Source organism: Acidimicrobiales bacterium (assembly GCA_036378675.1).
GTDB lineage: Bacteria > Actinomycetota > Acidimicrobiia > Acidimicrobiales > Palsa-688 > DASUWA01.
In genome coordinates, this window is the sequence record DASUWA010000019.1 from 1 (window position 1) to 56,871 (window position 56,871).

Here is a 56,871-nt window from a genome sequence, read left to right on the forward strand (position 1 = left end):
GGCGCCGACCTTGATGACGGCCACCCCACCGGACAGCTTGGCCAGCCGCTCCTGGAGCTTCTCCCGGTCGTAGTCGGAGTCGGTGTTCTCGATCTCGGTCTTGATCTGGCTGATCCGGCCCTTGATATCGGTCTCGGACCCCCCGCCCTCGACGATGGTGGTCTCGTCCTTGGTCACCACGACCTTGCGGGCCCGGCCCAGCAGGTCCAGGGTGGTGTTCTCGAGCTTGAGACCGACCTCCTCGGTGACGACCTGCCCGCCCGTGAGGATGGCCATGTCCTGCAGCATGGCCTTGCGCCGCTCGCCGAAACCGGGCGCCTTGATGGCCACGCTCTTGAACGTGCCCCGGATCTTGTTGACCACCAGGGTGGCCAGGGCCTCCCCCTCGACGTCCTCGGCGACGACGACCAGCGGCCGGCCCGACTGCATGACCTTCTCGAGCAGCGGCAGCAGATCCCGCACGGCGGAGATCTTCGAGCCCACGAACAGGATGTACGGGTCCTCGAGGGAGGCCTCCATCCGCTCGGTGTCAGTGGCGAAGTAGGGGGAGATGTACCCCTTGTCGAAGCGCATCCCCTCGACGAGGTCCATCTCCATGCCGAACGTCTGCGACTCCTCGACGGTGATGACACCGTCCTTGCCGACCTTGTCGATGGCCTCGGAGATCAGGTCACCGATCTCAGTGTCGGCCGCCGAGATCGACGCCACCTGGGCGATCTGCTCCTTGGTCTCGGTCTCCTTCGACAGGTTCTTCAGGGAGCCGACGGCCGCCTCGACAGCCGCCTCGATGCCTCGCTTCAGCGACATCGGGTTGGCGCCGGCGGCGACGTTGCGGAGGCCTTCGCGAACGAGCGCCCAGGCCAGCACCGTGGCGGTGGTCGTTCCGTCACCGGCGACGTCGTCGGTCTTCTTGGCTACTTCCTTGACCAGCTCGGCCCCGATCTTCTCGTAGGGGTCCTCGAGCTCTATTTCCTTGGCGATGGACACGCCGTCGTTGGTGATCGTGGGTGCGCCCCACTTCTTCTCCAGGACGACGTTGCGGCCCTTGGGGCCGAGGGTCACTCGCACGGCGTCGGCGAGCTGGTTCATCCCGCTCTCGAGCGCGCGACGGGCGTTCTCGTCGAAAGCAATCAGCTTGGGCATCTGTTCTTGGTTCCCTCCATTGGGTGGACCACCATTAGCACTCTCATATCCCGAGTGCTAACAGTAAACCGCCTCCGGAGAGTTAGTGCAAGGTGGCTGTGAACCCACCCGAGACCCATCCGGCGGCGAGCTTTTCTGGAACCAAAATTCGTCGAGTCGGTCTTTTGTGGCAGGGACGTGCGGGTCGTCAAGCGGGGCGGCTGCCACAAAAGCGCCGGCTCCGGAATCAATGTTCCACAAAGGCAACCCCGCCGGCGGCCGTCGGTGAGTTAGGTGAGTTAGCCGCCGGCGACTGCAGGGACGATCGAGACGGTCGCGCCCTCCGCGACAGCCGTGTCGAGCCCGTCGAGAAAACGAATGTCCTCGTCCGCGACGAACACGTTCACGAACCGCCGGAGCTTTCCAGCGTCATCGAAGAGGCGGTCGTGGAACCCGGGGTAGGCCACCTCGAGAGACTTCAGGACCTCTCCGACGCTCGTGCCGTCGAGCTGGACGTCGTTGTTCCCGCCGGCGAGTGGGCGCAGCTGGGTTGGGATGCGAACGGTGACGGCCACGTCAGAAAACCTCCGAGGGAAGCTCGACCGCCTCGGCGAAGGCGTCGAGGGTAGGTGGGATCACGGCAGTGGGACCGCAGTGCGGAGCGACGGCCTCGATCGTCTTCAGCCCGTTACCGGAGACGATCGCGACGACCCGCTCGTCGGGACGGATCGCACCCGAAGCCGCAAGCTGGGCCAGGGTGGCGATGGTCACCCCTCCGGCGGTCTCGGCGAAAATGCCCTCGGTCCGGGCGAGGAGCCGGATGCCCTCGACGATCTCCTCGTCGCTGACGGATCCGAACGTCCCGCCCGACTCGCGAACTGCGTCGAGGGCGTAGGGCCCGTCGGCAGGGTTGCCGATGGCCAGCGACTTGGCGATCGTGTCCGGCTTGACCGGCTTGACCGCGTCCCAACCGGCGTCGAAGGCCGCGGCGATGGGCGAGCACCCCGCCGCCTGGGCACCCGAGATCCGCGAGTCCGCGGAGTCGATCAGGCCGACCAGCTCCAGCTCCTTGAATCCCTTGGCGACCTTGGTCAGCTGGCTGCCAGATGCGACCGGCACCACAACGTGGTCCGGAGCCTCCCACCCGAGCTGCTCGGCGATCTCGAACGCGAGCGTCTTCGATCCCTCGGCGTAGTAGGTGCGAACGTTGACGTTCACGAACGCCCACGAAGGCCGCTCGCCGGCGATCTCGGCACACAACCGGTTCACGTCGTCGTAGTTCCCGTCGATCGCGACGAGCTTCCCGCCGAACACGGCTGTGGTCACGACCTTGCCCGCCTCGAGGTCCGCCGGGATGAACACGACCGACTCCATGCCGGCGTGCGCCGCGTGTGCGGCGACCGAGTTCGCGAGGTTTCCGGTCGACGCCGCAGCGGCCACCTTGAACCCGAGTTCCTGTGCCTTGGTGAGAGCCACCGAGACGACCCGGTCCTTGAAAGATCCCGTCGGGTTGACCGTGTCGTTCTTGATCCACAGCTCGCCCAGGCCCAGCTCGGCGGCCAGACGGTCGGCCCTCACGAGCGGGGTGAAGCCTGCGCCGAGGCTCACCGCTCCCTCAGCGCTCGCCGGAAGCAGGTCGGCGTAGCGCCAGATGGACGACGGGCCGGCGGCGATCCGCTCCGGCGACACCACCTTCCGGATCGCCTCGTAGTCGTAGACCACCTCGAGTGGCCCGAAACACCACTCACAAAAATGGAGGGCCTCGGCGGGGTAGGGGTGGCCGCATTCCCGGCACCGGAGTCCTTCTACGTATGGCAACGATTCCTCCTCGTAGCTCATCGAGTCGGGCATTGGCACCGTGATCCTCACCAGGAGGCCGGTTGCCTCGGCTTCAAAGGGCCCGTCCCTCAGCCGATCTAGATAAGTTGCGGCCATCGTACCTGGTCAGCCCCCAGTCGTCATATCGGTTTCTCGTGGCAGGATGTAGCCCGGCATGCTGCGGACTTTCAGCTCCAGGGACTTCCCCGCCGAGCGGGTATTTGCCGCGAAAAAAGGGCGGAGGTTGTCGGTCTGCCTTCCTGCCCGCAACGAGGCGGAGACGATCGGCCAGACGGTCGCCGTGGTGCAGCGCGAGCTCGTAGAACGGGTCCCGGTCGTCGACGAACTGGTAGTCATCGACGACGGCTCGACCGACGACACGGCCGCCGTCGCAGCAGCCGCCGGAGCGAAGGTATTCGACAGTTCCGCGGTGCTGCCTGAATACGGGACGGAACACGGGAAGGGACAGGCGATGTGGCGGGGCGTCCACGTCACGAGCGGCGACGTCGTGGTCTTCTGCGACGCGGACATCCGCAGCTTCGACCCGGGCTTCGTGCTGGGGCTTGCCGGGCCGCTCCTCACGAGGGACGACGTGACCGCTGTCAAGGGCTTCTACGACCGGCCGGTGAACGGGCAACTCGGCGAAGGCGGGCGGGTGACGGAGCTGATGGCCAGGCCGCTGATCTCGGTCTTTTTTCCGCACCTTTCCGGGCTGCACCAGCCCCTTGCCGGCGAGCTGGCGGCTTGCAGGGAAGTGCTCGAGTCGGTTCCGTTCGTGGGCGGGTACGGAGTCGATCTCGGGCTGCTCATCGACATCACCGGGCAGTTCGGTTCCGGCGGACTTGTCCAGTGCGACCTGGGGGAACGGATCCACCGGAACCGGCCGTTGTCCGAGCTCGGTGTCCAGTCGCTGGCGATATTGCAGCTCGTGCTCGAGCGCGCCGGGCTCGCCGAGGAGAACGCCGCCGCGTTCGGCTGGACCGCCCACCTGGTACGGCCGGGATCCGAGCCGGTACCGGTGACCTTCGTGGAGCGGCCGCCGCTGGCGGACGTCCCCGCCCATCGCAAGACCGCGTAGTCGAGGTAGCCGGAATCCCGGCTAGACACCGTCCAGGACGGCGCCCACCACCTCCGAAACAGCTCCGAGCGTGTCGTTCATCGCCCGCTCCTCGCCGACCGAACCGACCAGGGTCGTGATCGACGCCGCACCAGAAACCCCGTCGTCCGCATCACCGGCCACCACGGCCACCGGCACGCCGAGCTCCCGGGCGAGGTCGACAACGCCGCCGACTGCCTTCCCGTTGAACGATTCCTCGTCCAGGTAGCCCTCGCCGGTGACGACCAGATCCGCCCCCTCGATCCTCTCGGCCAGCTCGATTCGCTCGGCGACAACCTCGAACCCGCTGACAAGAGTCGCTCCCAACGCGGCGAGCCCACCCGCGAGCCCCCCGGCCGCACCGGAGCCTTCGATCGCCTGGACGTCCACACCGAACCGTTCCCGGTACACCTGGGCGAGGCGCTCGAGCCTGCGAAAAAGCAGCTCGACCTGCGCCGCCGACGCGCCCTTCTGCGGAGCGAAGATCGCCGCGGCGTCCGTGAATCGCGTCGTGACATCACACGCGACGATCATGTCGACCCCCGCGAGCCGGCTGTGCGGTTCGAGCACCTCGAGGGCTCCCCAACCTCCGTCGGTTGTCGCGGTGCCACCCATCCCGATGAGCAAACGGCGCGCCCCGGCCTTGACCGCCGCGGCGATCAGCTCGCCGGCGCCGGCGGTGTCAGCGCGAACCGGGTCGTTGCGTTTCGGTCCGCCGGCGAGGATGAGACCGGAGGCCATTGCGGATTCGATTGCGGCGGTGTTTTCGTCGAGCTCGTACCACGCGGCGTCGACGGGGTCACCCAGCGGTCCTCGCACGCTGACGTGACGGGGACGGCCGCCGAGGACCGAGCAGAAGCCCTCGCCGCCATCCGAAACGGGAGCGACGTCAACCGACCAACCCGAGGACCGGGCTGCACCGGCGATCGCCTCGGCGATCTGCTGGGCTGACGCCGTTCCGCGGAACTTGTCGGGCGCAGCCACGAGACGAGGCATGCGTCTAATACTGCACCGATCCGTCGTGATCGCGGCCCGGTACCGGGCCCACCGCCGCTGTCGCTAGCGTCGAGCAGGCATGCCCCCCAAACGCCCGCTCGTCGTCATGTCGAACCGGGGACCGTTGAGCTTCGGCCGTGACGCGACCGGGGACCTGCGCGCCAAGAGGGGGGCCGGCGGGCTGGTCGTCACGCTCGGTCCGGGCGTCCAACGGGAACAGGCGCTCTGGGTCGCGGCTGCCTCCTCGCCCGACGACATCGACGCGGCCAGATCGGGGCTGCTCGACGCCGAGGGTTTCCACATGCGGGCCGTGGAGATCGACGAGGCGACCTACCGGGCCTATTACGACGTGGTTGCCAACCAGACCCTGTGGTTCTGCATCCATGGGCTGTGGGACCTCCCCCGCCGTCCGAGGTTCGACCGCCGCTGGACCGAAGCCTGGGAGGCGTTCCGGAACGTGAACGAGCGCTTTGCGTCCCTGGCCGCGGAGTTCGCCGCCGAAGGTGGGACGGTCCTGGTCCAGGACTACCAGCTCGCGCTGGCACCCGCCCTGCTTACTCGCTTGCGGCCCGACCTGCGGGTGGTGGCGTTCCTCCACACGCCGTGGTGCACACCGGAGGAGCTCGGAGTGCTGCCGGACCACGCGGCTGACGAGCTGATAGAGGGCTTGGCCCAGGTCGACGCGTGTGGTTTTCACTCCCGGCGGTGGGCGGATGCCTTCCTCGCTTGCTGCCGTGAACGGTTGGGCCGCGAGCCGTCAGTGTTCGTAGCGCCGGCCGCTGCCGATGCCGATGATCTGCACGCCGTTGCGGCGTCGCCGGAGTGCGCCAGAGAATTGGCCCGGCTGGACGATCTGGTGGGCGACCGCCGAGTGATCGTCCGGGTCGACCGGATGGAGCTGTCCAAGAACGTGCTCCGCGGATTCTGGGCCTTCGACGAGCTCCTCGACACTCGGCCGGACCTTCGTGGCCGGGTGGTGTTCGCGGCGAAGCTGTACCCGTCGCGCCAGGGCGTAGCCGACTACCTTTCCTACGCCCAGGAGGTTCAGACTCTCGCCGATCGGGTCAACGCCCGGTGGGCGACCCCGGACTGGACGCCGATCGTCATCGACTCCAAGGACAACCACGTCGCCGCCGTCGCGGCACTCAAGCGGGCTGACGTGCTCCTGGTGAACCCGATCCGGGACGGCCTGAACCTGGTGGCCAAGGAGGGCCCGCTCGTGAACGACCGCGACGGAGTGCTGGTGCTCAGCCGCAACGCCGGCGCGTGGGACGAGCTGTCTGAACACGCGCTCGGCATCAACCCGTTCAATGTCAGCGGGACCGCCGCCGCGCTTGGCGAGGCGCTCGATATGGGCGCCGGCGAGCGGGCCGAGCGGGCCAAGGCGCTGCGCGAGGCGGTCGAGGCCCGTACACCGCTGGACTGGTTCGACGACCTGCTGGCGGCGGCCGGCTGAGCTTTGATGCCTCCGGCCATCGACGCCGTTCTATATCGCTTTACATGCCGGCTGGGTAGACTTAAGGAACTATAGTTCCCTTTCCTTACCCAGGACGGTCGCCGGCGAGCGCCCGAAGCACCCCTAGGACGCCGTGCGGTCCGTCCACCACGATGTCCGCGGCATCGACGACCGCCGGCGGCGTCTCGTCCCCGATTCCCGATCGGACGGCAACCGCGAGCGTGGCGACACCGCGAGAACGGAGCGTCGCCAAGGTTCGGAACGCCGGCAGATCTCCGAGGTCGTCGCCCAAGTAACAGACCGCGGCGAGCCCCTCGGCGAAGCTCGCCACCACGGTGCCCTTGTCGGTCTCGACCGGCGGTCTCAGCTCGACCGACATCTTCCCGGGGTGGGCAACGAGGCCGGTTGCTGCAGCTTGGGCGGCGGCGAACGACTCCACCCATGCGGCCAGGGACGGCGCCTTCCGGTAGTGCAGCGTGACCGTGAGCCCTTTGCGCTCGACTCCCAAGCCGGCGAAACGAACTGGGTCCTGCGCCGCCTGTCTCTCGGCCTCGTCTGCCACGTTTGCGACGGATTGCAGGAACCGGGCGGCTCCCGGAGAGGCTTGGGCGGCGGGCAGCTCGGCCAGCTGGCTTTCAAGCCCGTACAAGCCGACCAGCTCGGTGCGACCGGCGCCGGCGAGGTTCGCGACCAGGTAGGCGACCGGCCGTCCCGATACGACGGCCACCTTTGCGAACCTGCCGGCCAACCTGGCGAGCAGCTCTGCGGAGCCCTCAACAGGACGGGCTGCGTCGGGATCTTCAACGATAGGCGCGAGAGTTCCGTCGAAGTCGACGAACACTCCCGCCGAATCGGGTCGCTCGATGAAGGGGCGGATCAGTCCAGGGTCGATCGGGGGAGTTTGGCCAGGCAGAGATGTCTCGGACTGAGGTTCGCCGGACAGCGGTTCGCCGGACAGCGGTTCGCCGGACAGCGGTTCGCCGGACAGCGGTTCGCCGGACAGCGGTTCGCCGGACAGCGGTTCGCCGGACAGCGGTGTCTCGGTCAGATCTTGATCTGCGATCAGGCGCTGTTCGCGAGGTCCGGACCGATCACCAGCACGAGGTTGGCCTTGGACCGCTCGCTCGTCGGGATGGGCGCGCTCGCCGGCGCGGGAATGGTCGTGTTGACCGCAGACGGGCTCAAGCCAACAGCGGTCGCCAAGGCGTACGCCTCCGGCAGGTACCCAGGCGTCTCGACGTAGATCGCCGACTGCGTGACCCTCGACGTGGTGTCGTCAGGAGCGAGAGTGTTGTAGCCGGGGCTCGTCCGCAGCTTGGTCGACCAGCGGCTGGCCAGGTTCCCGCTGCCGGTCCCGTTGAGCACTTGAAGTTTCACGCTCGCCGCCGGAATTGCCGTGGTGGTTGACGTGGTCGGGGCGACGGTGGTCGGCGGAGCGGCCGACGCCCTGCTGGTCGGGGCGGAGGCGGCGGAGTGGGTACTCGGGTTGTGGTGGAGAACGAGCACTCCGATCACGACCGCGACGACAATGACCAAGGCGGCCTTTCCCGCGTGGACTCCCCCCCCGGGCGAAGGTCCGGCGCGGCGGTTCACCTCGCTCTCCCGCCCCCGGCCGGACGCCCTTCGTAGCGGGCTCGCCGGCGTTGGTCGCGAGCTCTTCGAAGCCGGCGCACCACGAGAGGGTCAAACGCGTCAGCTTCCTCCGAGTCGATCAGTGAGGCGAGGATCTGGCGGTACCGCGTCGCGGACAAACCGAATCGCTCTCGAATGGCCTCCTCCTTGCGCACCGGCTCGGTCCACCAGGACCGCTCGAAGTCGAGCACCGCGCGGTCGCGCTCGGAGAGTCCCATCCGTTGGAGCTTTCCATCCCTGAGGGATACGGATCAAGCACCCTGGCAACAGCTGCCTGCCAGCACCACCAGGCATTCGGTTTCCGGTTTTTCCGCCACCTGTTCGCTGAACCCACCCCACCGGGTAAACAGCCACCACGGAACGCATTTGCGCTCGCGCTTTCGGTGGTATACCCGGCGGCAGTCGTCTCCGATTCGGGGCGCTGGTAGGCGCCACCGCGGCCGGTCTCTGCCTAGTCGTCTACCTCCTGATCCCGGCCGGCCGGGACGCCCGCCTGGTCACAACTCTCTCCGGTCAGCACGGCGCGGTTCCCGCCGCTATCCAAATCGCCCACCGGATCGAGATGGCTGCGGACACCTCCGACATCGCGCCGCCACCCACGGCGCCTTCTACCACGATCGCTCCGCCGGCGCCGGCCCCGGTGACCAGAACGGCGGCTGCGGCTCAGCATGGTGTTCCGCCGGCGCCACTGACATGCGGGTCCGTCATCGAGGCCGTGGAATCCAGAGGCCTCTATCCCGCGCCCGGGTTCGTGGTCATCTGCCCCGGCTACGCCCTCGGTCATGAGGGAATGACGTGTCTCAACGTGGCTGGGGTGTGCCCCGGGAGGGCCGAGATCGTCATCCACTACGTGCAGGCGTTCGTGGTCGCCAACGAGTTCGAGAACAGCCGGATCCTCTCCGGGGCCCCCTCTCGCTGCCAAACGATCGACTGTGGCCACAGCGCATACGGATTCTGAACCGGTATCCAAGGTTTTAATGCACGTACAGCGTTTACGGATTCGTCTATCGGGGGTAGACAGACACCACCTTTTTCAGGTGCATAGGTGCCAGTTTCTTGGCGGTCGCCGGCGGTTGGTCGATGGATGTTTGCCTTGATCTCGAGAACAATGTCGAGGCGGTTTCAGCCGCTCGGGCCTTCGTCCGGTCGCTGCTCGCCGCTTGGGGCCTGAAGGACCACATCGACGACGCGGTTCTCATAACCAGCGAACTGGTCACCAACGCCGTCCTCCACGCCAGGACCGGTATCGAGCTGCGCGTCCTGTGGGCAGGCTCCTCGGTTCGCCTCGAGGTGTACGACGAGAACAGCCGATTGCCGATCCTCGCCGGGGTCGATCCGGCCGCGACCAGCGGCCGTGGCCTCGCGGTCGTGTCGTCGGTGGCCGGGTCCTGGGGCATGGAGCTGGAAGGCGACGGCAAGGTCGTTTGGGCGGAGCTTGGGTCCGAGGCGATGAGCGCGGCCACGGACCGCTTCGCCCTCAAGCAGCTGGATTCGGTGGAGCTCGCCCTGGACGCGTTTGACCGGACGAGCCGGCGTACGGCCACCGCGTAAACTCCCCTTCCCGCCTTCGCCCGAGTAGCTCAGTTGGCCAGAGCAGGCGCCTTGTAAGCGTCAGGTCGCCGGTTCGAAGCCGGCCTCGGGCTCATACACGGCCTCGGGCTCCCACGGCACCGACTTCGCAAACTACGCAAACCGGCTAGCATCAGGGCGAACGTAATCGCATGTAAGGCCGGGACGTGAGGCACATTAGCTCTTCCGTTTTGGGTGTTTCTGCCCTAGTGGTCGACGACAGCTCGATGATGCGCGAACTGCTGAAGCACATGCTGGGCGAGCTCGGGATTGCCGACACGTATTTCGAGGACGACCCGGTCATGATCATTGATGAGGTCCGCCGGTCAAACCCGGATTTGATACTTCTCGACCTCCATCTGAGGGGCTCCAACGGTTTGAAGGTCGCGCAATGTCTCTCGGAGGAGGATCCCGAATGGGGACGGCGTGCCATCTTGTTTGTGACGGGTGATGCAGTCGGGCCCGAGTTGCAAGAGGCCCTGACGCACGGAATCCGCGACGTTCTCCAAAAGCCGTTCACAGTTGGCGAACTAGACGACAAGCTCGAGGAGCTGCTGGCTCGCGTCCGTCAAAGCGTTGGGCCGGACGGCGCGAACTCACAAACCGAGAATCCGGCGTCCGCATCGTCACCGCGGCGTCCGGAGGTCAGCTCGGAGGCGGACTTCAAGACATTGTTCGAGTCGGCACCGGGGCTGTACCTGGTTCTCGACCCCGAATACGTCATCGTCACCGCCAGCGATGCGTACCTGAAGGCAACGATGACAGAGCGCGACACGATCGTCGGGCGGGACCTGTTCGACGTGTTCCCCGACAACCCCGACGACCCCAACGCCGACGGCGTTACCAACCTGCGCAGGTCGCTCGATCGGGTCAAACGAACCCGGGCACCCGACACCATGGCGGTACAGAAGTACGACATCCGCCGCCCGGCCTCGGAGGGCGGGAAGTTCGAGGTCCGCTACTGGAGCCCGCTCAACTCGCCCGTTCTCGGACCCAACCGGGAGTTGTTGTACATCATCCACCGCGCTGTAGACGTGACCGACTTCGTCAGGCTCAAGGAGTCGGAGTCAAAGCAAAAGCAACTGAGCGCCGACCTGCAGGACCGCACCGCTCAGATGGAGATGGAGATCGTTCGCCGCGCCGTCGAGCTGCAAGAGACCAACCGCAAGCTCGAAGCTGCGAACGCCGCCAAGAGCGAGTTCTTGTCACGCGTAAGCCACGAGCTCCGGACGCCGCTCACGTCGATCCTCGGCTTCGGTGAACTGCTCAGTATGAGTGATCTGCCTCTCGAGCAAGAAGAGTCGGTGGAGCTGATCCTCACCGCGGGACGCCACCTGCTCGCGCTGCTCGACGACGTGCTCGACATCGCGCGAATCGACTCGGGGCAAATGTCGCTGTCAGTCGAACCCGTGTCCATCGACACCGTGATTACAGATGCGTTCGAGCTCGCCCGGCCGCTCGCCGCCTCACGGGGCATCACGATCAACCGGGACCATGAATCGAAAAAGCGCGGATACGTGAATGCTGACTACCAGCGCCTGCGCCAGGTTCTGCTCAACCTTCTTTCCAACGGAATCAAATACAACCGACGCGCCGGCATGGTCACCATCACTGTCGAGGACAGGCCGGACGACTTCGTGCGCGTGTCCATCACCGACACGGGCGCCGGGATCAGCGCTGAGGATCTCTCCCGACTCTTCGTCCCGTTCGAACGACTCGCCGCTATCAAGACCAGCGTGGAAGGCACCGGTCTCGGGCTGGTGCTATCACGCAACCTGACCGAAGGCATGGGTGGAAGGCTTGGCGTATCAAGTACTCCCGACGTCGGGAGCACATTCTGGGTCGAGCTTCCCAGCGTCGAGCCTCGATCGGTGGAGGAGCTCAGACCCGAGATCGCCACGCGCGTTCAGTCCCGCCGTTACAGCCGTCCGCGCAAGCTCGTCTACGTCGAGGACATGCTCGCCAACGTGAAGCTGGTCGAACAGATACTTCTGCGCCGGCCCGACGTGACGGTTGTGCCCGCGATGCTTGGGATCGTCGCCATCGACCTGGTGCGCAACGCGCAACCTGATCTGGTGATGCTCGATCTTCACCTGCCCGACATGGGCGGTGACGAGGTTCTCCGCCGGCTGAAGTCCGAGGAATCGACCCGCGATATCCCGGTCGTGATTCTCAGCGCCGACGCCACGAAACGCCGGCACGACGAGTTGATCGAAGAAGGAGCGATCGACTACCTGACCAAGCCGATCGGTGTGAAGTACCTGCTCGACGCAATAGACCACCTGTTCGGCGAGGACACTCTCTGAGCCGAACGGCGGTCTCTACTTACTGGCCTAACGGAAGCGCCCCGTCGACGCGGACCAGTGCGGCGTTCGTAAACGTCGACGATGGACTGGCCAGAAAGAGTGCCGCGGTGACGATCTCGTCGGGTCGTCCCGGGCGTCCCACCGCGTTCGGTTGTAGTCGACGCTGCTGTTCAGGCCACGCGTCGGCGATGTCGGTCAGGAACGGTCCTGGAACCAAAGTGTTGACCCGAACCTTCGGCCCATATTCGGCGGCGAGAGAACGCGTCATCGCGTTGAGCGCCGCCTTGGCGCAACCGTACGGGATCACCTGCGGAAGGGGCATGAGCGACCCCGACGACGAGACGTTGATGATTACACCACCGTCCCCGTCCGACATCCGTTTTGCGATTTGGCTCGCGAGCCGGAAAGGGCCTTTGAAATTGAGGCCGACCACGCTGTCGAACAGCTCTTCGGATATCTGGTCGCTCGGCATCGGGGGGCTCATGCCCGCGTTGTTCACGAGGATGTCGACGCGGCCAAGCTCCGAGTAGACGTCGTCGATGAGACGGTCGATCGAGTCCCACTTGGCGGCGTGAACCCGGTGCGCTAACGCCCGCCGGCCCAGCTCCCGCATTTCCTGAGCGACCTTCTCGCAGTTCTCGATCTTCCGGCTGGCGATCACAACATCGGCGCCGCGCTCGGCGAACGCCCGCACCATCTGGTAGCCCAGACCGCGGCTCCCCCCGGTGACCAGCGCGACCTTGCCGGTGAAATCAAAAAGCGGATCAATGCTCATTGGCGCCGCATTCTGGCACCACGCGGCATGCGTTACCCAAACAGCTCCGCTCTGCTGCCGGGGAATCTCGGCAGGCTCAGCTGGGACTGCTCCTTGCGCCACGCCCGCCAGCCCTCCGAGCCAATCCGTCGAGAAGACGGCGAACGAGGGCCCTCAAATTAGCCGACGACTCAACGCGGAAAGCGCCGGGATTGACCTTCCGCTACAGCCCTTCCAGATGCGCCACGTCGTTGAAGGAACGAACCGTCCAGCGGCCGTCGCTGACAACGATGTGGTTGATCGATGCGTTGTTCGCGGCGAGGAACGCGAAGGGTCGGGATCCGGTTGCCTCCGCCATCGCCCGGCCGATGACACCGCCGTGGGTGAAGACGGCAACAGTCTCGTCGGGGTGCTTCGATGCGATGGTGTCGATTCCCCTGCGAACCCTGGCGGTGAACTCCTCGTCGGGTTCGGCTCCCGGGATCACGTCCCACCGTTCCTCTTCGATCATCCGGATGGCGATTGGGTCGCCCTGCATGACCTTCAGCCGGTAAAGCCCGCCCTCCCATTCGCCCAAGAAGACCTCCCTGAGGTCGGCTTCGACGTCCGGCTCGATGCCGAGGCGGTCTACCAGGGGTGCGGCGGTCTCCGCCGTACGGCGAAGGTTGGTCACGTAGATCGCGGTTATGGCCTGTTCCCCTTCCCGGCGGGCGAGGCGATCCGCGAGAAGCTCTGCCTGCTCGACGCCCCGGGGGTCCAGCTCCGGGTCACCGTGGCCCCCGACCAGATCGAAGGGGACGTCCTCCCGTGCCGGCACCGACTCGCCGTGGCGGAGCAGGAGAACATCGGTGGAACCGGGGGGACGGATGTAACGGAGCTGACGAACCTCGCTCACGGTCCCGATGGTAGAGGCCCGCCGGCGCGCCGGCGATTTCGGGATACAGCTGGAGGAGCTGCGCTACCTGCAGGGGCTGTGTGCCGCCCTGACCAGGCGACGAGAGCCGGTGCGGCCTCGTCGCCGTCCTGCATGTTGTGATCAAGCTTGCGCTTGATCCCGATAGGGATTTACTTCCGAACTTGCACGCGGATCTGTCATCGGTGCCTCCTTCCGTTGCTCACGATTGGTCAGGATGGGGGATCTGACGGAGATCGAGGCCGTCTATCCCCGAGAAGTCGGCGCGGTTGACAGTGAAGAGCGGGAGGCCGTTGGCGATGGCCGTGGCCGCGATCATTGCGTCGTAGCCGCGGGCCTCGACCTTTCGACCAGCCGCCCGGAGCGAAGCGGCCACGCGGCCGAACGCCCTGGCGCCCTCGGCATCGAATGGCAACGGCTCGAAGTCGGCCTCGGTGTGCTGTAGTACGGCCTGGCGGGATGACCGCTCCTTGCGAGTCGTCGCCACCAGCGGACCGACCGACAGCTCCGCCAGGGTCACGGCGGTTATCAGAGGCTCTTCCGGTAGGTGTTCCGGGTCCAGTCGACCGAGGAGCACGACCGTCGAGGTGTCGAGTATTCCCCGGTCGGTCACAGACGGAAGTCGATCACCTCGTCGAGGTCCCGGCGAAGACGCTCGGGATCAACGCGAGGCACTCGGGACCACCGCTCGACCAACACGGTCGCCTTGACGGGGAGCCGTCCGAGGGGGCGCAGTTCGGCGACCCGCCGGCCATCGCGTGTAACGATCAGCCGTTCACCGCGCTCCACCCTCTCTACGACCTCGCCCCCGTGGTTTCTCAGGTCCCTGATCGACACCTCGCTCATTTGATCACCGTATCACCAGTGATACAGATTGTGAAGGGGCAACTCCGATGGAGAGAACCCGCGGTCCTCGATAGCGCCGAGGAGGCAGTTCAAGGTCGAAGGGAGCGACTACGAAACCTTCCTAGCCACCGGGCGAGGTGCGACCGGAGCACCTTGACGGCCGGTCACCTGGGCGGAGCCACACACTGGGGCTTGCCCTCCGAAGCACTTCGGAGGGCTTACCTGCTGGGACGTTCCCTGCTGTGAAGAGATAGGGACACTCCGAACGATTCGGTCGCGCACCGGGTTCGATTCCAGTCGCTCCCCAGAGGTGCGGCGTCACACTTGGCGGCTGATGGTGGGTGCGGCACGGTCGAGTAGGCGCAGCAACGTGGGCCACTCTTCAGGGACGTCGTCGGCGAATCGGGCAGCCCGGTGCACGAACCGCCACCGCTCGAAGGTCGGCTCGATGCCACCCAAGCGGCGGTAGTGGCTGAGGTAGAGGTCGGTGAGCACGCCTCGGCCGACGGCAGCCAGTGCCCGGAAGACGGGCGGCACACCTGGTGGGAGAGCGCCGATGCGCTGGAGCAGCTCCGACCTGGCCACGTCCGATGTCGGGTCGCCGCGGGCTGCCCACCCCCAATCGATGACAACTGGCGAGTCCCACGAGCCCAGGAGGTTCCCGAGATGAAAGTCGCTGTGGCAGAGCCGGTCACCTCCTGGCAGCGAGGCAAGCAGCCTCAGGGAAAGCTCATGGTGGTGGCGGGGCAAGGTGCCGGCCAGGGCGAGCCGGGAGGTGAGTAACTCTCTGAGGTCAGGTAGCTCAAGCGGGGCGGCACGGGCATTCAGTTCGACGTGAACGCCAGCGAGCACTCGGGCGGCCCGGAACAGCCCGTACGGCCGACGCTGCAACTGTGTCAGCAGCGAATCGCCTTCGATGCGGTCCATCACCAATCCGGGCCGGCCGTCGACATGTACCAGCCCGTGGGTGGTGGGGGCTAGCGGGCTGAGCAGCCGGCAGACGACGTGCTCTCGCTCGGCCTTCGGCCCGTCGTCGGGCAGGCGCCAGAGCTTCAGCACGCGGCCGTCCGGCCGCAGGAACACCTCCGCCTCCCGACCCTCGGCCAACAGCACGCCACCACCATGGCGCAGATCGACTACGGGTGCGCCGGCAGTTGGCGCGCATGCTGTAAGAACCGCTTACCTGTGGCGTCACAGTGGGCGTGTAGAACATGACCCGTGATCCCGGACGTTCCGTCGGGGAGCAGGTTGGCCCATGTCAGCCCGCACAGCTCCGCCACCCGAATGCCGAGCAAGCCGAAGCGGATGACGACCTGGTCCCGGCTGCCCTGCCAGGTCCCGTCCCGGCAGACGCCTATGAGCGACTCGACCTGGTGGTGGTCCAGGTATCGGGCCGGATTGCGGTCCTGCACTTTGCCGTAGGTCGCTGGATACGAACGCCGCAGGACGGCGAACTCCTCCTCCAAATCCAGCCCCGGTCCGATCCCCCGCCGGTCGCACCAACGGAGGAAGGTGCGAGCCAGACCCAGGCGGTTGCGAACGCTGTTGTTCGCCAGGACCCTGCCGCTGCCCCGGGCCCAGTCGAGCACGTCGCCCTCTCTGAGCAGGGACGGAGCACCGCCGGCCAACAGTTCTGTCAGCCGGCGGGCCTGATCGATCCGAGTTTTGGGACTGGCATATCGGGCACAGAACGCCTCGATAACAGCGGCCGGGCTCTCCGGCGGGGGCCGGAGTCTGGCTACGTCGCCGTGATCTAGGCGACGAGGGCCGGTGCGGCCTCGTCGCCGTCCTGCATGTGGTGATCCAACTTGCGCTTGATGCGCTGGAGCGCGTTGTCGATCGACTTCACGTGGCGGCCCAGCTGGCAGCTGATCTCCTGGTAGGACTTGCCCTCGACGTAAAGGCGAAGGACGTCGACCTCGAGGCCGGACAGGCTCTCGCTCATCGAGCGCCGCATCGACTGGATCTGCTCCCGGGAGATCACCTCGTCGGCGGGGTCGCTGGCGCGATGGTCGTCGAGAAGTTCCTCGACCGCTCCCTCGCTCGGATCGTCGCTCCCGCGGACACCCGAGATGGACACGTAACGGTTGAGGGGCTGATGCTTCTGGCGGGTCGCCGCCTTGATGGCGCTGATGACCTGCCGGGTGACGCACAGTTCGGCGAACGCCCGGAACGAAGCCTGGCGGTCGTCGCGGTAGTCCCGGGCAGCCTTGTAGAGACCGATCAGCCCCTCCTGCTCCACGTCATCGGCGTCGGCCCCGACGAGAAAGTAGGAGCGGGCCTTGGACCGTGCGAAGCGGCGGTAGCGCTGGAGCAGTGTGTCCAGCGCCTCGCTGTCACCGCTTTGCCACCGTGCGACGAGATCCTCGTCTTCTAGATCTGATAGTGAGATCAAAGTGCTGTGGAGCGTCATTGGAGCCTCTTCTGCGTTGGACTGCTGCGTGAGGCCCATCGCCGTCTAGATCGAATGGGCTAGTTACTTTTACCTAGCACTGGGAACTGTGTCAACGGTCACCCGCACCTTTTGACCGGTATCACCACACAAAATAATTGGGCTGACCAGGAAAAATAAGACGTACTTCGCGAATTCCTACCGATCTGATCAGATTCCGGCGTGATACCAAAAGGACTAGTCAGGCTGGGTGGACCGCCGGCGGGCTACCTCGAAGCAGGCCAGCGCCGCCGCCGCCGACACGTTGAGCGAAGCGATCGGCCCGGACAGTGGGATCGACACCGCGAGTTCGCACCGCTCACGGGCGAGCCGGCTGATCCCCTTGCCCTCCGAACCGAGGACCAGCGCCACCGGCTCGGTCGCCACCTGCAGGTCCCAGAGGCTGCCGGTGGCACCTGGGTCGAGCGCGACCGTCCAGACGCCGGCAGCGGCCAGGGACGAGAGTGCGTTGGGAATTCCTGCGACCGGAGCGACAGGAAGGTGCTCTACAGCCCCGGCGGCAGCCTTGACCGCAGAGGGTGTCAGGCCTGCCGCCCTGTGCCTACCTATGACGATTCCCGACGCGCCCGCGCAAGCAGCGGTGCGCATCACCGCGCCGAGGTTGTGCGGATCGGTCACACCGTCGAGCACCACCAGGAACGGAGCTGGATCCCCCGCACGGCGGCCCGACAGGTCTTCCAGGTCCGCCTCGTCCACCGGGTCGGCAACGGCTACGACCCCTTGGGGAGCGTCCGTCTGGGCTGCGGAGAGGAGCTGGGGACGGTCGACCGTTCGCACCGGCACTCCGGCTGCGCGGGCCAGGCGGGCGATCTCGGCGAGGGCGGCCGACTGCCCGGATCCCTCCGAGACGAGCACCCTGTGCACGCGACGCTTGCCTGCCCGCAGCAGCTCCCCGACGGCCTGGGGCCCCTCGATATGCTCCCCCCACGGGGTTCGCTCCCGCCCGGAGGGGCCGCGTCGTGTCACCTGGGCACGAGGAGGGCGACCGCGAAGCATGCAATTCCCTCGCGACGCCCTAGGGCGCCGAGCGATTCGGCTCGCTTCGCCTTGACGCTGACCGGAGCGCCGAGGACTTCGCCCAGCCTGCGCTGCATTTCCGTCCTGTGCGGAGCCAGCTTCGGCGCCTCGAGCACCACGGTGACGTCCACGTTTCCGATCTCGTAGTGGGTGGAGACGCTCAGCACGACCCGGCCGAGCAGCTCGATGCTGTCGATGCCTTGGTAGGCGGGGTCGTTGTCGGGGAAGTGCTCGCCGATGTCGCCGAGGCCGGCGGCGCCGAGCAGCGCATCGGCGATCGCGTGGGCGACCGCGTCGGCGTCACTGTGGCCTGCCAACCCCGGGGTGCCGAAGTCGACCCCGCCGAGGACGAGGCTCCGGGACGGATCGTCGCTGAATGGGTGAACGTCGAACCCGAGCCCGACCCGGGGGTTCAACACCTGCTCCTGATCAACGCGGAAGCGACGAAGAGGTCGGAAGGCGTGGTGACCTTCAGGTTCTCGGGGGAGCCGTCGACGATCACAACTCGGCCGCCGATCGCCTCGACCAAGGCGGAGTCGTCGGTGGCATCGCCCCCGGCCGCATGGGCTCTTCTGAGGCAGGCGGCGCGAAACGCCTGCGGCGTCTGGACCGCGAAAAGTGTCGACCGGTCGAGGATCTGGCTGGCGCCGTCCGGGGTCTTTTTCCGGATTGTGTCGGTAAGCGGGCACGCCGGCACAGCACCGTCGGCACCCGCGGTCACCTCCGCGATCACGGCGGACCAGAGCTCAGGCGCCGCTACAGGCCGGGCAGCATCGTGCACCACGATCACGTCTGCGGACTCGGGGACGGCGGCCAGGCCGGCGCGCACGGATTCCGACCGCGTGGCACCACCGGCCACCACTGCATCGGCGTCCCAACCGCGGCCGTCCGGCTCGGTAACGACGGCGACGACACCGGCACACGCCCTCCTGGCGGCCTCGAGCGACCACGACAGCACCGGCCGGCCCTCCAGTTCCGCAAACTGCTTGGGACCTCCGAACCGGGTGCCGGTGCCTCCAGCGACGACGATGGCCCAGGTCTGCACCGAACGCGGAGCCTACCGGTCGACCCGGCCGGTCACCGGGAGCGCTGGGCCAGTTTGTCGCGCTCCACGATCCGGTACCGCCGGTCCATCTGCTCGATCCAGCCGAGCCGGACGAACTGGGCGAGGGACTTGTTGACCCTTTCCCGGGAGGCGCCGACCAGGCCGGCGAGCTCCTCCTGGGTGATGGGCAGCTGGAACTCCTCCTTTTCGCCGGCCAGCTCGAGAAGGCGCTTGGCTGTTCGTCCGGTCACGTCCAGGAACACCGCGTCGGCGAGGGCAGAATCGGTGTTGCGCAACCTCTCGGCTAGCAGCGCGACGACGTTCCACAGGAGCTGCGGCTGGGCGTCAAAGCAGGCGCGCACCTTCTCGTACGGGATGCCGAGCACGTCGGACCTCTCGAGCGCCCGGGCTTCGGCCGATCGCTTGCCTCCGTCGAACAGCGGCATCTCGCCGAAGACGTCTCCGCTCTCCATCAGCGCGACAAGCGACTCCCTGCCGTCGATCGACCGTCGACCGATCGCCACCCGGCCGGCTCGAACGACGAACAGCTCGGCAGCCTCGTCCTCCTCGTCGAAGATGACGAAGTTCCTCTCGCACTGGAGAACCCGCGCCGCGCCGGCGAGCTCGTTGAGCGTTTCCTTGTCGAAAGCAGAGAAGAGCTCAGAACCAGCGAGCAAATCGACGTCATCCATGACGCTCCGGAGGTTAGCTTGATGCAACACGGCCGGCCCGGAGCAGGTCATGGCTCGAGTTTCCCGCCGGCCGGTGGTCACCAGCTGGCTGGTACCCTGGGAGACACCCCTCGTGTTCTGTCGCCCCGGGAGCAGCATGTCATTTGACGTCGGAGACAAAGTCGTTTACCCCCATCACGGCGCGGCCGTGGTGGAGCGACGGGAGATTCGGGAGGCTTTCGGCGAGAAGAAGGAGTATCTGGTCCTTCGCCTCGCTTACGGCGATCTGACCTTGATGGTGCCTTCCGACAACACCGAAGAGGTGGGTCTGCGGGAGGTCATCAACGACGAGGAGGTCGAGGAAGTTTTCGCGGTCCTGCGCAAGAAGGACGTGCGGATGCCGACCAACTGGTCCCGCCGGTACAAAAACCACGTCGAGAAGCTGAAGTCAGGTGACATCTACCAGGTCGCCGAGGTCGTAAGGAACCTTTCGAACCGCGACAAGGACAAAGGTCTTTCGGCCGGCGAGAAGCGGATGCTGAACCGCGCCAGGCAGATCCTGGTGTCCGAACTGACCTTCGCCATCGGCGTTTCGGAGTCCGAAGCCGAGAAGAAGCTCGACGAAGCGCTTCCGTAACCAGCCGGCAGGGAACGAGCTGTAGGGATTAGCTGTAACGGTCGAGGATGCTGGACTCGGCGAGTCGTGCCAAACCGTCTTTGATCATCCGCGCGGTAGCGGCGTCCACGTCGGGAACGGTTTCGAGGTCCTCTGCGGTCGCGCGCATCACCTTCTGCAACGCCCCGTAGCGCGAGATGATCGATTCGATCAGGGGCTCGGTTATGCGAGGGATGCGTCCGAGCAACCGGTAACCACGGGGCTGCAGACTCGATTCGAGGTCGGAGCCCACCTGAAGGTCGAGCACCGCAGTGACCGCGTTGGGGTTCAACACTTCGTCGGTGGGCAAAGAGGCCAGCGAGACCATCGCCTCGTCGACCCTCTCCTCGTCATCGGTCGGTAGGTAGTCGCGCACGACGTGGCGGCGCTCGTCCTCGACACCGGCCATGAGCTCTTCGAGCTGGAGGTGAGCCAAGCGCCCGTCGGTGCCGAGCTCGACGACGTAACCCTCTATCTCCTCGGCGATTCGGCGGACCATCTCCGCCCGCTGTAGGACCGTTACAACGTCGCGAACGGTCACCAGATCTTCGACCTCGAGAGCCGACAGCGAAATGGTCACGCTGTCGAGACGGTCTCGGTAGCGCTCGAGAGTCTGCAGCGCCTGGTTGGCCCGGGCGAGAAGACGCGCGACCGAGTCGAGCGCGTGCTTCACGTCGCCGCGGTAGAGGGTTATCACCGACAGGTCTTCCGAAACCGCTATCACCGGGACGTCGAGCGACCGGGCAACCCTTTCCGCCGTACGGTGCCGGGTGCCTGTCTCTGTCGTCGGCACCGCAGGGTCGGGCACCAGGTGCACGTTGGCCCTTGCGATCCTGCTCGCGTCGGAGGCGAGGATGATCGCCCCGTCCATTTTCGCCAGCTCGGCCAGCCTCTGAGGGCTGAACTCGGCGTCGAGCAGGAACCCACCCGAGCAGATCCCGAGAACGTCGGGGCCGTCACCGACGATCACCAGCGCGCCCATATTCGCCTGCAGAATGCGGTCGAGACCGTCGCGCAACGGTCGGCCCGGGGCTATCGCGCCGAGCGCCTCGATCATCTCGGCCCGGGGGCGGTCCACCTTTCGAGTTTATTCGGGCATCTTCTTTGTGGGCAGGGGCGCGCTATGTCTTGTGGGCAGGGCATCGGCTCGCTCCGGACGACCGGCTGAATCCCGGGGGGATCGCCCCGATCGACTTGTGACGCGATTCGGACCGGTCAGTCGCCGGCCGAACCAACCAGGCGAAGCTCGGGCCGAGCGGCCTGCTCGCCGAGCGATCGCTCGATCGCGTCCACCAACGAGGTCACGTGCAACGTAGAGATTCCTGGGCTCTTCGGGGTGCTCGGCGGAACAACTGCGGTCTCAAAACCGAGCCGGGCGGCTTCGGCCAGCCGGCGTGCCGCGTGAGCGACCTGGCGGACCTCGCCTCCGAGCCCGACTTCTCCGATTACCACCAATCCGCTCCCGACCGGTCGAGCCGTAACCGCCGACGCGAGCGCGATGCACACCGCAAGGTCGGCCCCTGGATCTCCCACCCGGACCCCACCCGCGACTGACACATAGACGTCGCGGTTCGACAGGCGTACGCCGGCTCGCTTCTCCAGGACAGCCAGGAGCAGTGACAGCCGGCTTGCGTCGTAGCCTGACGCGGAACGGCGAGGGGTGGGCAATGTGGTCTTCATCTCCAGTGCCTGGATCTCGACGAGCAACGGCCGCTGGCCCTCCATAACTGGGAACACGACCGAACCGGGGACGTTCGATCTCCGGTCGGCAAGAAAGAGTCCTCCCGCGTCTTCGACACCCTCCAAACCTGATGCGGTCATCTCGAACAGGCCCAGTTCGCCCGTTGATCCGAAGCGGTGCTTGACGGCTCGGAGCAGCCTCAATGCGTGGTGGCGATCCCCGTCGAATGACAGAACGGTGTCGACCATGTGTTCAAGAACACGAGGTCCCGCGAGCGCGCCCTCCTTGGTCACATGACCCACGAGGACAATCGCCGGTCCGCCCGACTTTGCCAACGTCACCAGCACCTGCGCGCACCCGCGCACCTGTGCGATCGATCCGGGGGATGAATCGATTTCCGCGTCCCAGACGGTCTGGATCGAATCGACGACGACCACGTCGGGGCTCACCTCTGCGATGGCGGCCCGGATTCCCCCCAACGAGGTCTCGCCGACCAGCCACACCCCGGGGATGAGGGCGCTCAGCCGTTCCGCCCGCCGGCGGACTTGCGCCGGCGACTCCTCTGCCGAAACCAACAGGCATCGCCTCCCGGCGCGAGCCATGTCTGCCAAAGCCTGCAGGAGCAAAGTCGACTTCCCGATCCCAGGCTCGCCCCCCAGCAAGGTCACCGATCCCGGGACCAGCCCTCCCCCGAGAACCCGGTCCAACTCGGAGATCCCCGTGGGCGCCGGCGTGGCGCCTTGGCCTGGTACGTCGGTCAGCGCGACCGGAGCTGTCGCAGATGAACCGGTTGGAGCCGCCACCGGAGTGGAAATCTCTTCGATGAGCGTGTTCCATTCGCCGCAAGTCCCGCAGCGGCCCGCCCATCGGGGCGCTTCCGCCCCGCAGTCGGTGCACCGGAAGACCGTTCGCTGACGAGGCATGCCGAGAGGCTAAAGGCGAGATGTGACGGCGACGCGGATGACGCGCAAGGAAGGTGCGCCTTCGTCACGAACTCGCGTTTTTCGAAAACGACAGAGTTACGAAGCGCGCGCCGGATCACGGAACGGCCAGATCCTGCGCCGGCGCACGTGCTTGGCCCGACCCGAGCCCCGCCCCGGACCCCGCTTAGAGCCCCCACCGGAACCCCGACCCGAGCCTCGCCCCGACCCCCCACCCGAACCCCGCTTCGAACCCCGCCCCGAGCGCCGGCGCCGGCGGAAGATCACGAGCGCGCCCAAACCGACGATCACCAGCCCGGCGATGACCGAGAACAACACGATGTTGCCGGTGTTGAGAGTCTCGCTTTCCGCCGAGATTTGGGTGGCCTGACCGAGCGGGGTGGACCAGGTCAGGTCCGAGCGATCACGGCTGGCGGCGTTGTCGGACTGCAACGACCCGGGCATGCGTGCCGTGAAGGCGAAGCCGAATACCTGTCCGGGTTGTCGTCCGGCCGTCTGCAGCAGTGGTGCGGTGGACACTCCGTTGGTGTAGCCGAGGGCCGATTGCAGTCCTTGATCGCCGAAACAGGAAAGGCCGCAGCTGAGATCGATCCGCCCGGACAGGCTGTCGTGGACGTGGAGCAAGCCTCGCTGCGTCGTGAGCGTCAGCTTGAACGGCCGGTTGGAGGCCGGCCCGCTCCCGGCCAGGTCGGCGAACACGCGGGACGCTTCGGACGGACTCGAGTACCCGTGCCGGACCGTCACCGTGGCGCCGCCCCCCGTGACCGTTACCGGCCCGTTGACCACCCAACCTGCGGCGGTCAGGTCGGTGACGCTGAGCTGGCGGGCGAGGCCGGTCTCACCGCCGAGAGCCTGTACCGCTTCGGAGTCGAAGGTCGCGGTTACCGATACCGTCCCGTGCCCGCCGCCCCGGTCCACAACCGACACCCGCGTGTCGACCCGGCATCCTCCCAACACGACGAGGGCTGCGATGAGCAACACCCCCGCGCCGATGACATTTCCCGGCCGGGGCCCCATGACACCGCTTGGCCCCGGCCTCTGGGCGAGCGCGGGGGCCCCAACCCCACGGCGGCCGTACCGGCTGCGGGGGTGACTCAACGAATGTTGCCGGGCGGACCCGGGCAGGACTGTTACTCGCCGCTGCCGGCGCCGGCCATCTCGACCGGCGGAGGCTCGAGGCCTTCCACGGAACGGAACACGATCACCTGCTCGCCCGTCTCCTGGTCGGGTTCGACGTCGACGATGATCGTCTCGCCGGCGCGGAACTCCTTCCACAGGAGCCGCTCCGACAAAGGATCCTCCACCAGCCGCTGCAACGCCCTCCGCAGGGGGCGGGCGCCGAGCGTCGGGTCGTAACCCTTGTCGACCACGTGGTACTTGGCGGCCTGGGTGAGCTCCAGGCTGAGACCCTGGCTCTCCAGCTGGGTGCGGACCCTCCGGATCATCAGGTCGATGATCTCGGTGACCTCGTCGCGGCTCAGCTCGTGGAAGACGATCACGTCGTCGATCCGGTTGAGGAACTCGGGGCGGAAGTGCGTCTTCAGCGCGTCGTTGACCTTCTGCTTCATCTTCTCGTAGGTCACCGACTCCGAGGCCTTGGCAAAACCGACCGACGCCTTGCGCAGATCGGCGGTGCCCAGGTTGGAGGTCATGATGATGACCGTGTTCTTGAAGTCGACCGTGCGACCTTGCGAGTCGGTCAGCCGCCCATCCTCCAGAATCTGAAGCAGCGCGTTGAACACGTCGGGGTGAGCTTTTTCGATCTCGTCGAAGAGGACCACCGAGAAGGGCTTGCGACGAACCGCCTCGGTCAGCTGGCCGCCTTCCTCGTAGCCGACGTAGCCCGGCGGCGAGCCCACCAGCCGGCTGACCGTGTGCTTCTCCATGTACTCGGACATGTCGAGCTGGATGAGGGAGCCCTCGTCGCCGAACAGGAACTCTGCGAGCGTCTTGGCGGTCTCGGTCTTCCCGACACCCGAAGGTCCGAGGAAGATGAACGAACCGCTCGGGCGCTTCGGGTCCTTCAGGCCGGCCCGGGTGCGGCGGATCGCCTGCGACACGGCCTTGATGGCGTCCTGCTGGCCGATGACCCGCTTGTGCAGCTCGTCCTCCATGCGGAGGAGCTTTGCGGTCTCCTCCTCGGTGAGCTTGTACACCGGGATACCGGTCCAGTTGGCGAGAACCTCGGCGATGACCTCTTCGTCGACTACGTCGAACAGGTCCACGCCCTCGGCGCGCCACTCCTGCTCCTTGGCGACCTTGCGCTGGAGGAGGTCCTCCTCCTTCTCACGGAACTTCTTGGCCTGCTCGAAGTTCTGCTTCTCGATCGCGAGCTCTTTGTCCTTGCGCACCTTGGCGATCTCGTCTTCGATCGCCTTGTAGTCCGCGGGAGTTGCCATCCGGCGGATGCGCAGACGGCTGCCGGCCTCGTCGATCAGGTCGATCGCCTTGTCGGGCAGGTAGCGGTCGGCGATGTACCGGTCGGCGAGGTTCGCGGCGGCGACCACCGCCTGATCGGTGATGGTCACCCCGTGGTGCGACTCGTAACGATCGCGCAGACCCTTCAGGATCTCGATCGTGTGGCTGAGCGAAGGCTCCTCGACCTTGATCGGCTGGAAGCGCCGCTCCAGAGCCGCGTCCTTCTCGAGGTGCTTGCGGTACTCGTCGAGAGTCGTCGCACCGATCGTCTGAAGCTCGCCGCGCGCCAGCATGGGCTTGAGGATGGAGGCCGCGTCGATCGCGCCTTCTGCAGCGCCGGCGCCGACGAGGGTGTGGAGCTCGTCGATAAAAAGAATGATGTCGCCGCGGGTCCGGATCTCCTTCAGCACCTTCTTCAGGCGCTCCTCGAAATCGCCGCGGTAACGGCTGCCGGCGACCAATGCACCCAGGTCGAGCGTGTACAGCTGCTTGCCCTTGATGGTCTCGGGCACGTCCCCGGACACGATCTTCTGCGACAAGCCCTCGACGATGGCCGTCTTGCCAACGCCGGGCTCGCCGATGAGGACCGGGTTGTTCTTGGTGCGGCGGGAAAGGACCTGCATGACGCGCTCGATCTCTCGATCGCGGCCGATGACGGGATCGAGTTTGCGTTCGCGTGCAAGCTGGGTGAGGTTGCGTCCGAATTGGTCGAGGACCGGGGACCCGCTCGGCGCTTCTTGTCCTGACGAGGCGCCCGCTCCTGCGGCGGCGCCTTCCTTTCCTCCTGGGGACTGGTAGCCCGAAAGAAGTTGGATGACCTGCTGGCGGACCCTGGAGAGGTCCGCGCCGAGCTGCACGAGCACCTGCGCGGCGACGCCTTCGCCTTCGCGTACAAGCCCGAGGAGCATGTGCTCGGTGCCGATGTAGTTGTGCCCGAGCTGGAGAGCCTCCCGGAGCGACAGCTCGAGGACCTTCTTGGCCCGGGGGGTGAAAGGCGGGGAACCGGTGGTGGAAGATCCGGCGGGGCCGATGGTCTCCTCGACTTTCTCGCGCACCGCCTCCAAACTGATGCCGAGCGACTCGAGTGCCTTCGCTGCTACGCCCTCACCCTCGTGGATGAGGCCCAGCAGGATGTGCTCGGTACCGATGAAATTGTGGTTGAGGAGGCGTGCCTCCTCCTGCGCCAACACCAGGACTCGTCGGGCTCGGTCAGTAAAACGTTCGAACATGCTGGTCCTCCGTAACTCATACTACCCGGGACCCCCCTCATAGGTTCGGCCGCTCGATCGCCCACCTAGAGGTTTGAGCATTTGCTTTTTGGGTTAGCCAGATTCCCGGTTTCCTCATCCCGCTAGGGGTCGCGTACTGTCGGGATGAGTGAACGTCGTGGAAGCACTGCATCTTCCCGGCCTGGAAGACGGCCTCAACCGGGTCGAGAACGCTCTGGCCGGCGCTACCGCGGCGGAAGATCCGTTTTTGTCCGAAGTAGCAGGTCACCTGGTCGCCGCCGGCGGAAAACGGCTCCGCCCCGCGCTGGTCGTGGCCGTCGCCCAGGCCTGCGCAGCCGCGGCCGGCGACCCGGCCGCTCACGGCACCGTCGGCTCCGGCGACGGCGTAGGAATCGGCACGGTGGACGGCATCGGGGGTGTCACCGAGGACGTGATCCAGGGCGCCGTCGCGGTGGAACTGGTCCATCTCGGCTCTCTTTACCACGACGACGTCATGGACGACGCCGAGCACCGCCGGGGAGTCGAGAGCGTCAATGCCCGCTGGGGGAACCTCGTGGCGATCCTCGCCGGCGACTTCCTCCTGGCCCGTGCGTCGGAGATAGCCGCGTCGCTCGGAACGGAGGTGGCCGCCCTGCTCGCCCGCACCATCGGCCAGCTGTGTGAGGGCGAGGTCACCCAGCTCCGGCACGCGTTCGATCCTGGTCGCCCTGAGGATTCGTACCTGGCCTCGATCAGCGGGAAGACGGCTTCGCTGATGGCGACATCCGCCCGGATCGGTGGGCTGGCTTCGAAAGCTCCCCGCCCGTGGGTCGAGGCGGTGACCACGTATGGCCACTGTGTCGGGATGGCCTTCCAGATCTGGGACGACGTCCGGGACGTGGTGTCTTCCGAGGAGGAGCTCGGCAAGCCGTCGGGCCATGACATGGTCGAGGGGACTTACACGCTGCCTGTCCTCAGGGCACTGTCCGTGCCGGGCGTCGGCGACGACCTGCGGGCGCTGCTCGGCGGCCCACTCGACGGCCCGAGCCGGGAAAAAGCGCGCAACCTCGTGCTGTCGACCGACGCGGTCCGGTCCTCCCTCGGCGTCGCCCGCAGGTGGGCGGAAAGGGCGAATTCCTCGTTGGACCCGATGCGCGGCGCGGCGAGCCCCAGGGCAAAGGAGACCCTCGAGATTCTTGGTGGGGTGGGTTTCCGGCTACTAGACGAGTTGGAGCTCGCATAACCGCACAGCCGGTGGGGCCTACTCCTGCTCTGGCCTGAGAGTCGGGAAGGCGATCACGTCTCTGATGGCCTCCGCGCCAGACAGGATCATCACGAGGCGGTCGACGCCGACGCCGAGGCCGCCGGTTGGGGGCAGGCCGTACTCGAGGGCGCGCAGGTAGTCCTCGTCCACCGCCATCGCCTCGTCGTCGCCGGATGCGCGCACCGCGGCCTGAGCTTCGAAGCGAGCCCGCTGCTCGTCGGGGTCGATCAGCTCGGTGAAGGCGTTGCCGAGCTCGCGGCCGGCGACGATCGGCTCGAAGCGCTCCGCGTAACCGGGCTTGCTGCGGTGGTCACGAGCGAGAGGTGAAACCTCCTTCGGGTAGTCCACCACGAAAACAGGTCCCCACAGCTCCGACTCCGTCGTCTTCTCGTAGATCTCGAGCAGCACCTTCCCGGGACCCCAGCCCTCCTGAACCTCGACCCCGGCGACCTCAGACGCGATCCTCCGGAGCTCGCCGAGCGGCGTGTCGAGATCGACCTCGACGCCGGCGTGTTCGGCGATCAGCTCGGTCATGGTCGCGCGGCGCCACGGCGCGGCCAGCTCCAACGGGCGGCCCGCGTAGGTGAGCGACGTGGTTCCCAACAGCTCCTTGGCTACCCCGGACACCATCTCCTCGACGATCGTCATCATATCGGTGTAGTCCGCGTACGCCTGGTAGAGCTCGAGCATCGTGAACTCGGGGTTGTGCCGAGGCGACAGGCCCTCGTTGCGGAAGACGCGCGCGATCTCGAAAACCTTCTCGAAGCCCCCGACCACGAGGCGCTTCAGGTAGAGCTCCGGAGCGATCCGCAGATAGAGATCGATGTCCAACGCGTTGTGGTGGGTCACGAAGGGCCTTGCCAGCGCGCCGCCCGGAATCGGATGGAAGACCGGAGTCTCGACCTCTAGGAACCCGCGGTCCTCCAACCACCTGCGAATCCACGAGATCGTCCGGCTGCGAAGAAGAAGAGTCGCCCGCGAATCCTCGTTCGCCCACAGGTCTGCGTAGCGCTGCCGGTAGCGGATGTCCACGTGGGAGATCCCGCGCCACTTGTCGCCAAAGCTCCTGCGCGCGTGCGCAAGCAGGACCCAGGAGGCGACCTTGATCGACAGCTCGCCACTTTTTGTCTTGACGACCTCGCCGGTCGCCCCGATCCAGTCGCCAAGAGACAGGTGAACGAACCCCGGAAAATCCTCGGTCCATTTGGCGCCCGCAAACAACTGGATCGATCCCGAAGAGTCACGAAGGGTGCCGAAAGCGAGCTTCCCCATCTCCCGCCGCAACATCAGCCTGCCGGCGACGGTCACGACGACCCCCGACTCCGCCGAGGGTTCGAGGTCCCCGAAGCGAGACGCCAGCTCCGCCGTCGTCGCGTCAGGCTCGAACCGGTAAGGGACGGTCATCGCTGGTTGCGCCCGTAGATGATCCGGAGGCCGTCGAGGGTCAGCCATGGATCGTGATGCTCGATCGCCGCCGAATAGGGACCAATTAGGCCGGCGAGCCCACCGGTCGCGACCACCTGGCACGGGCCGAGCTCGTCCTCGAGGCGCCGGCACAGGCCGTCCACCTGGGCCGCGAAGCCGTAGATGACCCCGGACTGGACCGACTCGACGGTGTTCTTGGCCAGGACGCTGCGCGGCTCGATGAGCTCGACCCTCGGGAGAAGGGCGGCCCGCGCGAAGAGCGCCTCCAAGGAGATCTCGATTCCGGGGAGGATCACCCCGCCTAGGTACTCGCCGCGCTCCGACACGACCTCGAACGTTGTCGCGGTGCCGAAGTCGATGACGATCGTCGGCCCTCCGTACCGCTCGAAGGCCGCGACCGCGTCGGCGATGCGGTCTGCACCGACCTCCTTCGGGTTGTCGTAGTGGATCGGCATGCCGGTGCGGACGCCGGGCTCGACGATCACGGTGTTGACCTTGAACCACTTGTCGGCCATCTCGCGCATCGCGGTCCGCAGTCGCGGCACGACCGACGCCACCGCCATCCCGGTAATCACCTCTTCCGGGTCGAGGCCGCGAAGCTGGAACAGCTGGTCGATCAAAAGGGCCAGCTCGTCCGCAGTTCGGTTCGCGACGGTCGCAACCCGCCAGTGGTACATGAGCTCGGGCCCGCTGCCGGCCGGCCCGTCGCCCGGACCGAAGAGCCCGACCACCGTCTGGGTGTTCCCCACGTCGATCGCTACCAGCAAGGCCTTACCGGTCCAGGTCCAAGCCGATGTCGAGCACCGGCGCAGAATGGGTTAGGGCGCCGACCGCGATCAAGTCCGCTCCCGCGGCGACGAACGACTGCACGTTCTCCAGCGTGACTCCTCCCGAAACCTCGATCGGCACGCGACGGTCGACCAGGGCGACGGCGGCGGCCACCTGGGAGGGATCCATGTTGTCGACGAGTATGACGTCGGCGCCGGCGAGCAAGGCGGTCTTCACCTGATCGAGCCTGTCGCATTCGACCTCGACCGGGAGGCCCGGCCAGCGCCGGCGGGACTCCTCGACCGCTTCGTTGACCGAGATGCCGGCGAGGTGGTTGTCCTTCACGAGGATTCCATCGGAGAGCGATGCGCGGTGGTTGACGCCGCCACCGGCCCTCACCGCCGCCTTCTCGAGCGCGCGGAGGCCGGGCGTTGTCTTTCTGGTGTCGCGGATTCGCCCGGTCGAGCCCGCGGCCTCGACGAAGCTTCGCGTCAGCGTCGCCACTCCCGAGAGATGCCCGAGGAAGTTGAGGGCCGTCCGCTCGGCGGTCAGAACCGACTGGAGAGGTCCGTCGACCCGCGCGACTGCGCGGCCTGCTTCGAGGCGGTCACCGTCCGATGCCCACCACTCCGCCTTCACGCCGGGGTCAACCGCGGCGAACGTCTCGATCGCGGCGAGCCGCCCGGCGAGAACTCCGGGGGAGCGCGGCACGATCAGGGCCGAAACAACTGAGCCAGCCGGCAAGAGGCTCGCGGTGACGTCGCCGAACACACCAAGGTCCTCCGCGAGCGCACGCGCAACGGCCTCCCTGACGGCGGTCGCCGGCGGGTCGAGCCAGGTCGGGGTCACTGAAGAAACCTATGGGAAAAAGCTTCGGACGTCGCCGGGAAATCGCTCCTGCGATGACCGCCACGCGATTCCTCACGGGCGGACGCCGCACAGACGAGAGCGCGCGCAACTACCAGCAGATTCTCGAGCTCGCCCGGCGGAACACCGGTGGTCGCGATATCGCTTACGACCGCGCCGGCCGCTTCGAGCGATGCGGCGTCGCGAACCACGCCCGCGCCGGCGGACATCGCGCGTTGAAGCCGCTCGCGAGACTTGGTCACGTCGACGGTTTCGTCCGGCACGACACGAATGGCGGGAATGTTGTTGACCAGCTTGTATAGCGGAATGACGCCGGGGTCCGTGCGGCCGGGTGTGAGCAGTGGCTGAAGGGCGCCTGTCGCGCTGGGTCGGTCTTTGTCCGAAAGAATCGCCTCGACAACGCGTGCGCCGAACACCATCCCCTCCAGGAGCGAGTTCGACGCCAGGCGGTTGGCGCCTTGAACGCCGGTGCACGCGACCTCGCCGGCGGCCCACAGTCCCGGCAGGGTCGTGGCACCGTCGAGATCGGTGAGCACCCCGCCGCACATGTAATGAGCGGCGGGCGCCACCGGCAACCAGTCTCGGGGCGGGTCGAGGCCCATCTCGCGTGCCGAAGCGGCAAGAGTCGGGAAGCGGCGCTCGAAGTCCTCGACGGGGCTGACGTCGAGCCACACGTGCTCGCCGCCCGACTCGCGGATGCGCGCAGCGACCGCCGCAGCCACAACGTCGCGTGGCTGCAACTCGTCGACGAACCGTTTGCCGGCGCTGTCGCGCAACACCGCGCCCTCGCCGCGTAGCGCTTCGCTCATCAACGGCCGGGGGCCGGCGGTGCGGCCGTGAAGCGCGGTCGGGTGGAACTGGACGAACTCCACATCGGCGATCGGGACTCCGGCCCGCATCGCCATCGCCAGCCCATCGCCGGTCGACTGCACAGGGTTGGTCGTTACCGAGAACAGCTGCCCCGCGCCGCCGCTGGCCAGGAGAACGTTCGAGGCCCGCAGCTCGACCCGCCTGCCGTCCGGACCGGTTGCGACGATCCCCTTGCACCGCCCGCCTTCGACGATGAGGTCATGAGCGAAGTAACCCTCCCACAGCCTGGTGGCGGTGGATCGGGCGGCTTCAACGAGGGTGCGCTCGACTTCGGCTCCCGTCGCCGCACCGCCGGCGTGCACCACACGCGCAGCCGAGTGGCCCCCTTCACGGGAGAGTGTCCAGACCCCTGACTCGTTCCTGTCGAACTGAGCGCCGAGAGCGGCCAGCTCGCGGACTCTCGCCGGACCCTCCGCGACGAGGATCTCCACCGCGCCGCGATCGCACAACCCGGCACCAGCCTTGAAAGTGTCCTCGGCATGAAGCGCGAACGAGTCGCCCGGATGCTGGACGTCGGCTTCGTTGCGGTGCAGGACCGCCGCCACACCCCCTTGCGCCCACTGCGTCGCCGAATCCGAAAGCGCGCCTTTCGAAACGACGCCGACTCTGAGTCCGGTGTCAGCCGCTTCAGCTGCCCTCGCAGTCGCGGAAAGGCCGGCGACGCCACTGCCGACGACGAGAAGGTCGACGGCGTGCTCGCTCAATGACGAGTCGCGTGCAGCGGTTGCAACGGTTGCCGCGGTCGCAGCGGTTGTAGCGCCGCTGCGGCCCGGGCGGCCTCTTCGGGGGGGATCACGTTGTTCCATTGGTCTACGTGGACCACGGTAGGCGAGTGTCCCTCCAATTCAGCCTGTTCGTAGTCGGCGTAGGTGATCACGATCACCTTGTCGCCCACGTGAACAAGCCGGGCGGCGGCTCCGTTCAGGCACACCTGACCGGGCTGGCCGGTGATGGCGTAGGTTTCGAAACGGGCACCGTTGTCGATGTCGAGCACCGCGACCTGCTCGTGTTCGAGGATGTCGGCGGCGGCCATCAGCTCGGGGTCGAGGCTGATCGAGCCGATGTAGTTGAGGTCGGCCTCGGTCACGGTGGCCCGGTGGATCTTGGACTTCAGCATGCGGCGGCGCACGATGGTGGTCTCCTGTCGGGTTCTACGCGGCCGCCGAAGGCGGCGTTGCGGGGACGTTGTCGATCAGGCGGGCCCGGCCGATTCGGGCTGCCATAAGCAGGCGGACTTCGCCGGTGATCCTCGCCGGACGCTCCAACGTCTCCGGGTCGGCGACTGCCGCGTAGTCAAGTTGAAAAAGGGGCTGGCGTTGGAGTGATTCCGCCATCGACTTCTCGACCAGGTCGGGGTCGTCGAGTCCGTCGCCTTCGACTGCTCGTTTTCCGGCGAGTAGCGCGTAGAAGAGGTGAGGTGCCGCTTCGCGTTCAGCGGCGCTGAGGTAGGCGTTCCGGCTCGACAGGGCGAGCCCGTCGGTTTCGCGCACGGTGGGGCAAGCGACGATATCGACGGGGAGAGACAGGTCGGTGACCATGCGGCGCACCACGACCAGCTGCTGGAAGTCTTTCTCGCCGAAGTAGGCGAAGCACGACCCGGTCAGGGAGAACAGCTTCGCCACGATCGTCGTGACACCGTTGAAATGCCCCGGGCGGGACGCTCCCTCGAGCCCTTCGGTGAATCCCTCGACCGTGACCGTCGTCGCCGGCGGTTCCGGCCACATCTCCTCGACGCTCGGCGCGAAGACGAGCGCGGCGCCGGCCTCCTCGGCCAGCTCGCAGTCACGCTGGATGTCGCGCGGGTAGGCGGCGAGATCCTCGCCGGCGCCGAACTGGAGCGGGTTCACGTAGTCGGTGACCCCGACGACGTCGCATTCCGCGGCGGCCCGGCGGATCAGGGACATATGGCCGGCGTGCAGGGCGCCCATGGTCGGCACCAAGCCGACCTGCTGCCCCTTGCCGCGGCACGCATCCAGACGGGTGCGCCAGTCGGCGGCCTTCTCTATGAGCTCGAGGGTCAATCTCTCCTCACTGACGTTCCGGCCCCGTACCAACGGGTGCCGTTCGTGTTTTGACTAGATCCTAGCTGGTCGGGGCGGTAGGGGCGCAGCGCCGGCGGTGGTTGGGTGTGGCGGCGGCGGAGGCGCCGGCGGCGGTTGGGCTCTCTTGTCTCTTGTTCGTCTCGTTCGCGGCCGGCGATTTTTTCGGTACATCTCGCATCTGGGGGACGAGTGGAACCTCAACCTTCAAATTTGCACCGCAAAACCAGAATGTCCCACAGAAAGTGCGACCCGGGAGGCGGTAGGCCGAGCGGTAAACAAGGGGCCTGGGCGTGACTATCGCGTTTGGGTGTGAAAACAAGCAGCTGAGCGCGCATATCCACTCCCGAACTGCAAGGCCACCCTCCGCACGCGTGCCTTCTTGCGCAAAGAGCGTGAGCTAGAGGTTCCCCGCCGGCCGGACGCCCCTGGCGAGGTCGGATGTCAGCCGCCCGATGATCAGCTCCGGCGCGAGGTCGCCAAGGGGCACCAGCACAAACCCTCGCTCCCACATCCTGGGGTGCGGTACGACAAGGTCGGGCTCGTCGACGACTTCGTCTCCGACCAGGAGCACATCGACGTCGAGCGTGCGCGGGCCCCACCTCTCCAGGCGCACCCGGTGCGCAGCTGCTTCGGCCGCCTGGGCGGCGACGAGGAGCTCACGCGGTGTGAATCTGGTGGCCAGCTCAACCACGCAGTTGAGGTAGGCGCCTTGGCCGGGAGGCCCACCGATCGGGTCGGTCTCGTAGAGCGGCGAGACGGCAGCGACGTCTGGGAGCCGTTTCACTCCGCCGGCGAGGTAGGCGCGCCGGTCGCCCAGGTTCGATCCGAGGCCGAGGAACGCGCGGGCGACGGGACGGGGCGCGCGACGGTCCTGGAGGGCGCTCTCTGCGGTCGGCGGAGACGGCGCGTCGCCCGAGGGAGGGTGCGGACGGCGAGAGGAGGGCGCTGGTGGCTCAGGGCGGCGTGGGTTCGGCACGGGTCACCGGCCCGGCTGCGCCGGCGGACGACCCGGCTGCGCCGAGCGGCGCACGGTCACTCCGGCCGAAGCCAGATCGACGGGCACGGGCGGCCGCAGCTTGCGGACAGTGACCGTCACCCCCGAAGCGAGTGGCGCCCCCGCGTCCAGGGCGGCGCCGGCGATCCGTTCGGCGAGGTTCTCGAGAAGGTCGGAATGGGTTCCGCCGACGACGCCGGCGACTGCTTCCGCAACCGCGCCGTAATCGATCGTGTCCCCAAGCGCGTCAGACCGGCCGGCGTTGGACAGGTCCACGTCGAGGTCGAGGTCGACCTCGAAAGGCTGGGATCTGTCCCGTTCCTCCGGCAGGACTCCGTGGGTGCCGAGAATCCTCAAACCGCGCAGCTCGATGCGGTCCAAGCGGGTCCTAGCTCCCGAGCGGCTGGGCCGCCTGGCCCGGGCCAGGTAGGTCCTGCCCCGGCCCGGGAAGGTTGGGGACCGAGGCGACGAGCTCACGACCGGGCGGTCCCATCTGCCGTCCGATTATCCGCTCGACCACGGCGATCGCCTGTGGACCGCTCGGGACCATCCCCGACCATCTCAGGTACCCGGCGACCACTCCCATGAGCCGGTCGCCCAGCTCTTCCTGGTGGATCAGGATGCGCTCTCCCGCCCCGAGCCACTCCCTGACCCTGGTGTACAGCTCGGCCAGCACCACGTTCGGATCGTCGTGCGGGCCCAGGGGCACGTGTGACCAGGTGACGCCCAACTCGTCGTAGGCATGAAGGTTGTGCGGTGAAGGCAACAACGACACCACCCTCGTGAAGCCCTCCCCCCTCAGCCACAGGATCTCCTCCTGCCTGCGGACCCGCCGGTGGTTTCGCGCGTAGCCGCCGGGCCGCTCACTGATGGCGAGGCGTCCCTTGATGATCCAAGCGAAGAACCGCGGCTGGATCCCCTTGGCCCACTTTCCTTTCATCTGCCGATACCAGCCAGGTGTCCGGATCCAGAAGCCCCCGCCAGCCGGGCGGCCTGGACGACCGGGCGAACGTCGTGAACCCGCACCACGTCGACGCCGCGTGTCATCGCCCACACCGTCGTCGCCACAGACGCCTCCACCCGATCGGTCGGGAGTGCCGGCGTCCCGTCGCTCGCAGGGGCGACCGTCCCCAGGAAAGACTTGCGGCTCGTGCCGACGAGCACCGGCCATCCTGACGCCACGAACCGGTCGATGTTGCGCAGAAGCAGGAGGTTGTGGAGTCCGGTCTTGCCGAAGCCGATGCCCGGATCGATCCAGACCCGTTCGACACCACCGGCTCGTGCCTTTTCGGCTTTCGCCAGGAGGTACTCGAGCACCTCGGAAACTACGTCGTCGTAGACCGCGTGCTGTTGCATGACCGAAGGGTCGGCTGGCATGTGCATGGCGACCCAGCCGGCGCCGGTCTCGGCGGCAACCTCCCAGAGGGAAGCCGAAACGTCGTTGACGATCGAAGCCCCAGCCCCGACGGCCGCTTGGGCGACCGCCGCCTTGCGGGTGTCGATCGACACGGTCACCTCGCCGGCGAGTGCCTCCACCACCGGGAGGACCCGCCGCAGCTCCTCTTCGACCGCAACCGGCTGCGCCCCGGGGCGGGTCGACTCGCCTCCGACATCGACGATGTCGGCTCCCTCGGCTACGAGTTGCAGTCCATGGGAGATGGCCGCCGCCGGATCCAGCCATTTCCCGCCGTCGGAAAAAGAATCGGGGGTGACGTTGAGCACCCCCATCACCGCGGTCACGTCGTCAGCGTACAGGCGGGGATCAGCGCCCCCCGTGCCCGCCGTGAATGAAGCTCATCGCTTCACTCCTCGCCGCCACGCTTTTGCGCATAAGGCCGCGCACGGCTGACGTAACGGTCAGAGCTCCCGGCTTTTTCACGCCGCGCATGGACATGCACAGGTGCTCGGCCTCGACGACAACCAGAACCCCGCGGGGTGCCAGCACCTGCTCCAGGCAATCCGCGACCTGGCTGGTGAGGCGCTCCTGCACCTGAGGCCGCTTCGAGAAACCGTCGACCAGACGGGCGAGCTTCGACAGCCCGGTTATCCGCCCGTCCTCGTTCGGTATGTAAGCGACGTGTGCACTGCCGAACCACGGGACCAGGTGGTGCTCGCACACGCTGTAGATGGGGATGTCCTTGACCATGACCATCTCGTCGTGGTCGGCCTCGAATACGACAGACAGATGGTCGCCGGGATCTTCTCGCAGGCCGGAGAAGATCTCCTCGTACATGCGGGCGACCCTGTTCGGGGTGGCGACCAGCCCGTCACGGTCGGGGTCCTCGCCGATTGCCAGCAGGATCTCACGAACCGCTCTCTCGAGTCGCGGGATGTCCACAGTGGACTTGGCGACGGCAAGGTCGCGATCGTCGATGCGGCGCAGCTCGCTCATTGCTGAGTGCCCGGCTTGGGTCGGGGCCGCGGTCTGGCCGTCGACGCGGCGCCCGAGTCGTCGCCACCGGACTTGGCCTGCTGGCGACGCTGAGCCGGAAGGGCGGTGGACTTGTCCGACCGTGCCTGTGATCGTGTCGCTGCTCCGACTGGCGCCCGGCCAGGTGCGGTCAAGGGCCTCCGGCGGCGCCCAGGCGACGCTCCCTCTGCCTCCGGCGCAGGTTCGGCCTTCGCTGGGATCGGGGTGCCGGCCGCTCCCCGGCCACTGCGGCGCTTCCCGCCGGCATCCGCCGCTGCAGGCCGCTTCGCCGCTTCGTGCGGAGGCCAACCAGCCAGCGGTCCGAGGATCGCCTCGAGGTCCATCGAGTCGAGGGTTTCCTTTTCGACAAGCTCCCGAGCCATCCGGTCCAGCGTGGCCCGGTGGTGAGTAAGAACGGCACCCGCCCGGGAGTGCGCCTCTTCGATCAGGCCTCTCACCGCGCGGTCGATCCTGGCGGCGACCTCTTCGGAGTAGTTCGCCTGGTGGCCGAACTCGCGCCCGAGGAAGACCTCTCCTTCACGCTGCCCGAGCTGCTGCGGCCCGAGCTCGTCGCTCATGCCGTACTCGGTGACCATCGCGCGGGCGATCCGGGTCACCTTCTCGATGTCGTTCTCGGCGCCCGTGGTCGGCTCGTCGAACACCAGCTCCTCGGCGGTCCGGCCGCCGAGCGCCATCGCCATCATGTCGCGCAGCTGGCTCCGCGAATGGTTGTACCGGTCCTCGGGCAGGGTGAAGGTCAGCCCGAGGGATCGGCTCCTGGCGACGATCGACACCTTGTGGATCGGGTCCGCGTGGGTGAGGACGTGCCCGACGATGGCGTGCCCGGCCTCGTGGTAGGCGGTGACCAGCTTGTCGTGGTCGCTCATCACCACCGTCTTGCGCTCAGGACCTGCGAGCACCCGGTCGATGGCTTCCTCGCACTCGCGCATCCCGATCTGGCGGAGGTTCCGCCGGGCGGCGAGGATCGCTGCCTCGTTCAGAAGGTTGGAGAGATCGGCACCGGTGAAGCCTGGGGTCCGCTTGGCGAGGACGTCCAGCTCCGCCGACTTCGAAAGCGGCTTCCCTCTGGCGTGAACGCTCAGAATCTGACGCCGGCCCGCCAGATCGGGCCGGTCGACGACGATCTGGCGGTCGAAACGACCCGGCCGCAGCAGCGCCGGATCGAGAATGTCCGGGCGGTTCGTCGCCGCGATCAGGATCACCCCGCCGCGAACGTCAAAGCCATCCATTTCGACGAGGAGCTGGTTGAGGGTCTGCTCGCGTTCGTCGTGGCCGCCCCCGAGTCCCGCTCCGCGGTGACGGCCGACCGCGTCGATCTCGTCCATGAACACGATCGCCGGCGCGTTCGCCTTCGCCTGCTCGAAGAGATCCCTGACCCGGCTGGCTCCGACCCCGACGAACATCTCCACGAAGTCCGAACCCGAGATCGAAAAGAACGGAACGCCCGCTTCGCCGGCCACCGCCCTCGCCAGCAGGGTCTTGCCCGTACCAGGAGGCCCGAACAACAGAACGCCCTTGGGAATCTTCGCCCCGAGCGCCTGGAAGCGGCCCGGAGCCTCCAGGAATTCCTTGATCTCCTGCAACTCGGCGACCGCCTCGTCCGCTCCCGCCACGTCTGCGAAGGTGACCTTCGGCTGGTCCTTACCGGCGGTCTTCGCCCGGGACTTGCCGAACTGCATGACCCTCGAGCCGCCGCCTTGCATCGAGTTCACCGCGAACAGGAACAGGCCGACGATCAGGATGATCGGCAGGTAGTTCTCGAGGAAGATCGTTATCCACGGGTTGGACTTCGAATGGGTGACCTTTACCGCGGCGCCGGAGGCGATGATCTTGTCGGTGAGCGGCTGGGTGAGCCGTTCCGGGTACTGCACGACGTAGGCGGTCCCGTCGCGCATCTTTCCGGTGATCGTGTCGGATCCGTCGTGGATGACTGCGGTGGCCACCGTCTTGTTCGCGACCGCGTTGTCGTAGTCGCTCAGGCTCACGGTGGTCTGGCTTGGCCCGGAGCGCAGCGCGTCGAACAGCAGCAACGCGATAATCACCGCGATCAGCGCCCAAACGATCGGGCTGCGCAGGACCTTCTTCATTGTTCAGAAAGGGTAGCTGGAGGTTTGTGCCCAGCGGCGGGCACAGATGCTTAATTCGCCGTAGTTTCGGCAGTCCCTCGGTAAGTGACCACGTATGGGAGGTTGCGGTAGCGCTCCGCCACGTCGAGCCCGTAACCGACCACGAACTCGGGCGGGATGCGGAATCCCTCGTAGGCGAGATCCAGCTCGACCGACTGCAGCCCGTCTTTCACCAGGAGAGCGACCACCTCGAGCGATGCCGGGTGGCGAGCCCAGAGGTTGCGTCTCAGGTAGGAAAGGGTCAGCCCCGAATCGACGATGTCCTCCACTATCAGCACGTGCCTGCCGGTCAGGTCTATGTCCAGGTCCTTCACGATGCGAACCACTCCGCTCGTGTGGGTCGAGCTGCCGTAAGAGGAAACGGCCATGAAGTCGAGCTCCACGGGGAGGCGGATCGCACGGGCCAGGTCGGACAAGAAAAGGCACGCCCCCTTGAGGACGCCGACCAGCAGGGGCGGCCGGTCCTGGTAGTCCGCCGTGATCTGCTCCCCCAATTCGGCAATCCGGGCCTGAAGCTTGTCCTCCGGTACAACAACCTCGCCGAGGACCGGGTCCTCCGTGAAGTCCATAGGGCGACCCTACCGGGGCTTCGCCGGTGAACCGGATTCCACGGTCAAACGCCCAGAGCTCCTCGAAACCCGCCGGGCGCCCGAGAGCTCGCATGCGGTGGCTGCACCGAGGACCACCTCGATCACCCGGGCCACCTCCGCAGAAGACGGGGGGTGAGCTTCGTCGTCCCCACCCTGCTCGGGATCACGTAGCCACTTCCTCAGAGCCCGCCGGACGAGCGGGAGGGGCGCCTCCCGCAGGCCACGGGCATCGGTCGGGTCGAGCCTCGCTGAGAGTTGGTCGAGCAGGGTCGCTTCGTCGCGCAGCAGGTCGGCCTGGCGGGCGAGCACCGGGACGACGTCCCGCCCGGCGATGTCCGACAGCAGCGGGATCAGCTCGTGGCGTACCCGGTTCCGCAAAAAGCGCGGGTCGTCGTTGGTCGGGTCCTTCAGGACTGCCAGCCCTTCCTCCAAACAGAGGGCCTCGGTCTCGCTGCGGCGGAGACCCAGGAGCGGCCGGCTCGGATCGCGCTTGATTCCCGCGAGGCCGTCGAGGCCGGCGCCGCGAAGAAGGTTGAGCAGGACGGTCTCGGCCTGGTCGTCCATGGTGTGGCCCGTCATCACGGCCGGCGGGAGCACCGAATAGCGGGCGGCACGGGCGCGGGCCTCGAGGTCGGGCCCGGGATCCAGCCGGACCGCGAGAGATTCGAAACGGGCTTCGAACCGGGCGGCCGCCTTCGCCACCGTCTCCGCCTCGAGATCCGATCCCTCTCGCAGCCCGTGGTCGACGTGAAAGGCGGTGACGTTGAGTCCTGCGGTCGTCGCGAGTGCCAAAAGGGCGAACGAGTCCGCGCCGCCCGAAACAGCGACGTTTACCGCAGCGCCCGGCAGGGGGAAGTCGCAGCGGTCGAGCAGAGCCTCCATGAGGCGCATCGATCGCGGCCCAGCCGACCTTCTCGTGGTCACCCCAGGGCCAGGGGTGGGGCCGCCGTCGCTCGGTCGATCCACGTCTGCGGATTGCGGATCTCTGGCCAGGAAGGCAGCCATCCCGGACCTTCCCAGACCTTGGACAACAGGCTCTTCCCACCGGCGCCCTCGACGGCTTCGATGAACCGTTCTCCCTGCTCGTACTGGCGAAGCTTGGCGTCGAGGCCGATGAGGACGCTCAGTGCCTTGGCGAACCCGCGCTGCTGTCGCCTCTGCCGGAGGACCGAGCTGAACCGCTTGGCGCTGGGGATCCGATCGGTGCCGGCCCGATCCATGGTGATGTCGCCGTGGCCTTCGAGCAGGCTCATCATCCCCCCGATCTCCTGGATCGCCTCGTACTGCTCCGGGGAGGCGATGAGGGTGACCAGGCCGCCCTCGTCGAGCGGGTTGTTGCCAGAGCGGACCGCTGCTGCGGTCCGCCTGAGGGCCTCGAGGAGCTGCTTCGGATCGGGATCGATGGCGGAAAGCGTCCGCTCCACGAGCGAGAGGAAGTGGCCTCGCATCCAGGGAACGCCGGTGAACTGTGCGCGGTGGGTGACCTCGTGCAGCGCCAGCCACAGTCTGAACTCTCGCGGAGGGAAGCCGTACTTCCTTTCCAGCGAGACGATGTTCGGGCCCACGTAATAGACCATGTCCTGGTCCTCGGGCCGCTCCTCCTCGATCAGGAGCTGGTCGTACTGGCCGAGAACCCGGGTGGACATCCATCCGAGGACCAGGCCGACCTCTCCTCCGCTCATAACTCGAGAAAGTTGCGTGAACGCGGACCCGACCTTGTGGGTTCGTTCGAGGCGTTCGCCGAGCTTGTCGGTCACCGGCCGGAGGAGCCGCTGGAACGACGCGACGTTCGCCTCGACCCACTCGGGGCGGTCGACGACGCGGGCGCGCGCGGCGCCGGCCAACGACCGCAGACCGGTCTCGGCGGTCACCAGCTCCTCCGCCTGGGCGGTCAGCTCGGCAAAGTCGGCCTCGAGAACCCGCCGCTCGTACCGAGAGAGCTGCGGCTGGCGGCTGGCGACCTTACGGGCGACCTGGGACGCCGTGTCCCACGAGATCACTTCAGCCATGCGACCGCTTTCTCACAACGTCGCGCATGCTACCGGTAACGCTGCGATGTCTCGCGCGGGGCGCGCGCCTGTAGGGGCGCCAAAAAAGGGGCCCGCCGGTGTTAGGCGATCTTTTTGCCGCGGGTCCTGGGTACCGCCATCGGCTCGTGGAGGTAGCAGTACTTCCCGTTGTTGTACATCGACAGCTTGGTGCTACAACCGGGCTCGCGACAGGTTCGGCCCTTCCCGAACGACTTCGACGGCCGCTCACTGCCACTCAAGGTGTGCCCTGCAAGGGTGCGCTCGCTCATTTCAATCCCCTTAAACACTCAGCGGCCGACGGTGATTCCGTGCCTCTCTATACGAAGTCCGGGCGGGACTTGGATGCCTTCTCGATGCTCTCGGCGATCCGCTGGCGCAGGCTGTCGGGCACTTGATCCCGGCAACTTCGTGCAATGACAACCTTCAGCTCCGCCTCGAAATCGAACGCTCTCAGGCAGGGCGCGCAGTGATCCAGGTGCTCCTGTATGGCCTGCCGTCGGTCGGCGGTGAGCTCCCCGTCTAGGTAGTGATACAGGGTGTGCAGCGCGTCAGCGCAATCCCCACCACCCATGAGGTCGTCGACGCTCGGTTCCCGTGCCTTACCTTCCATCCGACTCTCAACTCGTGCTCTCCGCGGTCTGATCGACCAGGCCGCGCTCCTTACCAAAATCGAGCAACGTCTTTTGAAGCGCCTTTCTTCCACGATGAAGTCGGCTCATCACGGTTCCGATCGGAACGTCGAGGATGTCGGCGATCTCCTTGTACGAGAAACCTTCGACGTCGGCCAGTAAAACGGCCATTCGGAACTGCTCCGGTAGCGCTTCGACCGCGTCCTTCACGTCCCCCTCGGTGAAGTGCTCCAGCACCTGCTCCTCGGCGCTTCGCCCGGCGTTAGCCGCCTCGAGCCCGCCCAGCCGGCGGTACAGGTAGAGGTCCTCGACCTCGTCGAGATCGGTCTGCTCGGGACGCCGGCGGCGGGCACGGTAGGAGTTGATGTAGGTGTTGGTGAGGATTCGGTACAACCAGGCCTTCAGGTTGGTCCCCTCCTTGAAGGTGCCGAACGCCCGGTAGGCCTTCAAATAGGTCTCCTGGACCAGGTCCTCTGCGTCCGCGGGGTTGCGCGTCATACGAAGGGCGGCGCTGTAGAGCGACCCCATGTACTGCATGGCTTGTTCGGCGAACTGGGCCTGATCGGCCATGCGGCAACCCTACCCGGCCGGTGTGACGGCGCCCGGCGATATAGCCGGGCGCGACGGGATAAGTCGGTCGGGCGGGATCCGAGCGACGACCGTTCTTTTTTTCCGTATGTTCTTGGGCTGTGAACGTGACTGTTCTGGGGGCGGGATCGTGGGGAACGACGGTCGCGAGCCTTACAACGGCTCTCAACTCCACGGTCCTCTGGGCGCGCAATCCCGAGGTGGCCGGCGAAGTGAACCAGGAGCACACCAATGCCACCTACCTGCCCGGGGTAACGCTACCAAGGCGGCTGCGTGCCACTGCGGACCTCGAAGAGGCCGCCCGGTTCGCCGACGTCCTGATCGTCGGGGTCCCCTCGAAGGGCTTCCGGGCCACGGTCGAGGAGTCTCGGAAGTGGGTGCGGCCGTGGATACCGGTGGTCAGCCTCACCAAGGGCTTCGAGGTCGGGAGCCTGCTGAGGATGACCCAGATCATCGAGGAGCAGCTCCCCGGCCATCCCGCCGCGGCGTTGAGCGGGCCGAACCTGGCCCGCGAGATCATGGCCGGCCAAGCGGCGGCGAGCGTGGTCGCGACCGACGACCTGGGCGTGGCGGCCGGGCTGCAAGGCCTGCTCCGACACAAGCTGTTCCGGGTCTACCGCAACCACGACGTGATCGGTGCCGAGGTCGGCGGGGCGTTGAAGAACGTGATCGCCATCGCCTCCGGCATCGGCGAAGGACTCGGGGTAGGCGACAACACCAGGGCGGCGGTGATGACCCGGGGCCTCGCCGAGTTGATGAGGCTGGGCGTGGCGATGGGCGCGGAGTCCCAGACCCTCGCCGGGCTCGCCGGGATGGGGGACTTGGTGGCGACGTGCATGAGTCCGTTTTCGAGGAACCGGACGGTGGGCGAGCTGCTCGGCCGGGGCAAGCCACTCGACCAGATCCTCGCCGAGATGCACATGGTCGCCGAGGGGGTCGGAACCGCCAAGACCGCGCTGTCCCTCGCCGAGATGTACGGCGTGGAGCTGCCGATATGCGAGGAGATCCACAAGGTGGTGCTGGGCCAGCAGCGCCCGGTGGACGCCTACCGGGGTTTGAGAGCGGCGGGGCACGAGGCCGACCCCGGATAGCTCCTGCCGTGTCAAACGGTTCGCGCGGTCTCCGTTCGAATCCGAAGAGCAGACTTGAGCAGCCCCGCGGCGAGCGATGCGCCGGCGCCCTCCCCGGCCCGCAGCCGCAGGTCGAGCAGCGGCTCCTGGCCGAGCGCCTCGAGTACCAGGCGGTGGCCGTTCTCCCGGCTCCGCTGCCCCGCCACGAGATGCGCCGCGATCGCAGGCTCCTCCCGCACGGCGACGAGGGCTGCGACGGAGGTCGCCAAGCCGTCGAGGATGACGACGCCACCCGCTTCGGCGACGCCTCGAGTGACGCCGGCGAGGAACACGATCTCGGGTCCGCCCAGAGCGGCGACAATTCCTAAACGGTTCGCCGACGAGCTGGCCGAAGAATTAGTGAGCCCGAGGCTTGTTGCCCGCTCCAGGGCCGCGGCGACGACTTCTCGTTTTCTGTCCACCATCGCCGAGTCCGCCCCCGCCCCCAACCCGACGACCGCACCGGGGTCGGCACCAAGCAAGGCGGCCGCCACCGCGGCCGCAACGGTTGTGTTGCCGATGCCAACCTCGCCGAGGGCGACCAGCCACGAGGCGCCGGCCGAGCTGCCGGCGGGGTCCCGAACGAGCGAGCGACCCAAACCGGCTCCGGCGTCGAGGAGAGTCCGGGCGTCATCGAGCGTCAGGGCGTCGCCGTGGACGAGATCGGACCTATGGCCGGCGGGGCGGCGGCACAACGCCCCGGCGACCGGATCTCCTTCCACCCCGGCGTCTACGACCACGACGTCCAGGCCGGCCGATAAGGCCGCGACCGCCCCGACTGAACTCCGCGCAACCGTGGCCTCGGCCACCGATCGCGTGACGGTGAAATCGTACGCAGAGACGTCGTGTCTCCGCACGAGGTGGTCGGCGGCCGCGAGCACCAGCGTTCCGCCGTCGAGGCGAACGTTGGCCGGCCCGCCGAGCACCGCGAGCACCTTGTCCACGGCCCGGTCGAGGACACCGAGAGCTCCGAGGGGGCTCAGGATGGCGTCGCCGGAATCGTGGGCGGCGACCACGGCCGACTGAGAGGGCATCGCCACCCGGGATCCCGAACGAGGAGGGATTCGCCGGCCGTCCCAGCGGTCGCGCATCACCACGGCTTCGAGGGGCGCCTTCTCCGACCAACCTCGGCGTTCCAGCCCCGGGGTCGGGGGTCTTTCGTCCGGCCAGCCGACGCACAGCCATCCCAGAGACTCGACGCCGTCGGGGGCTTCGACCAGTCCGGCCAGGTCCCCTGGCTCGAACAGGGTGACCCAACCGACTCCCAGCCCGGCGGCCCTGGCACACAGCCACAGGTTCTGGATGGCGCACGCGCACGACCACAGGTCAGCGTCCTGAAACGTCGCCCGCCCCAGTACGTCGCCAGCGGGAGTCCGGCGATCGCAACAGACCACGATTCCGACGGGTGCTTCCCGGATTCCCTCCAGGTCGAGGTCGAGGAGGTGCCGGCCGGAGTCCGGATCCATGGAAGCGGCCTGAGAAAGACGTGCTCGATCGGCAAGGACCGCGGCTCGGGAGCGAGTGCTCTCATCGGTCACCACGATGAACCGCCACGGCTGCGAGTGCCCGACCGATGGCGCCTGGTGAGCGGCGGAAAGGAGCTCGGTGACAATTCCTTCCGGGACGGGGTCCGGACGAAAGCGACGAATGTCGCGCCGCGCGGCCAGAATCCGCGCCAGCGTGCCCTGCTCCTCTTCCGAGAATGCCCATGCCGACGGGTCAGCCGATCTTTCGGCAGCGCTGGACGCGTCGCCGATGTTCGGTGCAGCGCGCGACCAGGTCTGGGGCATCGGAACTGGAGCGTACGCGCGGCCGCGAAACAAGCCCAAAGAAACCAACCCCAAAGAAACCAACCCCAAAGAAACCAACACAGAAAGAAGCGGTGTCCCCGGTAGCGTCCGCAATGTGGCTGGCGCCCGATTTCCTTTCCTCGACGGCTCGCGACCGATCGCGTTCGCCCACCGTGGCGGCGCGCTCGAGAACGTGGAGAACACCTGGACTTCGTTCAAGCACGCCCTCGATCTCGGCTACGGCTATATGGAGACCGACGTCCATGCGACAAGCGACGAGGTCGTGGTCGCGGTGCACGACCCGGACCTCTCCCGGGTCGGCGACCGTCAAGGGCTGGTGAGAGATCTCACCTGGCACGATTTGTCGGGTATCGAGCTGACCGGCGGCGAACACGTTCCACGCCTGGACGACCTGCTCGGTGCTTGGCCGGACGTGCGGTGGAACGTGGACGCTAAACACGACTCGGTGGTACGTCCGCTGGCGGACACCCTGATGCGGTGCGATGCGGTGGATCGGGTGTGCGTGACGTCGTTTTCGGACGTGCGTCTCGAGCGGCTGAAGCGGATGATCGGCCCGAGGCTCTGCACCGCGATGGGTCCGGCAGCCGTGGGAACCCTGCGGCTGACCAGCCTCTCACCGTTCGCACCGGGCGCGCTTTCGCGTGCGGCCCTGCTGCCGTTCCGGAGGTTCGGTGCGGTCCAGGTCCCGACCCGCTACCGCAACGTCGAGATCATCGAACGACGATTCGTGAACACCGCGCACCACGCCGGTCTGCAGGTCCACGTATGGACCATCGACGACGAGCCCGAGATGGCACGGCTCCTCGATCTCGGAGTCGACGGGATCATGACCGACCGCCCAACCCTCCTGAAGAGTGTTCTCGAGAAGCGAGGCGAGTGGCGCGGGCGCGGCGACGATGGGATCCGCCAGGTTTAACTCGGCTCTACGGTCAGCCCGTGACCCGAGGTCCAGGGGAAAACGTCACCGGCAGGTGCTTGATGCCGTTGATGAAGTTCGATCGCAGCCGCTCGGCGGGTCCCGCGGGCTGGAGGTCGGGAATCCGGTCGAGCAGGTGCTCGAACATCACCCGGATCTCCAACCGGGCCAGGTTGGCGCCCAGACAGAAGTGCGGGCCGCCGCCGCCGAAAGCCATGTGCGGGTTGGGATCTCTGCCGATATCCAGGCGGTCGGGATCGTCGAACACGGTCTCGTCCCTGTTGGCCGACGCGTGGAAGAACACCACCTTTTCACCATCGTGAATCCGCTGGCCACCGAGGTCGAAGTCCGCGGCGGCTTGCCTGCGGAAATTCATGACCGGTGACACGTAGCGGAGCAGCTCCTCGATCGCCGTGCCCAGAAGGCTCCGGTCGCTCACCAGCCGCTGCCATTGGTCCGGATGGTCGAAGAAAGCATGCATCCCGCCCGCCATCAGGTTCCGCGTGGTCTCGTTTCCCGCAACGGAAAGAAGGAGGAAGAACAGCTCGAGATCGAGGTCGGACAGGCTCTCTCCCTCGACCTCAACCTGCGTGAGCACGCTCATCAGGTCGCCGTGCGGATCGAGCCTTTTCTTCGCGAATAGCTCCGCCGCGTACGCGTACAACTCCATCGCGGCGTGCGTCGCCTGGTCGGCGTTGATCTGGTACTCGGGGTCCTCGTTCCCGACCATCTGGTTCGACCAGTCGAACACCCGATGCCGATCGTCGCGAGGCACTCCGAGCAGTTCTGCGATAACAATCAGTGGAAGCTCCGCGACCAGGTCGGTGACGAAGTCGGCGCTGCCCTTCTCGATGACGGCATCGATGATCTCGTCGGCGGTCTCGTGGATGTGCTGCTCGAGCTGGGAGACCATGCGCGGCGTGAAGCCCTTGTTCACGAGTCTTCGGTACCTCGTGTGAAGAGGAGGGTCCATGTTCAACATCATCAGCTGCTGCTGAGCGAGCTCCTCCTCCGGCAACTCCCAAATGAACGTCGCCTTATGAGAAGAAGAAAAATGTTCGTAATCCCTGTTGACCGCGACGCAATCGTTGTAGCGGGTTACCGCCCAGAAACCAGGCCCGTCGATCTCGTCGTGCCACACGACCCCTTGCTTGCGCAGTTCGGCGAACCAGTCGTAGGGAACGCCGCGTACATAGATCGATGAGTCGGTCAGGTCGATCGCTGGGCCCGATCGCCCGGGTGCTGCAGTCATAAAAACCGAAACTAAGAGGCGTTACCAAGCCGGTCAACGGCCACGGCCCACTCTACGGAACGCCCGCAAAACCGGCTTATCGACCGTGGCGAACGGCGGCTTCCATCAGGAGCATTGCCGGTAATGCGCCGGCCTCCTCACCGGTGAGCGCCCTGTCCGAAATGTCCACCCGACAGAACGGAAATTGGCGAAGCCGGCAAAACTTTTCGCCTCCATCCCGACAGACCGGGACAATCTGATTGTGACATGACCCGAGTGACGTTGATCACATCTGTAACGTGTAGTAAGCGTTACCCACGCCATAGGTAACCGACCCCGGGGGGGAACGTATGAGTGTTACTGCAGCAGGCTCGGTGGATCGACCATCCGGTCTTTCCTGGTTGTGGAAGCGGCAACTGGACTCCTATCCCGACACCGCTCAGCGCATCACCTACCTCGGCATCACGGTGTTGTCGACCGTGATGCTCTATTACGAGTTGTACGTAGGCGGGTCGGTGTCCACGCTGTTCCTGGCGAAGTTCCATATGAGCTTCAGCTTCCTCGTGTACACGCTTGCGATCGGCAACTTGATCGGAGCGTTCGGCTCGCTGTTCGCCGGTCTCACCGACCGGTTAGGGAGGACCAACCTGGTCGTCGGCGGTCTGATAATCACCGCAGTATTCGTTGGGTTCATCATCCCGGCAGCCCCGAACAAGTGGGCCTTCACGATCGAGGGATGGGCGGTCGCAGTGGTTGAGGGAATCTGCCTGGTCGCCACACCTGCGCTGATCCGCGATTTCTCACCCCAGGTGGGCCGAGCTACAGCGATGGGCTTCTGGACCAGCGGCCCGGTGCTCGGCAGCCTGATCGTGGCCGTGGTCGCGACGAACACTATCGGGGCCAACCCATCCCCGAGCTTCTGGACCCACGAGTACCACATCTGCGGGATCGCTGGCCTGGTCGTTGCGGCGATCGCACTCGTCGGGCTCCGTGAGCTGTCCCCCGGGCTTCGCGACCAACTCATGGTCACCATGCATGACCGGGCGCTGATCGAGGCACGTGCGAAGGGGCTTGACATCGAGTCGGCTCTCCGGAACCCGTGGCGCCAGCTGCTCAAGCCGGACGTCGTCGTCTCGGCTCTGGGGATCTCGATCTTCCTGCTGATCTACTACACGGCGGTCGGGTTCGGACTGATCTACTTCGTCACCGTGTTCGGTTTCAGCGTCAAGGACGGGAACGGCCTCGGCAACTGGAACTGGGGTTTCAACGTGGTAGCGGTGATCCTCTTCGGGATCATCTCCGACCGATTGCGAGTCAGAAAGCCGTTCATGATCGGGGGCGGAATTGCCGCCGCGGTGATGATGATCATCTACCTCGAGCAGGCCGGACACCATCCCAGCTACTACAGCCTGGCGATCATCGTCGCCGCGCTGTCGTTCTGCCTCGGAGTCGCCTATGTCCCTTGGATGGCGAGCTTCACCGAGACCGTTGAGGCCCGCAATCCCGCATTGACCGCCACGGGGCTCGCGATCTGGGGATGGATCATCCGCGTGATCGTCTTCGTCTCGTACATGATCCTGCCATCGGTGATCAACACCGTGACCCCGCTGGTCCAGTACGGCAACGGGGTTCAGGCAGCGGCAACCAAGTACGCGCCCGAGGTCGCTTTCGCGACAGCCCATCCCGACATTGTCGCCACCGCCACCCGGATCGCACCCGAGCTGCAAGCGGTTTCAGCACACGCTGCTCTATTCACCCAGCTCGCAGCTAACCCGACTCCTGCGCTGATTGCGGAAGCACAGGCTGCCGTGGGCCCGACGATGTTTGGCAACATCGTCGCTCACGCCGCGGACATCCAGAAGGTGATCCCGTTCTCCTCGCAGCTGACCCAACTCGCTTCCGTTGCGAACAATGCGGACTTCAAGTTCCTGCAAAAGCACGGTACCCAGGTGGTGAACGCCGCCAAGCACAACGCCGGCAAGTGGAAGGACTGGTACTGGATCTGCTTCGGAGGGATGATCTTCTTCCTCTTCACCGTTCCGCTCGTGCGAGGCAGATGGAGCCCCAAGCGGGCGAGAGCGGACGAGGACGCGCACGAGGCGATGGTCCAGGCCGAGCTGGCCAAGATTCACGCCACCGCCTGACGGAAACTTCTTCGGGAGGGCGAGAGGCCGGGACCTTTTGGTCCCGGCCTCTGCGCGTCAACCGGTACGTCGCGTCAGCGGATGTTCCTGAAGCAAGCACGGACTTCGTCGACGAACAGCGCTGGTTGCTCGAACGCCGCGAAGTGCCCACCGACTTTCGGTTCGTTCCAATAGCGGATGTCCTGGTACTGGCGCGAGGCACACCGCCGGGAACATCGGAAGATCTCCTTCGGGAACACCGACGCGCCCATCGGGACCAGCACCGGGTCGAGAGGGGGATTGCTGAAGGACTCCCAGTACATCCGCCCGGACGAGGCGCCGGAGGCGGGGAGCCAGTAGAGCATGATGTTGTCGAGAATCCGGTCGGCACCAAGGGCTCCTACCGGGTCGCCGCCGGTGTCGCTCCACGACCAGAACTTCTCGAGGATCCAGGCGCACTGCCCGGCCGGCGAATCCACCAGCGCGTAGCCGAGCGTCTGCGGACGGGTGGCCTGCTGCTTGGAGTAGCCCGAATCATGTGCCATGTATTCGTTGACGCTCGCCAGAGCGGCCTGCTCCATCTCGGTCGGATCCCCGTCGTCGGGCCCAGGGAAACCGATGATCATGTTGAGATGGATGCCCGCCACGTGTTCGGGATCTTGTATGCCGATGCTCGTCGTGACCATCGCGCCCCAGTCACCGCCTTGGGCGACGTAGCGGTCGTATCCCAGACGGGCCATCAGCGACGCCCAGGCCCGCGCGGTGCGTTGCACTCCCCATCCCGTCTCGCGTGGCTTGTCGCTGAATGCATAACCAGGCAGAGACGGGATCACGACATGGAACGCGTCCGCGGCGTCGCCACCGTAGGCAGGAGGATCGGTCAAAGGACCGACCGCTTCCAAGAACTCGACGAACGACCCCGGCCAGCCGTGGGTCAACACCATCGGCACAGCCTCCGGGTGCTGCGACCGGACGTGAAGGAAATGAATGCCCAGACCATCTATCACGGTGCGGAACTGAGGGAAATCGTTCAGGCGCTTCTGCCGCACCTGCCAGTCGTAACCATCGGCCCAGTAACCGCACAGGCCCTTGAGGTATCCGAGCGGCACGCCCTGAGACCAGTCGGGGACCGGAGCCTCGTCGGCCCATCGCGTCCTTCTCAAGCGTTCCTGCAGATCGACCAGATCTGCTTCGGCCACGTCGATCGTGAACGGGATGATCTGCTCGGACAAGGCGATGCCCTCCCTCTTTTTCGTCAACGTTTCTCAGGGTTCCACGGATGAGGCGCGGCGAAACCGTAGCCTGAGTCTTCGCTTGAATCCTCCGCCCGTTGCTACCAGACGGGATAGGCAGGCCGTGGAGCGTCCACGGCTCCGCGCGACAAGGTCGTCAGGTTCTCGTCGGCTGACGTCTTGGCCGCCGCCACCACGACCGTCGTGACGAGAACCGCCAGAGCCAGCACAGTGTCGAGCGCGAACCAACCGGTGAGTTTCATCGAGAGGGTGAACCCCAACTGCCGTGCCTGCGGTCCGCTCAAGCCCGCGATAGAGGGCGGGACCGCCTGGTCCACCTGAATCACCGCCGACGCGAACTGGGCGCCGAGCATGGTGAGGACCGCGCCTGTCGCTGCCACGGCAGCGCGGCGGTCCTTCCACATGAACAACGCAGCGAGGATCGGGATGGCGGCGATCGCCAGGGCCGACAGGACGTTGCCGATGACGATCTGCCACGGCTCTGCGAAGGCGTTTCCAAGGTTGAACGACACGGCACGGCCGGTGACTGCGCTGACGCCGGTGTAGTGATCCCACGCCGGCAGGAAGAACCCTGCGGTCGCAGTGCTGAGCGCCCCGACGCCCGCCAAGGTCGCCCAGCGGTTGAAACCCGAAGCCGGGGGGTCATCGAGCGCAGGCTGCCGGTTCGAGCGAACGGCCAGGACGGCGGTCGCAGCGCCGGCCGCTCCGACCACCCAGGCGGCTGTCATGATCCACAGTCCTGGGCCCGCCTGGCCGGTTCCGTACCGGAAGACCTGCCCGAGGTCGGACACCCGAAAGCCGAGTTCCCCGAGCGCTGCCCCGACCGCGAAAGCGGCCGCGATCCTCACCCACCTCGGCCCGGCAAGCCCGAAACCGAGAGCGGTCGCCCAAGCCGCGGCAACCACGGCGTAGAGAGCAGCCTGGTCAGCCTGGGAGGCGATCGACGCCGGCGAGCCCCCACTGAAGTAGTCAGGGAACATCGCCGCCACGTGCAGAATGACCGCTGCCAGCAGGAGAGCGCCGGCAGCTAGTTCGAGCTTGGAGGGATGTCTGCGCTGCTCGGAGACGGGGGTGCTTGCGTCCATGCACCCATTCTGGTCCGCTTTGGTGAACGGGGCCTGAGAAGGGCGCGATCAACTGGTTCGCTGGTTAACTGCCGGGGCCCGATGCGGGACCGAGTTGCGCGGCGCTTGGGTTCAGCGTGGAGTGGAGCGGCAGTCCGGCGGGATCGGAGCTGTCGCCGACGTAGACGTCATAGCGCCCTGCGCCGACGGACCATGTTCCGACGCTGCCCGGCGCTCCCGCCCAGGTGGCCAGGTCTCCCCTTGTGATCGCGAACCGTACCTGGGCCCGCTTGCCGGGTGCGAGCATGACCCGCTGAAATCCGCGGAGCTGGCGGGGTGGCTCACCCGTTGCTGGCGGGTACCCGACGTAGCACTGGGCGACGTCGGCGCCAGATCGCCGGCCTGTGTTCGTCACCGTCGCCGACACCGTGTACCCGCCGCGAGGTCCTGACGCGATGTGGAGCGCGCTGTAGCGGAAGCTGGTGTAACTGAGCCCGTAGCCGAAGGGGTACTGCGGCTTCGCGCCGGTCGCCTCGTACCAGCGGTAGCCGACGTTGAGACCCTCGTCGTAGTAGGTCGGGCCCCCGTTTCCGCCGAACTCCGCGGTCGATGCGTCGGGACGCGGGCCACCCGCGACCGGCCAGCTCACCGGCAGTTTGCCGCTGGGGCTGATCTGGCCGCTGAGCAGTTGGACGAGCGAGGTTCCGGCCGATTGACCCGGGTACCAGGTCTCCAGGACTGCCGCGACCGAGGACAGCCAGGGCATGTCGACCGGGGCTCCGGTCTCGAGAACGACAATCGTGCGCGGGTTCGCCGCGGCAACCGCGCGCACCAGGGCGTCCTGGTTCCCCGGCAGAGCCAACGAAAGCGCGTCAACTCCCTCGGCTTCGACGTCATGAACCACGACGATGGCGACGCTGGCCTCGCGGGCCAGCCTCGCCGCGACGGGGATAACCGCCCCATTGGTGTAGGCCACCCGAGACCCCGCGGCTTGAAGGGCGTCGAGTGCGGTCGTCGGATCGTCGGCCTTGACCCGCATCGCCCCGTAACCGGCCGGCATGGGGGTTCCGCCATTCGCACCGATCAGGGCAATCGTTCCCGTGCCGGGGAGAGACAGCGGGAGTAGGCCGTTGTTCTTCAGGAGAACGGCGCCCTCGTTGTCGGTCCGAAGAGCCACCGACTGGTCCGCCGCCGACGAGGCATCCGCATCGGGCCGAAGCGGGTGGGGCGCGGCGATGAGATCGAACTTGAACAACGTGGTGAGCAACGGCTTGACGAGGGCGTCGAGTTCAGGCCTGGGCAGTTGGCCGCCGGCCACTGCCGCGGCGATGTCGGCAGGTTGGTACAGCGGCGTGCACTTGACTTGCGACACCCCCGCCGCGAACGCGTCCGCCTGATTGAAGATCGACCCACAGTCTGAGCGAACAAAACCGGCGAATCCCCAGGCACCGCGCAGCTGGGTCTGCAGGAGCTGCTGAGATTGGCACGAGGGGGTTCCGTTGATGAGGTCATAGGCGCACATGACGCCGCCCGGGTGAGCCTGCTGAACCGAGGCTGACCAAGCGGGCAAGTAGATCTCGTGCAAGGCCTGGTCACCGACGATCGAGTCGTCTCGCAGGGTGCCGCGGCTGGTCTCCTGGTTGTAGGCGGCGTAGTGCTTTACCACCGCCACCACCCTCTGACTCTGGATGCCGTTGATAAGCGGTGTCGCCAGCGACGCGGTGAGGAACGGGTCCTCTCCAAGAGACTCGTAGGCCCTTCCCCACAACGGGCTCCGCTCGATGTTGATCGTCGGTGCCAGCGCCACGTCGACTCCGACGGCTGCGTCCTCGGACCCGATGACTTGCCCGTAGCTGCCCGCCAGCCCGGAGTCGAAAGCAGCAGCGTCGGCGATCGGTGCAGGCAACTGGGTCACACCGCCGAAGTGCCCGGCGGTGGTGCGCCATCCGCTTGCCACGCCTCCCGAGCCGTCCTGCTCGGTGATGGCGGGTATGCAAAGGGACGGGATCGCCGGGCTGAGGCCTTCGTACGGGTTGGCCGGGCTGCCTCCCCAGTAGAGGTGGAGGATCTTGGCCTCGTCGAGCGGGGAAATGGCCGCCATCAGCAAGGACGTCCGCTTCGGTGCAGACAGCTTCGAGTTGAGCCATGGACAAGCGGCGAGCTGGGTGGGGCTCGCCGAGGTGGCCAGGTCGGCGTCTCCGGCGGCCCGTCCGGAAACCGCGAAGAAAGCAGCGAGCAGCCCGATAGCTGCCCCAACGGCTCCGATCACCGGCGCGCGGCCGTGCCTCAACCCCCGCTCTATACCCGACCTAGTCATTGCTCCTCTATGACGAAGTGTGCCAGTAAGAGAAGTTCGTGTCTCGTCGCGTCGCTGAGAGACCTCTCAGGGACATGAATCTCTCAGGGACATGAATAACGTCGTTCCTATGCAGTCGGCGTTCGGACCCGGACGGGTGAACCTGATAGGCGATCACACCGATTACACCGGTGGGTTCGTACTTCCCATGGCGATCCAGTTCGGCACCACCGTCACCTTTGAGCCCGGTGGCGACCGGGTGATACTGCGGTCTGGCTATGAACCTGAACCCGCCGACCTTCCACTGAAAATCGAGAAACCGTCCTCGGTGAACCCGAAGTGGGCCCGCTACGTCGCCGGTGTCATCGCAGAGATCGAACCGGCAACAGGCGGCACCGGAACCGTCACCACGAACCTGCCGGTCGGCGAAGGCCTCGCATCCAGCGCCGCGCTCGAGGTGGCGACGGCGCTGGCGCTCGGTTATGCCGGTCCTCCCGACGACTTGGCGGTCACCTGCCAGCGCGCCGAACAGCGCGCCGTAGGAGTGCCGTGCGGGGTTATGGACCAGTTGGCGTCCGTGTCCGGGGTACCAGGACACGCGTTGTTGATCGACTGCTCCACCAACTCGGTGACCCCGATTCCGCTTCCCGGGGACTGCGAGGTCGTCGCGATAGCTTCAGGCGAGCCTCGTTCTCTGGACGGTTCGCGCTACGCCGAGAGGAGACTGGAGTGCGAGAAAGCGGCGTCGATGGTAGGGCCTCTCCGGGCAGCGGCCTTAGTTGACCTCGATTCGATACCCGACCGGGTGCTGCGCCGGCGGGCCCGACACGTTGTGACCGAAAACCAGAGGGTGCTCGACTTCGCAACCCACATTCGGCACGGCGAGCTCCGGGAGGCGGGTGCGTTGATGCATGAGAGCCACCGCTCTCTGCGGGACGACTTTGCTGTCTCCACCGCCGCTCTCGACGATCTCGTCGCTCGGCTGGTGAAAACTCCCGGCGTGTACGGTGCGCGGTTGACCGGGGCCGGCTTTGGGGGGTCTGTTGTGGCGTTGACCCGACCCGGTGTCCTATCTGAAGGCCTGCTGCTGAAGGCTTCAGCGGGTGCTCGGCTGGTATAACCGGGCTCGTGCCCGCGTTCCGTTCGCCGGGACGGGGCGGTTGGAGCGCTTTGACGCCAACCGTACGCTTCAACGCTGCCGGAACCGCCGGCGAGCGACCAAAGGAAGTGCCAGATGCCTGTTCGTTCACTCGGCTACCTGAGGATCGGCAGCGAAGACATCGAGGGGTGGCGCCGTTTCGCGGGCGAGTTCCTCGGCATGATGGAAGTGCGCGGCGACGACGCGGATGCCCTCTATTTCAGGATGGACGACTACCCGCCCCGGTTGGTCATCGCACCCTCAGCTCAGAATGGCGTAGAAGCGATCGGCTTGGAAGTGAGGGACGCCGCCGAGCTCGCAGAGCTGACCGAAGCGGTTGAGGCGACAGGAACGAAGGTCGCCCCGCTCGACGCGGTGGAGTGCCGCGACCGGCGGATTACCGAGGGGGTGAGGTTCGACGATCCCTCAGGGAACAAACTCGAGCTGTTCTGGGGCGTCGTGCTCAGCCACACCCCCGCACTGACTCCCAACGTGAGCGGCTTCGTGACCGGGAATCAGGGCATGGGCCATGTGGTGGTTACGGTGTCGGATGGAGCCGGCTCTTTCGACTTCTACACGAGGGTGCTCGGCTTCCGCGGGAGGAACACCTTGCGGCTTCCCGCGGCCCCGGCTGAAGACGGCAGCCCGCGCTTCGAAACGCTCTGGTTTCTCGGCTGCAACCCGCGACATCACACGGTCGGGATTCTGCC

Annotated in this window: 57 protein-coding genes, 1 tRNA gene and 1 riboswitch (1 of these 59 only partly in view); of the genes, 13 read left to right on the top strand and 45 right to left on the bottom strand. The window is 66.6% G+C overall.

The genetic code is table 11. The annotated features are described in order from the left end of the window. From groL to VFZ97_07610, 3 genes are all read right to left on the bottom strand, one after another. A partial coding sequence (groL, locus tag VFZ97_07600) for a chaperonin GroEL (protein ID HEX6393291.1) occupies positions 1–1,143 on the bottom strand: 1,143 nt, incomplete at its 3' end. A gap of 278 nt (positions 1,144–1,421) precedes the next feature. Continuing rightward, complete coding sequence (locus VFZ97_07605; GenBank protein HEX6393292.1) at positions 1,422–1,697, bottom strand: ubiquitin-like small modifier protein 1; 276 nt, start codon at positions 1,695–1,697, stop codon at positions 1,422–1,424. A gap of 1 nt (position 1,698) precedes the next feature. After that, a complete protein-coding gene (locus tag VFZ97_07610; protein HEX6393293.1) occupies positions 1,699–2,973 on the bottom strand; it encodes a threonine synthase in 1,275 nt (424 codons plus the stop codon). Further along, a riboswitch (SAM riboswitch) is annotated at positions 2,955–3,049 on the bottom strand. Its footprint overlaps the gene before it by 19 nt. A 66-nt stretch (positions 3,050–3,115) precedes the next feature. On the opposite strand from VFZ97_07610, the gene VFZ97_07615 reads away from it, so the two are divergent. After that, positions 3,116–4,018 carry a glucosyl-3-phosphoglycerate synthase gene (locus VFZ97_07615; protein HEX6393294.1) on the top strand — a complete coding sequence of 301 codons (903 nt, stop codon included), beginning with the start codon at positions 3,116–3,118 and terminating at the stop codon, positions 4,016–4,018. Positions 4,019–4,039: 21 nt separating this feature from the next. On the opposite strand, the gene VFZ97_07620 is transcribed toward VFZ97_07615, so the two are convergent. Continuing rightward, positions 4,040–5,032 (bottom strand): glycerate kinase, encoded by a 993-nt coding sequence (locus VFZ97_07620; GenBank protein HEX6393295.1) that lies wholly within the window; start codon positions 5,030–5,032, stop codon positions 4,040–4,042. A 79-nt stretch (positions 5,033–5,111) separates the two neighbouring features. On the opposite strand from VFZ97_07620, the gene VFZ97_07625 reads away from it, so the two are divergent. Continuing rightward, a complete protein-coding gene (locus VFZ97_07625) occupies positions 5,112–6,488 on the top strand; it encodes a trehalose-6-phosphate synthase (protein ID HEX6393296.1) in 1,377 nt (458 codons plus the stop codon). A gap of 85 nt (positions 6,489–6,573) precedes the next feature. On the opposite strand, the gene otsB is transcribed toward VFZ97_07625, so the two are convergent. From otsB to VFZ97_07640, 3 genes are all read right to left on the bottom strand, one after another. Next, entirely contained in the window at positions 6,574–7,329 is a 756-nt protein-coding gene (gene otsB, locus VFZ97_07630; GenBank protein ID HEX6393297.1) for a trehalose-phosphatase, read from the bottom strand. A 221-nt stretch (positions 7,330–7,550) separates the two neighbouring features. Next, positions 7,551–8,081, bottom strand: coding sequence for a LytR C-terminal domain-containing protein (locus VFZ97_07635; GenBank protein ID HEX6393298.1), 531 nt, complete (start codon positions 8,079–8,081; stop codon positions 7,551–7,553). Beyond that, positions 8,078–8,338 carry a DUF3263 domain-containing protein gene (locus VFZ97_07640; GenBank protein HEX6393299.1) on the bottom strand — a complete coding sequence of 87 codons (261 nt, stop codon included), beginning with the start codon at positions 8,336–8,338 and terminating at the stop codon, positions 8,078–8,080. The genes VFZ97_07635 and VFZ97_07640 overlap by 4 nt, the downstream gene beginning before the upstream one ends. Before the next feature lie 344 nt (positions 8,339–8,682). Here VFZ97_07640 and VFZ97_07645 point away from each other — a divergent pair, with 344 nt between their 5' ends. The 4 genes from VFZ97_07645 to VFZ97_07660 all read left to right on the top strand — a co-directional run bounded on the left by VFZ97_07645 (position 8,683) and on the right by VFZ97_07660 (position 11,995). Further along, positions 8,683–9,078, top strand: coding sequence for a hypothetical protein (locus tag VFZ97_07645; GenBank protein ID HEX6393300.1), 396 nt, complete (start codon positions 8,683–8,685; stop codon positions 9,076–9,078). A 98-nt stretch (positions 9,079–9,176) separates the two neighbouring features. Continuing rightward, positions 9,177–9,671 (top strand): ATP-binding protein, encoded by a 495-nt coding sequence (locus VFZ97_07650; GenBank protein HEX6393301.1) that lies wholly within the window; start codon positions 9,177–9,179, stop codon positions 9,669–9,671. Positions 9,672–9,689: 18 nt separating this feature from the next. After that, a tRNA-Thr gene (locus VFZ97_07655) sits at positions 9,690–9,763 on the top strand. A 117-nt stretch (positions 9,764–9,880) separates the two neighbouring features. Continuing rightward, the gene (locus tag VFZ97_07660; GenBank protein HEX6393302.1) at positions 9,881–11,995 is read left to right on the top strand and encodes a response regulator; all 2,115 of its coding nucleotides are present in this window, start codon (positions 9,881–9,883) and stop codon (positions 11,993–11,995) included. A gap of 19 nt (positions 11,996–12,014) precedes the next feature. Here the strand turns inward: VFZ97_07660 and VFZ97_07665 are convergent, their stop codons facing one another. The 11 genes from VFZ97_07665 to VFZ97_07715 all read right to left on the bottom strand — a co-directional run bounded on the left by VFZ97_07665 (position 12,015) and on the right by VFZ97_07715 (position 19,714). Next, a complete protein-coding gene (locus tag VFZ97_07665; protein ID HEX6393303.1) occupies positions 12,015–12,770 on the bottom strand; it encodes an SDR family oxidoreductase in 756 nt (251 codons plus the stop codon). A 202-nt stretch (positions 12,771–12,972) separates the two neighbouring features. Beyond that, positions 12,973–13,644: a histidine phosphatase family protein gene (locus tag VFZ97_07670; GenBank protein HEX6393304.1), complete on the bottom strand. Its 672-nt coding sequence runs from the start codon at positions 13,642–13,644 to the stop codon at positions 12,973–12,975. A gap of 220 nt (positions 13,645–13,864) precedes the next feature. After that, positions 13,865–14,275: a type II toxin-antitoxin system VapC family toxin gene (locus tag VFZ97_07675; GenBank protein ID HEX6393305.1), complete on the bottom strand. Its 411-nt coding sequence runs from the start codon at positions 14,273–14,275 to the stop codon at positions 13,865–13,867. Next, positions 14,272–14,508, bottom strand: a complete 237-nt coding sequence (locus tag VFZ97_07680) for a type II toxin-antitoxin system prevent-host-death family antitoxin (GenBank protein ID HEX6393306.1) — start codon at positions 14,506–14,508, stop codon at positions 14,272–14,274. The genes VFZ97_07675 and VFZ97_07680 overlap by 4 nt, the downstream gene beginning before the upstream one ends. Before the next feature lie 318 nt (positions 14,509–14,826). After that, entirely contained in the window at positions 14,827–15,621 is a 795-nt protein-coding gene (locus VFZ97_07685; protein HEX6393307.1) for a phosphotransferase, read from the bottom strand. 23 nt (positions 15,622–15,644) lie between these two features. Next, positions 15,645–16,136: a hypothetical protein gene (locus VFZ97_07690; protein HEX6393308.1), complete on the bottom strand. Its 492-nt coding sequence runs from the start codon at positions 16,134–16,136 to the stop codon at positions 15,645–15,647. A gap of 125 nt (positions 16,137–16,261) precedes the next feature. Beyond that, positions 16,262–16,921: an RNA polymerase sporulation sigma factor SigH gene (gene sigH, locus VFZ97_07695; GenBank protein HEX6393309.1), complete on the bottom strand. Its 660-nt coding sequence runs from the start codon at positions 16,919–16,921 to the stop codon at positions 16,262–16,264. 216 nt (positions 16,922–17,137) lie between these two features. Then, positions 17,138–17,926, bottom strand: coding sequence for a 23S rRNA (guanosine(2251)-2'-O)-methyltransferase RlmB (gene rlmB, locus VFZ97_07700; protein HEX6393310.1), 789 nt, complete (start codon positions 17,924–17,926; stop codon positions 17,138–17,140). Beyond that, complete coding sequence (gene ispF, locus VFZ97_07705; GenBank protein HEX6393311.1) at positions 17,923–18,393, bottom strand: 2-C-methyl-D-erythritol 2,4-cyclodiphosphate synthase; 471 nt, start codon at positions 18,391–18,393, stop codon at positions 17,923–17,925. Before ispF ends, rlmB begins: the two co-directional genes overlap by 4 nt. Beyond that, complete coding sequence (ispD, locus tag VFZ97_07710) at positions 18,390–19,022, bottom strand: 2-C-methyl-D-erythritol 4-phosphate cytidylyltransferase (protein ID HEX6393312.1); 633 nt, start codon at positions 19,020–19,022, stop codon at positions 18,390–18,392. Before ispD ends, ispF begins: the two co-directional genes overlap by 4 nt. Positions 19,023–19,054: 32 nt before the next feature. Then, the gene (locus VFZ97_07715; GenBank protein ID HEX6393313.1) at positions 19,055–19,714 is read right to left on the bottom strand and encodes a Crp/Fnr family transcriptional regulator; all 660 of its coding nucleotides are present in this window, start codon (positions 19,712–19,714) and stop codon (positions 19,055–19,057) included. Positions 19,715–19,850: 136 nt separating this feature from the next. On the opposite strand from VFZ97_07715, the gene VFZ97_07720 reads away from it, so the two are divergent. Then, the gene (locus VFZ97_07720) at positions 19,851–20,330 is read left to right on the top strand and encodes a CarD family transcriptional regulator (GenBank protein ID HEX6393314.1); all 480 of its coding nucleotides are present in this window, start codon (positions 19,851–19,853) and stop codon (positions 20,328–20,330) included. Between the two features lie 28 nt (positions 20,331–20,358). Here the strand turns inward: VFZ97_07720 and disA are convergent, their stop codons facing one another. The 4 genes from disA to VFZ97_07740 form a co-directional block, all read right to left on the bottom strand. Further along, positions 20,359–21,426, bottom strand: a complete 1,068-nt coding sequence (gene disA / locus VFZ97_07725) for a DNA integrity scanning diadenylate cyclase DisA (protein HEX6393315.1) — start codon at positions 21,424–21,426, stop codon at positions 20,359–20,361. Between the two features lie 137 nt (positions 21,427–21,563). Next, positions 21,564–22,952: a DNA repair protein RadA gene (radA, locus tag VFZ97_07730; protein HEX6393316.1), complete on the bottom strand. Its 1,389-nt coding sequence runs from the start codon at positions 22,950–22,952 to the stop codon at positions 21,564–21,566. A 96-nt stretch (positions 22,953–23,048) separates the two neighbouring features. Then, the gene (locus VFZ97_07735; GenBank protein HEX6393317.1) at positions 23,049–23,987 is read right to left on the bottom strand and encodes an LPXTG cell wall anchor domain-containing protein; all 939 of its coding nucleotides are present in this window, start codon (positions 23,985–23,987) and stop codon (positions 23,049–23,051) included. Positions 23,988–24,100: 113 nt separating this feature from the next. Further along, positions 24,101–26,617, bottom strand: coding sequence for an ATP-dependent Clp protease ATP-binding subunit (locus tag VFZ97_07740; GenBank protein HEX6393318.1), 2,517 nt, complete (start codon positions 26,615–26,617; stop codon positions 24,101–24,103). 148 nt (positions 26,618–26,765) lie between these two features. On the opposite strand from VFZ97_07740, the gene VFZ97_07745 reads away from it, so the two are divergent. Next, entirely contained in the window at positions 26,766–27,839 is a 1,074-nt protein-coding gene (locus VFZ97_07745; GenBank protein HEX6393319.1) for a polyprenyl synthetase family protein, read from the top strand. A gap of 18 nt (positions 27,840–27,857) precedes the next feature. Here the strand turns inward: VFZ97_07745 and lysS are convergent, their stop codons facing one another. The 18 genes from lysS to VFZ97_07835 form a co-directional block, all read right to left on the bottom strand. Beyond that, positions 27,858–29,312, bottom strand: coding sequence for a lysine--tRNA ligase (gene lysS / locus VFZ97_07750; protein HEX6393320.1), 1,455 nt, complete (start codon positions 29,310–29,312; stop codon positions 27,858–27,860). Next, a complete protein-coding gene (locus VFZ97_07755) occupies positions 29,261–30,052 on the bottom strand; it encodes a type III pantothenate kinase (protein HEX6393321.1) in 792 nt (263 codons plus the stop codon). Before VFZ97_07755 ends, lysS begins: the two co-directional genes overlap by 52 nt. Before the next feature lie 4 nt (positions 30,053–30,056). Further along, a complete protein-coding gene (nadC, locus tag VFZ97_07760; GenBank protein ID HEX6393322.1) occupies positions 30,057–30,902 on the bottom strand; it encodes a carboxylating nicotinate-nucleotide diphosphorylase in 846 nt (281 codons plus the stop codon). After that, a complete protein-coding gene (locus VFZ97_07765; protein ID HEX6393323.1) occupies positions 30,899–32,494 on the bottom strand; it encodes an FAD-binding protein in 1,596 nt (531 codons plus the stop codon). Before VFZ97_07765 ends, nadC begins: the two co-directional genes overlap by 4 nt. After that, complete coding sequence (gene panD / locus VFZ97_07770) at positions 32,491–32,919, bottom strand: aspartate 1-decarboxylase (protein ID HEX6393324.1); 429 nt, start codon at positions 32,917–32,919, stop codon at positions 32,491–32,493. Before panD ends, VFZ97_07765 begins: the two co-directional genes overlap by 4 nt. A gap of 22 nt (positions 32,920–32,941) precedes the next feature. Continuing rightward, a complete protein-coding gene (gene panC / locus VFZ97_07775) occupies positions 32,942–33,811 on the bottom strand; it encodes a pantoate--beta-alanine ligase (GenBank protein HEX6393325.1) in 870 nt (289 codons plus the stop codon). A gap of 418 nt (positions 33,812–34,229) precedes the next feature. Further along, positions 34,230–34,808 (bottom strand): 2-amino-4-hydroxy-6-hydroxymethyldihydropteridine diphosphokinase, encoded by a 579-nt coding sequence (gene folK, locus VFZ97_07780; protein HEX6393326.1) that lies wholly within the window; start codon positions 34,806–34,808, stop codon positions 34,230–34,232. Between the two features lie 3 nt (positions 34,809–34,811). Next, positions 34,812–35,207: a dihydroneopterin aldolase gene (folB, locus tag VFZ97_07785; GenBank protein ID HEX6393327.1), complete on the bottom strand. Its 396-nt coding sequence runs from the start codon at positions 35,205–35,207 to the stop codon at positions 34,812–34,814. 7 nt (positions 35,208–35,214) lie between these two features. Then, positions 35,215–35,766, bottom strand: coding sequence for a hypothetical protein (locus VFZ97_07790; GenBank protein HEX6393328.1), 552 nt, complete (start codon positions 35,764–35,766; stop codon positions 35,215–35,217). Further along, a complete protein-coding gene (folP, locus tag VFZ97_07795; GenBank protein HEX6393329.1) occupies positions 35,763–36,566 on the bottom strand; it encodes a dihydropteroate synthase in 804 nt (267 codons plus the stop codon). Before folP ends, VFZ97_07790 begins: the two co-directional genes overlap by 4 nt. A 22-nt stretch (positions 36,567–36,588) precedes the next feature. Next, on the bottom strand, positions 36,589–37,218 hold the full coding sequence (gene folE, locus VFZ97_07800; protein HEX6393330.1) for a GTP cyclohydrolase I FolE: 630 nt from the start codon (positions 37,216–37,218) through the stop codon (positions 36,589–36,591). Further along, a complete protein-coding gene (gene ftsH / locus VFZ97_07805; GenBank protein ID HEX6393331.1) occupies positions 37,215–39,344 on the bottom strand; it encodes an ATP-dependent zinc metalloprotease FtsH in 2,130 nt (709 codons plus the stop codon). The genes folE and ftsH overlap by 4 nt, the downstream gene beginning before the upstream one ends. A 50-nt stretch (positions 39,345–39,394) precedes the next feature. Further along, complete coding sequence (hpt, locus tag VFZ97_07810; protein ID HEX6393332.1) at positions 39,395–39,952, bottom strand: hypoxanthine phosphoribosyltransferase; 558 nt, start codon at positions 39,950–39,952, stop codon at positions 39,395–39,397. 9 nt (positions 39,953–39,961) lie between these two features. Beyond that, positions 39,962–40,855, bottom strand: coding sequence for a tRNA lysidine(34) synthetase TilS (gene tilS / locus VFZ97_07815; protein HEX6393333.1), 894 nt, complete (start codon positions 40,853–40,855; stop codon positions 39,962–39,964). 38 nt (positions 40,856–40,893) lie between these two features. Continuing rightward, positions 40,894–41,982, bottom strand: a complete 1,089-nt coding sequence (locus tag VFZ97_07820; GenBank protein ID HEX6393334.1) for a zinc-dependent metalloprotease — start codon at positions 41,980–41,982, stop codon at positions 40,894–40,896. 101 nt (positions 41,983–42,083) lie between these two features. Beyond that, the gene (locus VFZ97_07825) at positions 42,084–42,272 is read right to left on the bottom strand and encodes a hypothetical protein (protein ID HEX6393335.1); all 189 of its coding nucleotides are present in this window, start codon (positions 42,270–42,272) and stop codon (positions 42,084–42,086) included. Positions 42,273–42,319: 47 nt separating this feature from the next. Then, positions 42,320–42,613, bottom strand: coding sequence for a mycothiol system anti-sigma-R factor (rsrA, locus tag VFZ97_07830; GenBank protein ID HEX6393336.1), 294 nt, complete (start codon positions 42,611–42,613; stop codon positions 42,320–42,322). A 7-nt stretch (positions 42,614–42,620) separates the two neighbouring features. After that, entirely contained in the window at positions 42,621–43,202 is a 582-nt protein-coding gene (locus VFZ97_07835; GenBank protein HEX6393337.1) for a sigma-70 family RNA polymerase sigma factor, read from the bottom strand. A 119-nt stretch (positions 43,203–43,321) separates the two neighbouring features. Between VFZ97_07835 and VFZ97_07840 the strand changes: the two genes are divergently transcribed. Then, on the top strand, positions 43,322–44,311 hold the full coding sequence (locus VFZ97_07840; protein ID HEX6393338.1) for an NAD(P)H-dependent glycerol-3-phosphate dehydrogenase: 990 nt from the start codon (positions 43,322–43,324) through the stop codon (positions 44,309–44,311). Between the two features lie 11 nt (positions 44,312–44,322). Here VFZ97_07840 and bluB read toward each other — a convergent pair whose 3' ends face one another. Continuing rightward, positions 44,323–46,119: a 5,6-dimethylbenzimidazole synthase gene (gene bluB / locus VFZ97_07845; protein ID HEX6393339.1), complete on the bottom strand. Its 1,797-nt coding sequence runs from the start codon at positions 46,117–46,119 to the stop codon at positions 44,323–44,325. A gap of 115 nt (positions 46,120–46,234) precedes the next feature. Here bluB and VFZ97_07850 point away from each other — a divergent pair, with 115 nt between their 5' ends. Continuing rightward, the gene (locus VFZ97_07850; protein HEX6393340.1) at positions 46,235–47,056 is read left to right on the top strand and encodes a glycerophosphodiester phosphodiesterase; all 822 of its coding nucleotides are present in this window, start codon (positions 46,235–46,237) and stop codon (positions 47,054–47,056) included. A gap of 13 nt (positions 47,057–47,069) precedes the next feature. On the opposite strand, the gene VFZ97_07855 is transcribed toward VFZ97_07850, so the two are convergent. Next, positions 47,070–48,308 carry a cytochrome P450 gene (locus VFZ97_07855; GenBank protein HEX6393341.1) on the bottom strand — a complete coding sequence of 413 codons (1,239 nt, stop codon included), beginning with the start codon at positions 48,306–48,308 and terminating at the stop codon, positions 47,070–47,072. Between the two features lie 353 nt (positions 48,309–48,661). On the opposite strand from VFZ97_07855, the gene VFZ97_07860 reads away from it, so the two are divergent. Then, positions 48,662–50,431: an MFS transporter gene (locus VFZ97_07860; protein HEX6393342.1), complete on the top strand. Its 1,770-nt coding sequence runs from the start codon at positions 48,662–48,664 to the stop codon at positions 50,429–50,431. 74 nt (positions 50,432–50,505) lie between these two features. On the opposite strand, the gene VFZ97_07865 is transcribed toward VFZ97_07860, so the two are convergent. The 3 genes from VFZ97_07865 to VFZ97_07875 form a co-directional block, all read right to left on the bottom strand. Then, positions 50,506–51,669 carry an epoxide hydrolase gene (locus tag VFZ97_07865; protein HEX6393343.1) on the bottom strand — a complete coding sequence of 388 codons (1,164 nt, stop codon included), beginning with the start codon at positions 51,667–51,669 and terminating at the stop codon, positions 50,506–50,508. Between the two features lie 74 nt (positions 51,670–51,743). After that, positions 51,744–52,748, bottom strand: a complete 1,005-nt coding sequence (locus tag VFZ97_07870) for a hypothetical protein (GenBank protein ID HEX6393344.1) — start codon at positions 52,746–52,748, stop codon at positions 51,744–51,746. 64 nt (positions 52,749–52,812) lie between these two features. Next, complete coding sequence (locus VFZ97_07875; GenBank protein HEX6393345.1) at positions 52,813–55,044, bottom strand: glycoside hydrolase family 3 C-terminal domain-containing protein; 2,232 nt, start codon at positions 55,042–55,044, stop codon at positions 52,813–52,815. A gap of 109 nt (positions 55,045–55,153) precedes the next feature. On the opposite strand from VFZ97_07875, the gene galK reads away from it, so the two are divergent. Together galK and VFZ97_07885 are read left to right on the top strand one after the other, a co-directional pair. Next, positions 55,154–56,143, top strand: coding sequence for a galactokinase (gene galK / locus VFZ97_07880; protein HEX6393346.1), 990 nt, complete (start codon positions 55,154–55,156; stop codon positions 56,141–56,143). Between the two features lie 114 nt (positions 56,144–56,257). Next, on the top strand, positions 56,258–56,871 hold the 5' portion of the coding sequence (locus VFZ97_07885) for a VOC family protein (protein HEX6393347.1). Its footprint extends 283 nt past the window's final position; only the first 614 of its 897 coding nucleotides appear in the window; the start codon lies at positions 56,258–56,260; the stop codon falls past the right edge of the window.

Excerpts from the sequence above, each read along its gene's own strand:
- VFZ97_07610 (HEX6393293.1), bottom strand. The coding sequence starts at position 2,973 with ATGCCCGACTCGATGAGCTACGAGGAGGAATCGTTGCCATACGTAGAA.
- VFZ97_07615 (HEX6393294.1), top strand. The coding sequence starts at position 3,116 with ATGCTGCGGACTTTCAGCTCCAGGGACTTCCCCGCCGAGCGGGTATTT.
- VFZ97_07620 (HEX6393295.1), bottom strand. The coding sequence starts at position 5,032 with ATGCCTCGTCTCGTGGCTGCGCCCGACAAGTTCCGCGGAACGGCGTCA.
- VFZ97_07625 (HEX6393296.1), top strand. The coding sequence starts at position 5,112 with ATGCCCCCCAAACGCCCGCTCGTCGTCATGTCGAACCGGGGACCGTTG.
- VFZ97_07640 (HEX6393299.1), bottom strand. The coding sequence starts at position 8,338 with ATGGGACTCTCCGAGCGCGACCGCGCGGTGCTCGACTTCGAGCGGTCC.
- VFZ97_07645 (HEX6393300.1), top strand. The coding sequence starts at position 8,683 with ATGGCTGCGGACACCTCCGACATCGCGCCGCCACCCACGGCGCCTTCT.
- VFZ97_07665 (HEX6393303.1), bottom strand. The coding sequence starts at position 12,770 with ATGAGCATTGATCCGCTTTTTGATTTCACCGGCAAGGTCGCGCTGGTC.
- VFZ97_07680 (HEX6393306.1), bottom strand. The coding sequence starts at position 14,508 with ATGAGCGAGGTGTCGATCAGGGACCTGAGAAACCACGGGGGCGAGGTC.
- sigH (HEX6393309.1), bottom strand. The coding sequence starts at position 16,921 with ATGACGCTCCACAGCACTTTGATCTCACTATCAGATCTAGAAGACGAG.
- VFZ97_07715 (HEX6393313.1), bottom strand. The coding sequence starts at position 19,714 with ATGGATGACGTCGATTTGCTCGCTGGTTCTGAGCTCTTCTCTGCTTTC.
- VFZ97_07720 (HEX6393314.1), top strand. The coding sequence starts at position 19,851 with ATGTCATTTGACGTCGGAGACAAAGTCGTTTACCCCCATCACGGCGCG.
- radA (HEX6393316.1), bottom strand. The coding sequence starts at position 22,952 with ATGCCTCGTCAGCGAACGGTCTTCCGGTGCACCGACTGCGGGGCGGAA.
- VFZ97_07735 (HEX6393317.1), bottom strand. The coding sequence starts at position 23,987 with ATGGGGCCCCGGCCGGGAAATGTCATCGGCGCGGGGGTGTTGCTCATC.
- VFZ97_07740 (HEX6393318.1), bottom strand. The coding sequence starts at position 26,617 with ATGTTCGAACGTTTTACTGACCGAGCCCGACGAGTCCTGGTGTTGGCG.
- lysS (HEX6393320.1), bottom strand. The coding sequence starts at position 29,312 with ATGGCTGACCCTCGACGGCCTCCGGATCATCTACGGGCGCAACCAGCG.
- VFZ97_07790 (HEX6393328.1), bottom strand. The coding sequence starts at position 35,766 with ATGAAAGGAAAGTGGGCCAAGGGGATCCAGCCGCGGTTCTTCGCTTGG.
- folE (HEX6393330.1), bottom strand. The coding sequence starts at position 37,218 with ATGAGCGAGCTGCGCCGCATCGACGATCGCGACCTTGCCGTCGCCAAG.
- ftsH (HEX6393331.1), bottom strand. The coding sequence starts at position 39,344 with ATGAAGAAGGTCCTGCGCAGCCCGATCGTTTGGGCGCTGATCGCGGTG.
- hpt (HEX6393332.1), bottom strand. The coding sequence starts at position 39,952 with ATGGACTTCACGGAGGACCCGGTCCTCGGCGAGGTTGTTGTACCGGAG.
- tilS (HEX6393333.1), bottom strand. The coding sequence starts at position 40,855 with ATGGAGGCTCTGCTCGACCGCTGCGACTTCCCCCTGCCGGGCGCTGCG.
- VFZ97_07820 (HEX6393334.1), bottom strand. The coding sequence starts at position 41,982 with ATGGCTGAAGTGATCTCGTGGGACACGGCGTCCCAGGTCGCCCGTAAG.
- VFZ97_07825 (HEX6393335.1), bottom strand. The coding sequence starts at position 42,272 with ATGAGCGAGCGCACCCTTGCAGGGCACACCTTGAGTGGCAGTGAGCGG.
- rsrA (HEX6393336.1), bottom strand. The coding sequence starts at position 42,613 with ATGGAAGGTAAGGCACGGGAACCGAGCGTCGACGACCTCATGGGTGGT.
- VFZ97_07835 (HEX6393337.1), bottom strand. The coding sequence starts at position 43,202 with ATGGCCGATCAGGCCCAGTTCGCCGAACAAGCCATGCAGTACATGGGG.
- bluB (HEX6393339.1), bottom strand. The coding sequence starts at position 46,119 with ATGCCCCAGACCTGGTCGCGCGCTGCACCGAACATCGGCGACGCGTCC.
- VFZ97_07855 (HEX6393341.1), bottom strand. The coding sequence starts at position 48,308 with ATGACTGCAGCACCCGGGCGATCGGGCCCAGCGATCGACCTGACCGAC.
- VFZ97_07870 (HEX6393344.1), bottom strand. The coding sequence starts at position 52,748 with ATGGACGCAAGCACCCCCGTCTCCGAGCAGCGCAGACATCCCTCCAAG.
- VFZ97_07875 (HEX6393345.1), bottom strand. The coding sequence starts at position 55,044 with ATGACTAGGTCGGGTATAGAGCGGGGGTTGAGGCACGGCCGCGCGCCG.
- galK (HEX6393346.1), top strand. The coding sequence starts at position 55,154 with ATGCAGTCGGCGTTCGGACCCGGACGGGTGAACCTGATAGGCGATCAC.